The 57,671-nt window shown below is 36.0% G+C and carries 51 protein-coding genes (1 of these 51 cut by a window edge); 32 read left to right on the top strand and 19 right to left on the bottom strand.

Annotation, left to right across the window (positions count from 1 at the left end):
* Positions 1-54: 54 nt before the first annotated feature.
* Together Q0X66_RS00905 and panB are read right to left on the bottom strand one after the other, a co-directional pair.
* Complete coding sequence (locus Q0X66_RS00905) at positions 55-753, bottom strand: RluA family pseudouridine synthase (RefSeq protein ID WP_297702590.1); 699 nt, start codon at positions 751-753, stop codon at positions 55-57.
* A 5-nt stretch (positions 754-758) separates the two neighbouring features.
* On the bottom strand, positions 759-1,577 hold the full coding sequence (gene panB / locus Q0X66_RS00900; RefSeq protein WP_297702589.1) for a 3-methyl-2-oxobutanoate hydroxymethyltransferase: 819 nt from the start codon (positions 1,575-1,577) through the stop codon (positions 759-761).
* A 111-nt stretch (positions 1,578-1,688) separates the two neighbouring features.
* Between panB and Q0X66_RS00895 the strand changes: the two genes are divergently transcribed.
* The 3 genes from Q0X66_RS00895 (at position 1,689) to Q0X66_RS00885 (ending at position 5,278) form a co-directional block, all read left to right on the top strand.
* The gene (locus tag Q0X66_RS00895) at positions 1,689-2,144 is read left to right on the top strand and encodes a nuclear transport factor 2 family protein (protein WP_297702588.1); all 456 of its coding nucleotides are present in this window, start codon (positions 1,689-1,691) and stop codon (positions 2,142-2,144) included.
* 178 nt (positions 2,145-2,322) lie between these two features.
* Positions 2,323-4,230: a molecular chaperone DnaK gene (dnaK, locus tag Q0X66_RS00890; protein ID WP_297702587.1), complete on the top strand. Its 1,908-nt coding sequence runs from the start codon at positions 2,323-2,325 to the stop codon at positions 4,228-4,230.
* A 103-nt stretch (positions 4,231-4,333) separates the two neighbouring features.
* A complete protein-coding gene (locus Q0X66_RS00885) occupies positions 4,334-5,278 on the top strand; it encodes a hypothetical protein (protein ID WP_297702586.1) in 945 nt (314 codons plus the stop codon).
* A 5-nt stretch (positions 5,279-5,283) separates the two neighbouring features.
* Here Q0X66_RS00885 and Q0X66_RS00880 read toward each other — a convergent pair whose 3' ends face one another.
* Genes Q0X66_RS00880 through Q0X66_RS00870 form a run of 3 tightly spaced genes read right to left on the bottom strand, consistent with a single transcriptional unit; the run spans position 5,284 to position 6,901 of the window.
* Positions 5,284-5,679 (bottom strand): VOC family protein, encoded by a 396-nt coding sequence (locus Q0X66_RS00880; RefSeq protein WP_297702585.1) that lies wholly within the window; start codon positions 5,677-5,679, stop codon positions 5,284-5,286.
* Positions 5,676-6,254, bottom strand: a complete 579-nt coding sequence (locus Q0X66_RS00875; protein WP_297702584.1) for a GNAT family protein — start codon at positions 6,252-6,254, stop codon at positions 5,676-5,678. Before Q0X66_RS00875 ends, Q0X66_RS00880 begins: the two co-directional genes overlap by 4 nt.
* Positions 6,251-6,901, bottom strand: coding sequence for an esterase (locus tag Q0X66_RS00870; RefSeq protein ID WP_297702583.1), 651 nt, complete (start codon positions 6,899-6,901; stop codon positions 6,251-6,253). Before Q0X66_RS00870 ends, Q0X66_RS00875 begins: the two co-directional genes overlap by 4 nt.
* 57 nt (positions 6,902-6,958) lie before the next feature.
* On the opposite strand from Q0X66_RS00870, the gene Q0X66_RS00865 reads away from it, so the two are divergent.
* From Q0X66_RS00865 to Q0X66_RS00800, 14 genes are all read left to right on the top strand, one after another.
* Positions 6,959-7,381: a PaaI family thioesterase gene (locus Q0X66_RS00865; protein ID WP_297702582.1), complete on the top strand. Its 423-nt coding sequence runs from the start codon at positions 6,959-6,961 to the stop codon at positions 7,379-7,381.
* A 1-nt stretch (position 7,382) separates the two neighbouring features.
* Entirely contained in the window at positions 7,383-8,432 is a 1,050-nt protein-coding gene (locus tag Q0X66_RS00860; protein WP_297702581.1) for a chorismate-binding protein, read from the top strand.
* A gap of 48 nt (positions 8,433-8,480) precedes the next feature.
* On the top strand, positions 8,481-10,238 hold the full coding sequence (gene menD / locus Q0X66_RS00855; protein WP_297702580.1) for a 2-succinyl-5-enolpyruvyl-6-hydroxy-3-cyclohexene-1-carboxylic-acid synthase: 1,758 nt from the start codon (positions 8,481-8,483) through the stop codon (positions 10,236-10,238).
* 33 nt (positions 10,239-10,271) lie between these two features.
* On the top strand, positions 10,272-10,616 hold the full coding sequence (locus tag Q0X66_RS00850) for a DUF2853 family protein (protein ID WP_297702579.1): 345 nt from the start codon (positions 10,272-10,274) through the stop codon (positions 10,614-10,616).
* Between the two features lie 65 nt (positions 10,617-10,681).
* The gene (locus Q0X66_RS00845) at positions 10,682-11,512 is read left to right on the top strand and encodes a S1-like domain-containing RNA-binding protein (protein WP_297702578.1); all 831 of its coding nucleotides are present in this window, start codon (positions 10,682-10,684) and stop codon (positions 11,510-11,512) included.
* Positions 11,513-11,665: 153 nt separating this feature from the next.
* Positions 11,666-12,262, top strand: coding sequence for an SPOR domain-containing protein (locus tag Q0X66_RS00840; protein WP_297702577.1), 597 nt, complete (start codon positions 11,666-11,668; stop codon positions 12,260-12,262).
* Positions 12,262-13,170, top strand: a complete 909-nt coding sequence (gene menA / locus Q0X66_RS00835) for a 1,4-dihydroxy-2-naphthoate octaprenyltransferase (protein ID WP_297702576.1) — start codon at positions 12,262-12,264, stop codon at positions 13,168-13,170. Before Q0X66_RS00840 ends, menA begins: the two co-directional genes overlap by 1 nt.
* A 37-nt stretch (positions 13,171-13,207) precedes the next feature.
* Positions 13,208-13,960, top strand: coding sequence for a response regulator (locus tag Q0X66_RS00830; RefSeq protein WP_297702575.1), 753 nt, complete (start codon positions 13,208-13,210; stop codon positions 13,958-13,960).
* Positions 13,961-14,705: 745 nt separating this feature from the next.
* Positions 14,706-16,664 (top strand): histidine kinase dimerization/phosphoacceptor domain -containing protein, encoded by a 1,959-nt coding sequence (locus Q0X66_RS00825; protein ID WP_297702574.1) that lies wholly within the window; start codon positions 14,706-14,708, stop codon positions 16,662-16,664.
* A gap of 24 nt (positions 16,665-16,688) precedes the next feature.
* Entirely contained in the window at positions 16,689-17,369 is a 681-nt protein-coding gene (locus Q0X66_RS00820) for a metal-dependent hydrolase (RefSeq protein WP_297702573.1), read from the top strand.
* A 247-nt stretch (positions 17,370-17,616) separates the two neighbouring features.
* Positions 17,617-18,669, top strand: a complete 1,053-nt coding sequence (locus tag Q0X66_RS00815) for an o-succinylbenzoate synthase (RefSeq protein WP_297702681.1) — start codon at positions 17,617-17,619, stop codon at positions 18,667-18,669.
* Positions 18,660-19,607 carry a CPBP family intramembrane glutamic endopeptidase gene (locus Q0X66_RS00810; protein ID WP_297702572.1) on the top strand — a complete coding sequence of 316 codons (948 nt, stop codon included), beginning with the start codon at positions 18,660-18,662 and terminating at the stop codon, positions 19,605-19,607. The genes Q0X66_RS00815 and Q0X66_RS00810 overlap by 10 nt, the downstream gene beginning before the upstream one ends.
* Before the next feature lie 4 nt (positions 19,608-19,611).
* Positions 19,612-20,679, top strand: coding sequence for an AMP-binding protein (locus Q0X66_RS00805; protein ID WP_297702571.1), 1,068 nt, complete (start codon positions 19,612-19,614; stop codon positions 20,677-20,679).
* Between the two features lie 140 nt (positions 20,680-20,819).
* Positions 20,820-22,166: a M24 family metallopeptidase gene (locus Q0X66_RS00800; RefSeq protein WP_297702680.1), complete on the top strand. Its 1,347-nt coding sequence runs from the start codon at positions 20,820-20,822 to the stop codon at positions 22,164-22,166.
* On the opposite strand, the gene Q0X66_RS00795 is transcribed toward Q0X66_RS00800, so the two are convergent.
* The gene (locus Q0X66_RS00795) at positions 22,163-23,791 is read right to left on the bottom strand and encodes a carboxyl transferase domain-containing protein (protein ID WP_297702570.1); all 1,629 of its coding nucleotides are present in this window, start codon (positions 23,789-23,791) and stop codon (positions 22,163-22,165) included. The genes Q0X66_RS00800 and Q0X66_RS00795 overlap by 4 nt on opposite strands.
* A gap of 79 nt (positions 23,792-23,870) precedes the next feature.
* On the opposite strand from Q0X66_RS00795, the gene Q0X66_RS00790 reads away from it, so the two are divergent.
* The 3 genes from Q0X66_RS00790 to ettA all read left to right on the top strand — a co-directional run bounded on the left by Q0X66_RS00790 (position 23,871) and on the right by ettA (position 26,883).
* Positions 23,871-24,854: a Gfo/Idh/MocA family oxidoreductase gene (locus tag Q0X66_RS00790; protein ID WP_297702569.1), complete on the top strand. Its 984-nt coding sequence runs from the start codon at positions 23,871-23,873 to the stop codon at positions 24,852-24,854.
* 71 nt (positions 24,855-24,925) lie between these two features.
* Positions 24,926-25,108 (top strand): CAL67264 family membrane protein, encoded by a 183-nt coding sequence (locus tag Q0X66_RS00785; protein ID WP_297702568.1) that lies wholly within the window; start codon positions 24,926-24,928, stop codon positions 25,106-25,108.
* 83 nt (positions 25,109-25,191) lie between these two features.
* Entirely contained in the window at positions 25,192-26,883 is a 1,692-nt protein-coding gene (gene ettA / locus Q0X66_RS00780; protein ID WP_297702567.1) for an energy-dependent translational throttle protein EttA, read from the top strand.
* A gap of 27 nt (positions 26,884-26,910) precedes the next feature.
* Here ettA and Q0X66_RS00775 read toward each other — a convergent pair whose 3' ends face one another.
* Both Q0X66_RS00775 and Q0X66_RS00770 read right to left on the bottom strand, forming a co-directional pair.
* Complete coding sequence (locus Q0X66_RS00775) at positions 26,911-27,720, bottom strand: MBL fold metallo-hydrolase (protein WP_297702566.1); 810 nt, start codon at positions 27,718-27,720, stop codon at positions 26,911-26,913.
* Positions 27,721-27,775: 55 nt separating this feature from the next.
* The gene (locus tag Q0X66_RS00770; protein ID WP_297702565.1) at positions 27,776-28,240 is read right to left on the bottom strand and encodes a GNAT family N-acetyltransferase; all 465 of its coding nucleotides are present in this window, start codon (positions 28,238-28,240) and stop codon (positions 27,776-27,778) included.
* Positions 28,241-28,408: 168 nt separating this feature from the next.
* Between Q0X66_RS00770 and Q0X66_RS00765 the strand changes: the two genes are divergently transcribed.
* Positions 28,409-29,296, top strand: a complete 888-nt coding sequence (locus tag Q0X66_RS00765) for a hypothetical protein (RefSeq protein WP_297702564.1) — start codon at positions 28,409-28,411, stop codon at positions 29,294-29,296.
* A gap of 175 nt (positions 29,297-29,471) precedes the next feature.
* On the opposite strand, the gene fumC is transcribed toward Q0X66_RS00765, so the two are convergent.
* A complete protein-coding gene (gene fumC / locus Q0X66_RS00760) occupies positions 29,472-30,869 on the bottom strand; it encodes a class II fumarate hydratase (protein ID WP_297702563.1) in 1,398 nt (465 codons plus the stop codon).
* A gap of 151 nt (positions 30,870-31,020) precedes the next feature.
* Here fumC and Q0X66_RS00755 point away from each other — a divergent pair, with 151 nt between their 5' ends.
* The gene (locus Q0X66_RS00755) at positions 31,021-31,194 is read left to right on the top strand and encodes a hypothetical protein (protein WP_297702562.1); all 174 of its coding nucleotides are present in this window, start codon (positions 31,021-31,023) and stop codon (positions 31,192-31,194) included.
* A gap of 45 nt (positions 31,195-31,239) precedes the next feature.
* Here Q0X66_RS00755 and Q0X66_RS00750 read toward each other — a convergent pair whose 3' ends face one another.
* The 4 genes from Q0X66_RS00750 to prfB all read right to left on the bottom strand — a co-directional run bounded on the left by Q0X66_RS00750 (position 31,240) and on the right by prfB (position 35,825).
* Positions 31,240-33,735, bottom strand: a complete 2,496-nt coding sequence (locus Q0X66_RS00750) for an outer membrane beta-barrel protein (protein WP_297702561.1) — start codon at positions 33,733-33,735, stop codon at positions 31,240-31,242.
* Positions 33,735-34,223 carry a hypothetical protein gene (locus tag Q0X66_RS00745; protein ID WP_297702560.1) on the bottom strand — a complete coding sequence of 163 codons (489 nt, stop codon included), beginning with the start codon at positions 34,221-34,223 and terminating at the stop codon, positions 33,735-33,737. Before Q0X66_RS00745 ends, Q0X66_RS00750 begins: the two co-directional genes overlap by 1 nt.
* Before the next feature lie 108 nt (positions 34,224-34,331).
* Positions 34,332-34,679 carry an arsenate reductase (glutaredoxin) gene (gene arsC / locus Q0X66_RS00740; RefSeq protein ID WP_297702559.1) on the bottom strand — a complete coding sequence of 116 codons (348 nt, stop codon included), beginning with the start codon at positions 34,677-34,679 and terminating at the stop codon, positions 34,332-34,334.
* A 50-nt stretch (positions 34,680-34,729) separates the two neighbouring features.
* A protein-coding gene (prfB, locus tag Q0X66_RS00735; protein WP_297702558.1) for a peptide chain release factor 2 occupies positions 34,730-35,825 on the bottom strand; the annotation gives its coding sequence in 2 pieces (ribosomal slippage) (positions 34,730-35,761 and positions 35,763-35,825; 1,095 coding nt in all).
* A gap of 85 nt (positions 35,826-35,910) precedes the next feature.
* Here prfB and Q0X66_RS00730 point away from each other — a divergent pair.
* A complete protein-coding gene (locus Q0X66_RS00730; RefSeq protein WP_297702679.1) occupies positions 35,911-38,313 on the top strand; it encodes a zinc-dependent metalloprotease in 2,403 nt (800 codons plus the stop codon).
* 19 nt (positions 38,314-38,332) lie between these two features.
* Complete coding sequence (locus Q0X66_RS00725) at positions 38,333-39,355, top strand: GntG family PLP-dependent aldolase (protein ID WP_297702557.1); 1,023 nt, start codon at positions 38,333-38,335, stop codon at positions 39,353-39,355.
* On the opposite strand, the gene Q0X66_RS00720 is transcribed toward Q0X66_RS00725, so the two are convergent.
* Together Q0X66_RS00720 and Q0X66_RS00715 are read right to left on the bottom strand one after the other, a co-directional pair.
* Entirely contained in the window at positions 39,350-39,673 is a 324-nt protein-coding gene (locus Q0X66_RS00720) for a YegP family protein (protein ID WP_297702556.1), read from the bottom strand. The genes Q0X66_RS00725 and Q0X66_RS00720 overlap by 6 nt on opposite strands.
* Before the next feature lie 110 nt (positions 39,674-39,783).
* On the bottom strand, positions 39,784-40,110 hold the full coding sequence (locus tag Q0X66_RS00715; protein WP_297702555.1) for a YbaB/EbfC family nucleoid-associated protein: 327 nt from the start codon (positions 40,108-40,110) through the stop codon (positions 39,784-39,786).
* Positions 40,111-40,173: 63 nt separating this feature from the next.
* Here Q0X66_RS00715 and Q0X66_RS00710 point away from each other — a divergent pair, with 63 nt between their 5' ends.
* The 3 genes from Q0X66_RS00710 (at position 40,174) to Q0X66_RS00700 (ending at position 44,808) form a co-directional block, all read left to right on the top strand.
* Positions 40,174-42,315: a S9 family peptidase gene (locus Q0X66_RS00710; protein WP_297702554.1), complete on the top strand. Its 2,142-nt coding sequence runs from the start codon at positions 40,174-40,176 to the stop codon at positions 42,313-42,315.
* A 69-nt stretch (positions 42,316-42,384) separates the two neighbouring features.
* Positions 42,385-43,425, top strand: coding sequence for a PLP-dependent cysteine synthase family protein (locus Q0X66_RS00705; protein WP_297702553.1), 1,041 nt, complete (start codon positions 42,385-42,387; stop codon positions 43,423-43,425).
* Positions 43,426-43,548: 123 nt separating this feature from the next.
* On the top strand, positions 43,549-44,808 hold the full coding sequence (locus tag Q0X66_RS00700; RefSeq protein ID WP_297702552.1) for an aminotransferase class I/II-fold pyridoxal phosphate-dependent enzyme: 1,260 nt from the start codon (positions 43,549-43,551) through the stop codon (positions 44,806-44,808).
* 53 nt (positions 44,809-44,861) lie between these two features.
* Here Q0X66_RS00700 and Q0X66_RS00695 read toward each other — a convergent pair whose 3' ends face one another.
* Positions 44,862-45,980 carry a GTP cyclohydrolase gene (locus tag Q0X66_RS00695; RefSeq protein ID WP_297702678.1) on the bottom strand — a complete coding sequence of 373 codons (1,119 nt, stop codon included), beginning with the start codon at positions 45,978-45,980 and terminating at the stop codon, positions 44,862-44,864.
* A gap of 106 nt (positions 45,981-46,086) precedes the next feature.
* Positions 46,087-47,172 carry a transporter gene (locus Q0X66_RS00690; protein ID WP_297702551.1) on the bottom strand — a complete coding sequence of 362 codons (1,086 nt, stop codon included), beginning with the start codon at positions 47,170-47,172 and terminating at the stop codon, positions 46,087-46,089.
* Between the two features lie 86 nt (positions 47,173-47,258).
* Between Q0X66_RS00690 and Q0X66_RS00685 the strand changes: the two genes are divergently transcribed.
* Genes Q0X66_RS00685 through Q0X66_RS00670 form a run of 4 tightly spaced genes read left to right on the top strand, consistent with a single transcriptional unit; the run spans position 47,259 to position 52,722 of the window.
* Complete coding sequence (locus Q0X66_RS00685) at positions 47,259-47,525, top strand: DUF4834 family protein (RefSeq protein ID WP_297702550.1); 267 nt, start codon at positions 47,259-47,261, stop codon at positions 47,523-47,525.
* Positions 47,526-47,546: 21 nt separating this feature from the next.
* Entirely contained in the window at positions 47,547-49,982 is a 2,436-nt protein-coding gene (locus Q0X66_RS00680) for a YfhO family protein (RefSeq protein WP_297702549.1), read from the top strand.
* Positions 49,982-51,259 (top strand): glycosyltransferase family 4 protein, encoded by a 1,278-nt coding sequence (locus Q0X66_RS00675; RefSeq protein ID WP_297702548.1) that lies wholly within the window; start codon positions 49,982-49,984, stop codon positions 51,257-51,259. The genes Q0X66_RS00680 and Q0X66_RS00675 overlap by 1 nt, the downstream gene beginning before the upstream one ends.
* Positions 51,259-52,722, top strand: a complete 1,464-nt coding sequence (locus tag Q0X66_RS00670; protein WP_297702547.1) for a polysaccharide biosynthesis C-terminal domain-containing protein — start codon at positions 51,259-51,261, stop codon at positions 52,720-52,722. Before Q0X66_RS00675 ends, Q0X66_RS00670 begins: the two co-directional genes overlap by 1 nt.
* Positions 52,723-52,849: 127 nt before the next feature.
* Here Q0X66_RS00670 and Q0X66_RS00665 read toward each other — a convergent pair whose 3' ends face one another.
* The gene (locus Q0X66_RS00665; RefSeq protein WP_297702546.1) at positions 52,850-54,070 is read right to left on the bottom strand and encodes a hypothetical protein; all 1,221 of its coding nucleotides are present in this window, start codon (positions 54,068-54,070) and stop codon (positions 52,850-52,852) included.
* A 180-nt stretch (positions 54,071-54,250) separates the two neighbouring features.
* A complete protein-coding gene (gene uvrA, locus Q0X66_RS00660; protein ID WP_297702545.1) occupies positions 54,251-57,031 on the bottom strand; it encodes an excinuclease ABC subunit UvrA in 2,781 nt (926 codons plus the stop codon).
* A 245-nt stretch (positions 57,032-57,276) separates the two neighbouring features.
* Between uvrA and Q0X66_RS00655 the strand changes: the two genes are divergently transcribed.
* Positions 57,277-57,671 carry the 5' portion of a sigma-70 family RNA polymerase sigma factor gene (locus Q0X66_RS00655; RefSeq protein ID WP_297702544.1) on the top strand. 187 nt of this gene lie beyond the right edge of the window, so 395 of the gene's 582 nt are visible here — the first part of the coding sequence; its start codon is at positions 57,277-57,279; the stop codon falls past the right edge of the window.

Here is a 57,671-nt window from a genome sequence, read left to right as displayed (position 1 = left end):
GGCCTTTTAAAAATTTAACGCATTTATACTGGGGCTTTTAAAAGTAATGAAAATTCATGAACAAGCATCCCATATTGGATCTTCGATGGTTGGTGCCATTAAAGATATAGGCTTCTTCCCAACAGGATGTAAAAATTCTATGCTTCGGGCATGCAAATGGATACTTCCGTTTTTATTACTACGGTCAAAACCATATTTTAAATCTCCTTTAATTGGGCACTTAATAGCTGCAAGTTGTGCCCGGATCTGATGATGCCTTCCCGTTTTTAAATCGATTTCCAATAAATAATAATTGTTGAGCTTCTTTAAAATTTGATAATCTAAAATGGCCTTTTTACTATTGGGAACTTCTTTAATATGAGCATAGGACTTATTCTGTTTCGTGTTTCTTAACATCCAGTGTTCAAGTGTGCCTTGTTCTCTTTTTGGTTTATTTTTTACAATAGCCCAATATGTTTTTTTAGCTAACTTTTGTGAAAATAATTCGTTTAATCTGGTAAGCGCCTTTGAGGTGCGTGCAAATACAACCAGGCCAGAGGTGGGTCTGTCTATCCGGTGAACTACACCTAAAAAAACTTTCCCCGGTTTATTATACTTTTTTTTAACGTATTGCTTTACAATTTCACTTAATGGTACATCCCCTGTTTTGTCTCCCTGGACAATATCGCCTGGTCTTTTGTTAACGACAATAATATGGTTATCCTCATATAATACCTGAAGATTCTGGGGATTGGTCTTGGTTCTAGTATCCACAAATTTTAATATTGCTCATCATCACTAGGGAAATCCCGACTTTTTACATCACTTACATAGCGTGAAATGGCATTCCCCATATCTTCATAAAGATTCATATATCTGCGTAAAAAACGAGGATTGAACTCATGGGTCATACCAAGAAGATCATGGATAACCAATACCTGGCCATCCGCATATTTACCGCCGCCTATACCAATTGTCGGAATAGTGATATTTTCTGAAACTTTTTTTGTTAGCAAAGCAGGTATTTTTTCGAGGACTATGCCAAAACAACCTAACTTTTCAAGAATTTCAGCATCTTCCATTAGTTTCTCCGCCTCATCCTTTTCCTTGGCCCTGACCGAATATGTACCAAATTTATAGATAGCCTGGGGTGTTAAACCCAGATGTCCCATTACGGGAATACCAGCATTTAGGATTCGTTTTACCGATTCTTTAATTTCAATACCACCTTCTACTTTTACTGCATGAGCGCCACTTTCTTTCATAATTCTGATAGCTGAACGCAGTGCTTCTTTGGGATCACTCTGGTAACTTCCAAAGGGAAGATCAACTACAACCAGAGCCCTGTTTACTGCTCGTATAACAGAAGAGGCATGGTAAATCATCTGGTCGAGCGTTATGGGTAAAGTGGTCTCATGCCCTGCCATGACATTGCTGGCAGAGTCACCAACCAATATCACGTCAACATTGGCATCATCAACAATTTTTGCCATAGAATAATCATAAGCAGTAAGCATTGAAATTTTTTCTCCCTGCTTCTTCATTTCTATTAAGGATTTTACAGTAACCCTTTTGTATTCTTTTTTGGAAATAGACATTGCTTTCTTTTTGGCGAGATAAATGTAAGGAGTTTTGTTCAAATGTTAAGAGCAAGGTCTAGTCTTTAATTTATTCCTTATTTTAGGAACCAAAGTTGAAACCAAAACACTATGAGAATTTTAATCTGTTTATTGTTGATTTTTTGTTCAAGCCTATTAAATGCTCAGGATAATGAAAAAGCCGAAGTAAAGAATTCAATAGAATTGTTTTTTGATGGGTTTCATAATCAGGATTCTACTGTGATAAAAAGCACTACCAGCCCTGGTATAATTATGCAAACTATTGGACTGGATAAAGATGGGGCAAGTGTTGTCAAGACCTCAGATTTCCATAATTTTCTAAAATCAATAGTCAGTATTCCTGACACTACAAAATTTAAGGAAAAATTACTATCATATCAAATTCAAATCGATGGCAGCATGGCCAATGCCTGGACTCCCTATGAATTTTGGATCAATGATACACTGAGTCATTGTGGGGTAAATTCATTTCAATTGCACAAGCAAGACGCAGACTGGAAGATCATTTATATTATAGATACAAGGCGTCGTGAAGACTGCAATTAAATCTGAAATACTGTGAATTTTCCGGTTTCAAGCCACTCTAAATAATCTATCATAGGAATGCAACTCATTTATATTTGCGAAATTTATGACATCCTGTCAGTTTTTGCCGGTTGGCATGCTGTTTGTCATTTAATATATCATTGAATATGAAAAAATATTAACTTATAAAATAAAATAGATGAGCAAGATTATAGGAATAGATTTAGGAACAACCAACTCATGTGTTTCTGTAATGGAAGGCAATGAGCCTGTTGTGATACCCAATGCGGAAGGTAAGCGGACTACACCGTCTGTTATTGCATTTGTAGAAGGTGGTGAAATAAAGGTTGGAGATCCTGCTAAAAGACAAGCAGTAACTAATCCACATAACACAATATATTCCATTAAACGTTTTATGGGGAATAAATTCTCAGAGTGTCAAAAAGAAGTTGACAGAGTACCTTATAAAGTGGTAAAAGGAGACAATAATACACCAAGAGTAGATATTGATGGACGTTTATACACCCCTCAGGAGATTTCTGCAATGGTGTTACAAAAAATGAAGAAAACTGCTGAAGATTATTTAGGTCAGGCCGTTACTTCAGCTGTAATTACAGTTCCTGCTTATTTTAATGACGCTCAAAGACAGGCAACGAAGGAGGCGGGAGAAATTGCGGGTCTTAAGGTAGAAAGAATTATTAATGAACCTACAGCAGCTTCTTTGGCCTACGGACTAGATAAGAAACACAAGGATCAGAAAATTGTAGTATTCGATTTCGGTGGAGGTACGCATGACGTTTCCATTTTGGAATTAGGAGATGGAGTTTTTGAAGTATTGGCAACAGATGGGGATACTCATTTGGGAGGAGATGATGTTGATCATAAAATTATTGACTGGTTAGCAGATGAATTTAATAAGGAAGAGAACATAGATCTAAGAAAAGATCCTATGGCTTTGCAGAGATTACGTGAGGCTGCAGAAAAAGCCAAAATTGAATTGTCTACTTCTGCGCAAACTGAAATTAATCTTCCTTATGTCACTGCAACAGCTTCCGGACCTAAGCACCTTGTGGTTACATTGACCCGTTCAAAATTTGAGCAATTAATCGCCGATTTGGTGAAGAGAACCATTAAACCTTGTGAAACAGCTTTAAAAGCCGCCGGACTTTCAAAAAGCGATATTGATGAAATTATTTTGGTTGGAGGATCTACCAGGATTCCTGTAGTTCAGGAAGCTGTTGAGAAGTTCTTTGGTAAAAAACCATCAAAAGGAGTGAACCCTGATGAAGTTGTGGCTGTCGGAGCCGCTATACAGGGAGGAGTTCTTACAGGAGACGTGAAAGATGTCTTGCTATTGGATGTTACCCCATTATCTCTTGGTATTGAGACCATGGGAGGAGTAATGACCAAATTAATTGAATCAAATACGACAATTCCAACAAAAAAATCACAAGTATTTTCGACTGCTGCGGATAACCAGCCATCTGTTGAAATCCATGTATTACAAGGAGAAAGACCAATGGCTCCCGACAATAAAACCATTGGAAGATTCCACTTGGATGGAATTCCACCAGCACAAAGAGGAATACCTCAGATCGAAGTTACTTTTGATATAGATGCCAATGGTATTATAAAGGTGTCTGCTACAGATAAGGCTACGAACAAGTCTCAGGACATCAGAATTGAAGCTTCTTCCGGACTTACTGATGAGGAAATTAAGAAAATGAAGGCAGAAGCAGAAGCTAACGCAGAATCTGATAAACAAGCAAAAGAGACTGCTGATAAAATGAATGAGGCAGATAGCATGATTTTCCAGACCGAGAAACAATTAACTGAGTTTGGAGATAAATTATCTGAAGACAAGAAAAAACCTATTGAAGATGCCTTAGCAGAACTGAAAACAGCCTATGAAGGTAAAGATGTTGAAGTAATAACAACTGCACTGGATAAAATAAATGAGGCTTGGAAGGTTGCATCTGAAGAGATGTATAAGGCCCAGGCTGAAGCTCAGCAGGCTGAAGCACCATCTAATGGTGAAGAGACTACTTCGGAAGACTCAAAAGAAGGAGATAATGTGGAAGATGTAGATTTTGAAGAAGTAAAGTAAAGGTAAAATTAAAGCAGGTTTAAAGGGCGGTTATTCCGCCCTTTTTTATTTTAGGCATGCTATTTGTTTTCATGTTGAAATATAATAAAGTAATTTTGTTTCAATGCAAAAAAACTACGCTACTGACATCTTTAAGATAATATCGGTTATAGGGCTTTTCTTATTGACCTGTAGGACTTATACCCAGGAGCCGCAAATCTTTACATTAAAAGATTTTGACCTGCGGGGAACGGTAAAGTCTTGTCTGGTGATTGCTGATTATGGCAAAGAGGAGTTTGAATTTAACAGGGAAGGATTACTTACCAAAAATTTAACGCGCTATAATGAAACCGATTATAATATTACTTATTACAAATATTTGAACGGACAGTTGCTGGAAAAGCGCGATGAAATTTATCGTGAAGGTCAATTTGATAAACAGACTTCAATTGCTCATTTTTATGAAGTTGATACTACAGACAATAAAAAAGTTTCGGAAAAAATTATTTCTTATACCGGTGACGTTCTGGGTATCTATGATTATTCTTATAATGAGGATGGTAAACTCATTGAAATTATCAGATCTAATAATGAAGGTTTAGACGAGACAAATATTGAATATAGCAGTTATAAGGGCGAAACAACAATAACCTATTTGTTAAATGGTGTAATTCTAAAATCTATAAGAACTTCTTTTAAGAAAAATAGAAAGGGTATAAAAAACGAGATAGTTTTGACCAAAGAATTTCTTGATGGAATTCCCAATAGAGCACAAGAGGAGATTTATGATTTGGAAGACAAATTGATCTCAGTGAAGGAATTTAATTATGATGAAACTAAGAAGTCATTTGTAATTATTAAGGCTATAAACTATACTTATGATACCTCGGGTTTGCTTTTAAAAGAGGTTGCAAAAGTTGAAAAATCTGTTAACACGAAAGAATATATCTACCAATTTGATGGTGAAGAGGAGGGTAATTGGGTTAAAAAGATCATTACACCAGAAAATCTTTTTACTACTCGAAGTATAACTTATTATCAGGATGAATTAATAATATCTGAAGAATAACAGCCTTACTCTTTAAGCGGTTCAATTAAATCCCATAAGTTGCCATAGAGATCCTCAAATACAGCTACGTTTCCATAGACTTCCTTGCAGGGAGAACGAACAAAATTAACGCCTTGTTTGCTCATTTCGCGGTAATCTCTCCAAAAATCATCGGTATATAAAAATAAGAAAACGCGGCCGCCACTCTGATTTCCGACTGCAGTTAGCTGCTCCTCTCCAATGGCCTTTGCCAAAAGTAGGCAACAGGAATTATTTCCACGGGGAGCTATTGTAACCCATCTTTTGTTATCTTTTAGCTCAGTGTCTTCGGTTATTAAAAAATGTAATTTTTTAGTATAAAATTCTATTGCTTCATCGTAATCTCTTACTAAAAGACTAATTGATGAGATATACTGTTTCATTTTTTTACTTTTTTATCCGGTTGATGAAAATTCTCCCATTCATTTTTTAGAATACCGTAACAGCAGGTATTCCTTTTATAACCATTTAATAAATAGACATTCTCCCGAAGAATTCCCTCCAGAATTGCTCCCAGCTTTTCCACCGCTTTTCGTGATTGTAAATTTCGTTCATCAATCCTGAAGGAAACTTTTTCAAACCCCAGGGAGTTAAATGCATGGTTAAGTAACAGATATTTCATTTGTGCGTTAAGTCCTGAACCCTGAAATTTCTTACCTATCCATGTAGAACCAATTTCCAATACCTTGTTTTTATGATCGATATTCATATATCTGGTGCATCCGGCAAAAGCCCCGGCCTGTTTATCATAAATAATAAAGGGAAGCGAGGATCTTTGTTTCTGTTCATCCAGGGCTATTTCAACATAATTCCTAAGAGTCGCAGGAGTTTCTATATCAGATGGGGAATATTGAACAAGTTTATGCTCAACAGCTACCAACTGTAGGCTTTCATAATTATCCAGAGTGAGAGGCGAGAGTCTTACCCGATCATTTTCAAGAATTATTGGGTTTATCATATAATTATTCCATTAATAAGCTCTTTTTTAACGATATGACCTCCATTAAAAATATGTTCCTTAGCTCTACCTCTAAATATGGTCCGGCTTTTTTCTCTCTCAATTGTTAAGCGCTCCTTTGTAAGATACTCATCTTTATTTCCGATTATTATTGTTATCTGAGTATCATTATCTAAATGCGCAAAATCATTTTCATTTAGTTCAATTGGAATACCACCTGCATAGATCACCAATTGATCACAAACAATTTTACGCTGAGCCACCCATCTTGCAGCCATCGAAACTCCTTGGGAGTATCCAAATATAATAAGGTTACGGGTGGAGAGGATCGTTTCTTTTTCCAGGATGGCATCAAGATAGTTGAGATTATTATTTATTTCTGTTTCAGTATTTTCTTTTGTTAGCCAACTGGCGCCCACATGTTTATAGGAGTTATTCAGATAATATTTAGATGGTGCCTGCGGGGCAATGATGTAATTATCAACAGGATTTAGTTCATCAAAATATTTTAGAAAATACCTGCTCAAATACCCGATCCCATGAAAAACGATCCACACATTTTTTGTTTCATCAGTAAAGTCATTTAATGATTCGTAGGTGTTTGTGCTGTTATAACCAACAGATTTTACCAGAGGTTTATTAGTCATATTATTTCAATTGATTTAATTGCATTTGAATGCTTAATTTTACGCAAAAATATTTCTATGAACGAATACAAGGACAAAATACTAAAGGTTTGCAATGATATTTGTAAAAATACCCTGATGGAAACCTTGGAAATTGAATTTATTGATGTTGGTGAAAATTACCTTGTTGCCAAAATGCCGGTAAATTCAAAGGTTCATCAACCCGATGGTATTCTACATGGCGGTGCCACTGTTGCTCTGGCTGAAAGTGTTGGCAGCGCTGCTTCTTATGTATTTCTTGACGGTCAAAAAGTTTATGTACGTGGTATTGAAACATCAGCCAATCATATAAGAAGCATAAGTGAAGGAGAGGTATATGCCAGGGCCACAATTATCCATAAAGGCAGAACTACACAATTGTGGGATATAAGAGTAACAGACAAGGAAGATAATCTAATTTCAATTTGTAAGTTAACCACTATATCCCTACCAAGAGCCTAGTATGTTTTTAGAACACATTGGCATAATTGAAACTCACTGGAAAACTGAATTGCCCGTTGTTGCCTATAGAAAACCCAATACCAATGAAGTAATTTCAATTTTCCAAGATGATTCGACTCTGCATCATGTAAGTGATTTTACTGAGAAAGGCTTCGTTTTCGCTCCTTATAATAAGAAGGCTCCTGCTGTACTAATTCGTCCGGATAAAGTCTATTCGCATGAATTTCAAATGAAGAATTTTAAATTTGATACCCCCAACTTTGAAGGAATCTCGGAGGAAGGGAGGAAGTACCATATAGAAATTGTAAACAAGGCGATTGAAGAAATTGAGAATAATAAGTTCAAGAAAGTAGTGCTGTCAAGAAAGAAAGTGGTACCCAAACATTCCTCACCCCTTCAAATATTTAGAAAAGTCCTTGACAGTTATCCAAATGCCTTTTGTTATTTCTGGTACCATCCAAAAATAGGTCTTTGGATAGGAGCTACACCCGAATTACTTTTTCTTAAACAAAATTCCACTTTGGTGACTATGTCTCTTGCGGGCACCAAAAAGAGTACAACCACGGATAAACCTTCATGGGGTAAAAAAGAAATGGAGGAGCAGGATATGGTTACCCAACACATAGTTCAAGAACTCAGGACTTATGTCCCCGATTTGTCAATTGGAAAAGTAAATTCCGTTAGGGCAGGGAATTTATGGCATCTAAGAACTAAAATTTGGGGAACAGTTGGCGATTTGGAACTAAAAAGCATAATTCAGGCATTACATCCCACACCAGCTATTTGCGGCTTTCCTGTTATTGAGGCAGAAGCATTTATCATAAGGAACGAGAATTATGACCGGGAATTTTACTCCGGATTTTTAGGAGAACTAAATATTGATAATGACAAAACCTCACATTTCTTTGTTAACCTTCGATGTATGCAGATAAAAGATGATTCGGCCTTCCTTTATATTGGTGGTGGAATAACATCCGGTTCCAACGCTCAACAAGAGTGGATGGAAACAGTTCATAAAAGCGAAACCATGCTAAATATGATATTTAATTAAGTCAATCGATTGGATTTACACATTGTTCCGTCGTATTTTTGTGTGCCTATGAAATATTCTAGTATTCCTTCGGCTCAATCGGTTGTTTTCCATTGTAAGTCAAGGGGAATAAAGAACGTTGTAATCTCCCCGGGTTCAAGGAATGCTCCATTAACCGTTGGTTTTACTAATGACCCATATTTTTCTTGTTATAGCATTGTAGACGAACGTAGCGCAGCATTTTTCGCCTTAGGCATGGCGCAACACTTACAAAAGCCTGTGATAGCCGTTTGTACATCCGGAAGTGCACTTTTAAATTATTACCCTGCGGTGGCAGAAGCTTTTTACAGTGATATACCTCTTATTGTTATTTCTGCAGATAGACCTGCTTATAAAGTCGATATTGGGGATGGTCAGACCATAAGACAGGAATCATTATTTGAAAAGCATATTGGTTATTCAGCCAATTTAAAACAAGATATCTCCCATGCTACCAATACAGTAGAGAAGTTTGATCCCAACTTGTTTGCAAAAGATTATAGCTTAGAGCAATTGCAATCTCAAATACAAAGTTTTAATGATGCTGAGTTAAATAATGCTTTAAAATCGGCAATTATCCAAGACAGCCCCGTGCACATAAACATACCTTTTGAGGAGCCTTTATATGACGCCGTGGAAGATATGAAGCTAGCTCCATTTTGTACTCCTATAATTTTGGAGAATAGTAGTGAGGAGATCAATTGGGATGATCTTGCCCGAATATGGAATTCGTGTGAAAAGAAAATGCTCATTATTGGCGTAAATAATCCGGATAATATTAATGTTGATTATTTAAATATCCTTGCGAATGATGATTCAATAATTGTTTTTACAGAAGTTACTTCAAATGTGCATCATCAAAATTTTTTCCCAAGCATTGACAGTATAATTGCACCGATTGAAAAATCACAGAAAAGAGAATTATTTTCTAAGGAATTACAGCCCGAACTATTAATAACAATGGGAGGCCTGATAGTTTCCAAAAAGATAAAAGCATTTCTCAGAGAATATAAGCCAAAACATCATTGGCATATAAATAATAAAAAAGCCTACGATACATTTTTTAGTCTTTCAAAGCATATAAAAACGAATGAAAATAATTTCTTTGAAAACATTTTAGGAAAGAGGTTTGAGCTACAAAGTAATTATTACGGCATATGGAATAAAGTAAAACTAAAATATCTGAGTAGAAGGAAAACTTATTTAGATGAAATTCCATTCACAGATTTTTTAGCTTTTCAAACTATTTGTTCAAATATTCCTCAAAACTATCAGCTACATCTGGCAAATAGCTCAACTGTCAGATACGCACAGTTATTTGATTTGGACCCTTCACTGAGCGTATATTGTAATAGAGGGACAAGTGGCATTGACGGAAGCACTTCTACCGCAATTGGTTCGTCAATTCATTCAGTGGATCCTACCTTACTGATAACCGGAGATCTGAGTTTCTTCTATGACAGTAATGGTCTTTGGAATTCATATAAGCGCAACGATTTAAGAATAGTAGTAATAAATAATGGTGGTGGCGGCATTTTCAGAATCTTGCCAGGGATGGAAAATTCTCATAATTTTGAGACCTACTTTGAGACTGTGCAAGATTTAGAATTGCAAAGACTTTGCTCGCTATTTAATTTAAATCATTTGGAAGCTGTAGACAAAAAAACCTTAGATACTGCCTTGTCAACTTTTTATTTGCCTTCCAAATCGCCAGTGCTTTTAGAGGTAAAAACACCCCGATTATTAAACGATAAAATTTTGCTTACTTATTTTGATTTCATATCTTAGAATATTATTAAATCGTATAAAAACACTAACACTATGAGCAGTAGAAGAGACGATCTCATTCAGCAGTACGCTGCTGATATCAAAGGTAAATTTGGTCAAACCCCGGATATGGATCTGCTTACAAAAGTAGCTATTGGTCTGGGTCCTGCTATCTATAATATGGATGCGTCCAAAGTGTCAGGAACAGACGGTTCTGAACTGGAAACAGTAAAGAAAAATTTTTTACTAAAAAAATTAGGACTAACAGATGGTCCTCAACTAATGGAAGGTATCAAAAGTGTAATTAACACATATGGGACTTCTGAGAGAAACAAACATCGTGCGGTAGTATATTATATATTGGCAAAGCACTTTAAAAAAGAATCTATTTATAATTAGAACATTAAATTAGCCGTTCTTCAAATGAACGGCTTTTTTTATACCTTTTTACATAGAACGACTTCATGATAGAATTAGGAAATTATAATACGTTAAAAATTCTAAGAGAAACAGCTGTAGGACTATTTCTGGGCGACGATGACGTGGATGATTTGTTACTTCCTTTAAAATATATTCCTGAAGAGTTTAATATAGGAGATGATATAAGTGTATTTTGTTACCTGGATCATGAAGAACGGCCTATTGCGACAACCCTTAAACCACTAATTAAAAGGAATAATTTTGGATGGCTGAGGGTGGCCGAGGTAAACCAATTTGGGGCTTTTTTGGATTGGGGATTGGAAAAGCATTTGCTCGTACCATTTAGGGAACAGCAGACAAAAATGAATGAAGGAGAATCGTATGTAGTTTTTTGTTACCTAGATGAAAAGACTTTCAGATTAGTAGCTTCATCCAGATTGAATAAATTCGCGAAAAATGAAGATATATCACTAAGCCCGAAGGATGAGGTAGATCTATTGGTAAGCCGGCAATCTGAATTAGGTTGGGACGTCATTATAGATAATAAATACCAGGGGCTTGTTTTTAAGAGTGAAGTGTTTCAACCCATTAAAGTAGGAGCAACCTTAAAGGGGTATGTAAAGAAAATTCGTGAGGATAATAAAGTTGATATTGTTTTAAAGCCCATTGGCCATTTGGCACTTGAACCTGCAGCCAAGCAGATCTATGAGAAGTTAGAATTGGCAGGCGGATATATTTCACTTCATGATAAATCAGCGCCGGAGGAAATACAGCAGATGTTTCAGATGAGCAAAAAAGCTTTCAAAAAAGCCATAGGATCCCTTTACAGAGATCGAAAAATTGAAATAAAAGACGACGGAATATATAGAGTGTGAATCGGATAACTTTCCAATAGTTTTAAAAAAATGCTAGTTAGGTATTTAGTTCTACCCATAAATCGGCTATTTTTGCTAAATAAGCTTATTTATTTTGTTGATAATAAGCTTTTTACTTAAATTTAACCGTTGACCCCCTAAATTAAATATCAAATGCCATTTATTGAAGAAAGCGATTTATTAGAATTACATAAAGACATTGACAAAGCACAGATTATTAATGAACGCTTGTTAGATCAAATAAAATATAAAAATAAAGAATTAAAAAGGAGTAAGGTTCAAAGAAATATTCTTGCCGGTGTAACTACAATTTTTTTAATTGGAACTATTGCATTTACTTCATATATCAGTGGGCTTAGCAGTTCTAATACCTATGACAATCAAAATTTATTGGTTTCAATTGATAGTTTGGACGCTGTAAAAACCAGAATAGATAATCTTCAGCAACAGAATGAAGAGCTGAGTTTGGTAAAAGAATTTTATCTGGCTAAGATGTTTTTAGAAAAAGAAAAGATATATTCTGTTCAGGTAAAATCCTTTGTTGATAATAATCTTACCCTGTCCTCAGAATCATTAACAAATACCATGTTCGTCAAAACCAACCCTTTTTATTCTTATTCCCTGGGGAATTTTGAAACATTGGAAGAAGCCAGGTCATTCAGATATCAATTGGTCAAAATGGGTTTCGATGATGCATTCGTGGCTTCTTATCAGGATGGAAAACGAATAAAAATTGAAGATCCTTATTAGTGATCAAATTTAGAGCTTGGCTAAATGCAGCCCGCTTAAGAACTCTTCCCTTATCATTGTCAGGCATATTAGTAGGTACAGCTTTGGCCAATATTTACGGTTATTGGGATTTACATATTTTTATTCTTGCTTTGTTAACTACAGTGGCTTTTCAGGTAACATCGAATTTTGCAAATGATTATGGAGATGGAGTAAAAGGCACAGACAATGAAGATAGAATAGGACCTAAGCGAGCTTATCAAAGTGGCCAACTGTCTAAAAAGGAGTTAAACACAGGTATTCGTATATCTGTTGTTATAGATTTATTCCTGGTCTTCTTGCTTTTGTACTTTGCTTTTGAAGAAGAACATTTAAAGTATGTGGTTTTATTTGTAATACTTGGAATGGCCAGTATTTGGGCCGCCATTAAATATACAGTTGGGAGCAATGCATATGGTTATAAAGGATTTGGTGACCTTTTTGTTTTCTCATTTTTTGGACTGTTGAGTGTTCTGGGTTCTATGTTTTTGTATACAAAGTTTTTAACATCTATGGCCTTACTTCCTGCCGCTTCTATAGGATTTCTAAGTACAGCAGTACTTAATTTGAACAACTTAAGAGATATAAGATCGGATAAAAATGCTAATAAGAATACGGTAATTGTCAAAATAGGACTTTCTAAAGGGAAAGTTTACCATTACACCTTGATCATTTTGGCATTCATTAGTATGTTAACTTTTGTAGCGAATCATTACTATTCATGGAAAAGTGGAATATGCCTGATCGCATTTTTACCTCTTTTTATTCATTTAAGACTAGTAAGCAAAATAGAAAATCCTCGGAATTTTGATCCAGAATTAAAAAAAGTGGCATTGAGTACTTTTCTGTTGGGATTCTTGTTTTATATAGAGTATAATTATTTTTTGTAAATTTGAATAGACATAACCCACTAATACCATACTTACTTTGGAACAAGCTATAAAGATTCTTATTGTAGAAGATAACGTGATTATTGCAGACGACATGCAATCGATGTTGGAGGAAATAGGATATGAAATTGTAGACAATGTTATTGTTTACGAACAGGCTGAAGAGGTTTTAAAAAATAATCATGTAGACCTGGTGCTTATTGATATCATTTTAGCATCCGACAAAACGGGAATTGATTTAGGAAAGCATATAAGAGAGAAATACAATATTCCCTTCATATTTGTAACGTCCAACTCAGATAGGGCTACTGTGGAGAACGCTAAGACAGTTAAACCTAATGGTTACCTGGTAAAACCATTTGAACAACAGGATCTATATACTTCTATCGAGATTGCACTTTCAAATTTTGATTACTCAACGAAAGAAGGAGGACAGGAACATCCAGAAGATGAAGAAAGAGTAGTATCCAATTCTGTTCTCAAAGATTCTATTTTTGTCAAAAAGCAGCACCTTTATTATCGTATTCAGTTTGGAGATATTCAGTTTATAAAGGCAGATAATGTTTACCTGGAAGTGAATACAATTGACAAGAAATTTCTAGTAAGATCTCCCTTAAAAGATTATTTAGGGAAATTACCTAAAAATAAATTCTACAGAGCGCATAAATCTTATATCGTAAACGTAGATCATATAGATGCTATTAACTCAAAGGATATTATGATAAATAATACCCTGATCCCGATTTCGAAGGATTTTAAAGAGTTTATTATTTCTGCCATGAACTCATAGAGTTAAAATTTTCAAAAGTTTTATTTTATTGGAATAGAGTCTTATATATCTTGTTAATGCCCTTCAAAAGGTCAATCACAACACATTTCAACTACTTCACAACATTTATTTTTCCCTATTAAAGAATTGGAATACTTTGGCTATGTAATTAATCGAATAATTTTTTTCATTTTCATATAGTGTTCTCGTAAAAGAGTCTTGTCTTAGTTGGCAGGGCTCTTTTTGATTATAACCATTTTGAATTGAACCGGATTTCTAATCTACCTGAATTTAAGTCTCCATGAAAGGCTAAAAAATCGGTTGAAATGCAATTAATGACTGTAAAATGCTATTTCACAACATAAATATGCACTTACACAACAAAATCCCGAATGCTAAGTTTCAAGGTAATAAATTTGAATCGCTAATACAGCACCCCAAATCTTATCATTTATATATCACAGTTTAAAAGGCTATGCTTTGTGTATAGTCTTTTTTAGTTTATCCAGGTATTTTGTTGGGATGATTAGTAGAATTACATACGGAAAATTGAAGGTGTTTTGGTATTAAAAGGATGGATGAGAATTTACGGTTACGAGACTTAAGTTTTGCTAAGAGCCCTTGTAGACAACAGTTTCATTCTACTTTACAACAAAAATTTAAACACTAGGCTAATTAATAGTAAGTTTAAATTGTTTTTACGGTATTTAACTTAATAATTATAATCAGATCAAAATAGTAATTAGCAAATATCCCTTAGCATGTTATGGCAAAATCGCTGGGTAAAATTTTAATAATATTTTTTCTTTCTTTAGTTCAAAGTGTCGGAGCGCAGGTTTTAGATACCTTGGATGAAAATGCATTGGATGTATTCAAGGATAAGCGAAGTGTTGGGGATAGGTTTGATTATTTTTTCAATACACTACACCGATATAATGAAAACTCCGCCTATGATTGGTTGGATGAGGTTAAACTTTATCTAAACTCCGCAGAGAAGTCTGGAGATTCTGCGGCCATAAATGACTATAAGCTCATGCAATCTCAAATTTATTATGATTTGGGAGACTACGATAAAAGTGTGGCTATAGCTAATGACCTGTATTTAGTGAAAGATAAACTCGATCTGAAGACAAAGAGGTTTATGTTAGATCTAATAGATAATAACTATTCCCAATTACAACTGTATGGAAAGCAGGTTGAGATCAGACAGGAGAAAAGAGATTTAGGTTTCTCCGAGAATATCACATTTTATGATATTTATTCCAATCTGGGTTTGCATAGAAAAGCCATGGAAGATTACATCATGGATATGAAAAAGACTATTGATAACAGTGATCTCTACGGTCTTTCAGAATACAATAATAATGTAGGTCGGTATTTACTTCTGGACAAATCTTCCTCGGTTGCGTTAAGTAATTTTAAAAAAGCTAAGGGTTATATAGACGTATATTTAAATGATGTCACCCAGGTGAAGACGGAGAAAGAATTACAGGATGCCAAATTATTAAAAGGCATTATTGAAGGTAATATTGGAAAGTCTTATTTGCAACTAAAACAATTTGAAGAGGCATTACCCTATTTGGAAAACAGTATAGGTTTAATAAAGGAAAATAATATCGGTCAGTATTCTGAAGATGTGATTGAAAATAGTTTGGCTCTTGCAGATTGTCACCTGCAACTAGAAAATTTTCAAAAAGCAAAGGATATTTTAAATGAACCTCTCAATCCCATTAAGATAGAACATATTATTAAGAATAATAGATTACTGGCTGCATATTACGACAAGATTGAGGATTATAAAAATGCAAGTATTTACTTGAAGAAAAATGTAAGGATTGCCGATTCTATTAATATCAATGACTCCTCACTTAAAAAACAGCAACTTTCTACAGTTGCAAAATATGAAATTGAGAATTCGAAGCGAATGATAGATGCACAAAAGCTGGAAATGGAACGTGCACGAAATGAAATGCAGGCTAAGGATGAGCAAATAAACCTGGTTTTTATTTCTTTGATTTTTACACTTTTGGGTTTTGCAGGATTAGTTTATGCTTATTTAAAAAGTATTAAGAATCAACGTCTGATTGCTCAACAGAAGCATATAATTGAAACTTCTCTGGTGGAAAAAGATTCTTTACTTAAAGAAATCCATCATCGCGTTAAAAATAACCTGCAAATGGTATCGAGCCTTCTGAGTTTACAAACCAAAAATACGCGAAGTAAAGCGGCTATTGAAGCTCTTGAGGAAGGTAAGAGCAGGGTAAAGGCTATGGCTTTGATACATCAGAAGTTGTATCAAAATGATGACTTATCTGTAATTGAAATGCAGGGTTATATAGAAAGCTTGGTAAATAGTGTACAATCTGTATTCAAAAAAGGTGGACATAGCATTAATATAACTATTGATGCTGAAGGGGTTGAATTGGACATTGACAGGGCCATACCCTTTGGATTAATACTAAATGAGCTGGTATCCAATTCTTTTAAATATGCATTTCCCGAGGATGATGAAAATGGTAAAATATATATCCACCTTAGAAAAAATGGCGACCAGGGATTTTTTGAATATACTGATAATGGTATAGGACTCGATGAAGAATCTGAAGAAAGGGCCAATTCATCTATGGGGATTCGTTTAATGAAGCGCTTGGTAAATCAATTACAATCTACATTAAATATTGATAAAAATACAGATGGTGTTCGTTTTTGGTTCAATTTTAAATAAATTTGAACTTCTAATTGTTACATCATGAAAATTACTTTTTTAGGGCACGCATCCTTATTAGTGGAGGTCGGCCAATTCAAGATTTTAGTCGATCCGTTCATTTCAGCAAACGAGAAAGCAGCCGGAAAGGTTGATATAGAAGATTTGAATCCAGATTATATCCTTGTTACACATGCTCATCAGGACCATATCCTGGATGTAGAAGCCATTGCTAAAAGATCTGATTCGGTAATTGTTAGTAATTATGAGATTGCAATGCATTATCAGGCAAAAGGATTCAAGGTACATCCAATGAATCATGGCGGAAGCTGGAATTTTGACTTTGGAAAAGTAAAATATGTGAATGCCATACATACTTCTTCCTTTCCCGACGGTTCATATGGCGGACAGCCTGGTGGCTTTGTTATCTCCTCTGGAGGCAAGCAACTCTACATTGCCGGAGATACGGCTTTGACGGCAGACATGAAATTAATTCCTTTAACCCATCAATTAGACCTGGCGATTTTGCCCATAGGAGATAATTTCACAATGGGTATTGAAGATGCAGTTTTGGCTGCAGATTTTGTTTCTTGTGATACGGTGTTGGGATATCATTATGATACTTTTGGTTATATAGAAATCGACCACAAGAAGGCTCAGAAAGAATTTACGAAAGCAGGTAAAAAATTGCATCTGTTGCCAATAGGGGAGGCAATTACAATTTAATTATCTGAACTGGCTTTTCAGTTCTATTTTATGTAATAGCTTTGGATAGAATCTTGAGATAAATAGCTTTAAATTATTTACCTCCAATCTAAACTTTATGTATTTATTGTTCTATTGCCCGGATCATTTTTCTGGCAAATATCTCCGGGGCATACTTCGCTCTGGTTAACCATATTATTTTATTTGTATTTCCTTCCATTCTCTAATTTTTAGATTGAAAATATTGTTAAATTTAGCACCAATTCATATGGACGCTTTTTACAAGAAATACAATTTGAACTTTAAAAGACCAAGTGGTACGTCGAGGGGCATACTGAAGCAAAAAGAAACCTGGTTTTTAGTTCTGAAGGATAAAGGAAAATCCGGCATTGGAGAATGCGGATTGTTCAGAGGCCTGAGTATTGATGATGTACCTGAATATGAAGACAAAATTTCCTGGACCTGCGCACATATTCATTTGGGTAAAGAAAGACTTTTAGAAGATTTAAAGGAATATCCAAGCATCAGGTTTGGAGTGGAACAGGCTTTCACTTCTCTGGCATCTGAAAACCCCTTTGTGCTTTTTCCTTCTGCATTTACCAAATCTAAAGCAGCCATTGATATTAATGGCTTGATTTGGATGGGTGATGAAGAATTCATGCAAGATCAAATAACTGAAAAAATACGTTTGGGATTCAGTTGTGTTAAAATTAAAATAGGGGCAATTGATTTTAATAAGGAATTATCGCTATTGACTTCACTGAGAAAGAAGTATGGCAAAGAAGAAATAGAACTTCGGGTAGATGCCAATGGGGCATTTAAAGTGGATGAGGCCTTGAATAAACTCATTAAATTAGCAGCCTGCGATATACATTCTATTGAACAGCCTATTCAACAAGGATTTTCCATGGAAATGAAGCATCTATGTGAAAGTTCACCACTGCCAATAGCTCTTGATGAGGAATTAATTGGCCATCATACTGTAACGGAAAAGGAAACTATGCTACAAACCATTATGCCACACTATATAATTTTAAAACCAAGCCTTTTGGGCGGGTTTAAGGCCTGCAAGGAATGGATTGATATAGCCACAAAATTGGGCATAGGCTGGTGGGTTACCAGCGCATTGGAAAGTAATATTGGCCTTAACGCCATTGCGCAGTGGACGTATATTCTAAATAACAAAATGACCCAGGGATTAGGTACCGGGACTTTATTTACTAATAATTTTGATAGCCCACTCGAAATACAAAAAGGAAAATTAAACTACAACAACAATTTGAACTGGGAACAGAATATAATAAACAAGTTATGTATATAGAACAAGGTTATAAAGGTTTGCATGAACTATGGAGGTATGCCGTGGGAGTATTAATTATTTTCATGGGTTGGCAATTTATTGGCTCGGTACCCTTGGTTTTAGCTCTATTTGTGAAGGCAATGGAGTCAAGAGATTTCCCAACAGACATACCCGGTATTTCCAATTTATTGGGTTCTAATCTGTTTCTTTTTCTTATGCTGTTGACATTTGTTATAGGATTTCTGACCCTTTATTTTACTGTAAAGTTTTTACATCAACAAAGCTTCCTTTCCTTAACTACATCCAGAAAAAAAATAGATTGGAAAAGGGTAGCTTTTACATTTGTCCTCTGGGCTGTAATTTCAGTGATATTCATAGGGTTGGATATCTTTTTATATCCAGATGACTATTTGTATAATTTTCGGCCAGGTCCATTTTTAGTATTACTTTTTATCGCTATTATTTTTATTCCTGTTCAAACCAGTTTTGAAGAGTATTTTATTCGAGGTTATTTAATGCAAGGACTGGGTATTGCCGCTAAAAATAGATGGGCACCACTACTTGGTACCTCTCTAATTTTTGGATTGTTACATATATTTAATCCGGAAGTGGCTAAAATAGGATATGGTGTAATGGTTTTTTATATTGGGACCGGACTGTTTTTAGGTATTCTTACCCTTATGGATGAAGGTTTAGAATTGGCCCTGGGTTTTCATGCCGCAAATAATTTAACGGCCGCACTTTTAGTTTCTGCAGATTGGACCGCTTTCCAAACTAATTCTGTATATAGGGATATTTCTGAACCTGAAATTGGTTTGGAGGTTTTTGCCCCTGTTTTTATTGTTTATCCTATTATGCTTCTTATTTTATCCAAAAAGTACGGGTGGACCAATTGGAAGGAACGCCTAACCGGAAAAGTTTTACCCCCCGGAGATTTACATGATACACTTAAAATTTAATTAGATGGCGGTTAAAATACACGAACAATTTAAACTTAATGGTCATGGCTATTCTAATGAGGAGTTAAAAGAGGTAGCTTATAGTTTAATTAAGGAAGGAGAAGATTTTGAAAAGGAAATAGGAGACTTTCTATTAGATTGGTTGTCACCCGATCCTGAGCTCACAATACGGACATCAGGTTCTACAGGTACTCCTATGGGGATAGCACTAAAAAAAAGACATATGGTAAACTCTGCCAAGGTTACTGGCGAATATTTCGGGCTAGAAGCCGGTGACAGGGTTTTATTATGTCTATCTACAGGATACATCGCAGGCAAGATGATGGTCGTTAGGGCAATGATTCTGGGTTTAGAGCTAGATTTTGTTGCTCCCACTTCAAGACCTTTAGATGGCGTAAACAAGTTCTATAAATTTGGCGCTATGGTACCTCTTCAATTGGAATCTTCAATAAATAAATTAAATCAGTTTCAGACAGTCATAGTTGGGGGAGCTCCTGTTTCTAGCCAATTAATGAAATTGATTGCCGATAGCAAGACAAAGATTTTTGAAACTTATGGTATGACTGAGACCGTTACCCATGTTGCTGTCAGGCCATTGAGTCAATATGATGCCGGGTCAGATCATAAAGCATTTAAAATATTACCGGATATAGCTATTTCCCAGGACGACAGAAAATGTCTGGTAATAAACGCACCAAATATTAGCGATAACCCTGTAATTACTAATGATATTGTAGAATTGATCTCGGAAAAGGAATTCCTTTGGCTGGGACGATTTGATAACGTTATTAATTCGGGAGGTATCAAACTAATTCCTGAGCAAATTGAACAAAAGCTGACTTCGTTTATCCCGTCAAGATTTTTTGTTAGTGCTTTGCCAGACTCACAGTTGGGAAAGAAGTTAATTTTAGTTGTTGAAGGTGAAAAAATAGACGGACTTCAGGAAATAATTTCCAAAGCTGATTTGGAGAAATTTGAATTACCAAAAGAAATATTTTACGTCTCAGCTTTTAAAAACACAGCGAATGGAAAGATTATAAGGGACAAAAGTTTGTCTTTAATAAAAAGCTGATATCATTAAAAAGTTTGAGAATCCAAATTTTAGTAATACTAAGGGCAACAGTGTTTTACTATAGAATATAAATGATTAGTATATTCATAACGTATTTTAAAAATAAAACAAATTATAAATTAATGAAGTCTACGCATTTTATGAAAAGTCTCCTAACGCTCCTATTATTTTCACTTAGTTATCAGTTATTTTGTCAGCAAATTTTATCTGAAGAAGAACGTTCTCAAGTAATTGATGAAATTTTAAATGAGCGATTTGATGTACTGCTACCGAAACTTATGGACAAGTCAGATTTGGACATGTGGATTCTTATTTCACGGGAATACAATGAAGATCCGGTATTAAGAACTATGCTACCCTCCACATGGCTGAATGCCAGGAGGAGAACCATTTTATTGTTTTATAGAGATAAAACAAAGAACACAATCGAAAAGCTGGCCGTAGCCCGATATAATGTGGGAAAAAATATCTCATCGGCATGGGACAAGGCAAAAGAACCTGATCAATGGCAAAGATTAGTTCAATTGATAGAAGAAAGGAATCCAAAAAAAATTGGCCTGAATTTTTCAAAAGATCATAACATAGCCGATGGATTGGACAAAACGGACTATGAGGAATTCTTGCAAAATATACCAAAAAAATACGCTTCACGAATAGTTTCTGCCGAACAACTTGCTGTTAGATGGATTGAGACAAGAACGGAACGGGAAATGGTAATATACAATCAATTGGTCTCCATAACACATGATATTATTGAAGAAGCATTTTCCGAAAAAGTGATTACCCCCGGAATAACAACAACTACTGAAGTAGAGTGGTGGATGAGGCAAAAGGTTACAGATCTGGGTCTGGAGACCTGGTTCCATCCAACAGTAGATGTACAACGAACAAATGAGGAATTGGTGGGGCATCTTTATTCTTTTTCAGGAAGACCAGACCAAATGGTGATTTTACCGGGAGATCTGTTACACTGCGATTTTGGGATTACTTATTTAAGACTAAATACGGATTGCCAGGAATTGGCCTATGTTTTAAAACCCGGAGAAACAGAAGAACCTATATTTTTAAAAGATGGTTTGAAAGATGGGAACAGTGTGCAGGACTATCTTACAAAAAATATTATAAGAGGGCGTACTGGGAATGAAATATTAAAAATCGCCTTAAATCAGGCCAAAGAAGCCGGACTTAAACCTGCCATTTATACCCATCCATTAGGATCCTATGGTCATTCCGCTGGTACTACTATAGGGATGTGGGATTCCCAGGGAGGTGTTATGAAAGACGACGGTGAGAATTATCCCCTTAACCCTAATACAGTTTATGCTATTGAATTGAATACTACAATTAATATTCCGGAATGGAATAGAGATATTAGGATCATGTTAGAGGAAGCAGGCTTTTATGGAGAAGATGGATTTCGCTATGTAAATGGCCGACAAACAGAGTTATTACTGATACCCAGAGTAACTAAACATTTAGGTAACTAAACTTGTAAAACCCCCATATTAAATGCTTTTTCAATAGGCGCCTGGTTGGCAGCCTCTATACCCATGGAAATCCATTTACGCGTATCCAGTGGATCTATGATAGCATCGGTCCATAAATGAGCTGCCGCGTAATATGGGGATATTTGTCTATCATATCTTTCCTTGATTTCGTCAAAAAGTTCGGCTTCTTTTTCAGGAGTTATTTTTTCTCCTTTCTTTTTTAAAGAGGCCTTTTCTATCTGTAGCAATACTTTTGCCGCAGAATTCCCGCTCATTACTGCAAGTTCGGCGCTTGGCCAGGCGACAATAAGCCTTGGATCATAGGCTTTTCCACACATGGCATAATTTCCGGCTCCATAACTATTACCAATAATCACGGTAAATTTAGGGACAACGGAATTACTAACTGCATTTACCATTTTGGCCCCGTCCTTTATTATACCCCCGTGTTCACTTTTGCTACCCACCATAAACCCTGTCACATCCTGAAGGAAAACGAGAGGTATTTTTTTCTGATTACAATTTGCAATAAATCTTGTGGCCTTATCTGCAGAATCTGAATAAATAACACCTCCAAATCGCATTTCACCTTTATTGGTTTTCACTACTTTTCGTTGATTTGCCACAATACCTACAGCCCATCCGTCTATACGCGCATAACCTGTCAGGATTGTTTTCCCAAACCCTTCTTTATATTGCTGAAACTCCGAGTTGTCTACAAGACGTTTAATTATTTCGAGCATATCGTATTGTTCTGTCCTGGATCCAGGTAAAACACCATAGATGTCTTCCTGTTTTTCTGCAGGTTTTATTGATTTAATTCTATTAAATCCGGCTGTATTGGGAATCCCTATCTTATCAATCAGGTTTTTGATAGTATTAAGGGCATCTTTATCATCCTCTGCCTTATAATCAGTTACCCCGCTTATTTCACAATGCGTTACAGCTCCTCCGAGAGTTTCATTATCAATATCCTCTCCTATAGCTGCTTTAACCAGATAGCTGCCAGCTAAAAATATACTACCGGTTTTATTCACAATCAGAGCTTCATCACTCATAATAGGTAAATAAGCCCCTCCTGCTACACAACTCCCCATAATAGCGGCGATTTGTACAATACCCATACTGCTCATTGTCGCGTTGTTTCTGAAAATGCGGCCAAAATGCTCTTTGTCGGGAAAAATTTCATCCTGCATAGGGAGATAAACCCCTGCACTGTCTACCAAATAAATAATTGGAATTCGGTTTTCTATAGCAATTTCCTGAGCTCTAAGATTCTTTTTAGCCGTAATCGGGAACCAGGCACCTGCTTTTACTGTAGCATCATTTGCAACAACAATACATTGTTTACTCTTAACAAAACCTATTTTCACTACAACTCCTCCAGAGGGGCATCCACCGTGTTCCTCGTACATATTATCTCCCGCAAATGCGCCAATTTCTATCGAATTACTTTTGTCATCCAATAAGTAATCTATACGCTCTCTTGCAGACATTTTTCCTAATTCATGCTGCTTTTCAATGCGGCTTTGACCACCACCTAATTTTACCTTGGCAAGCCTTTTCTTCAGCTCAGATAGAAGTAATTTATTTCGATCTTCGTTCTTATTGAAGTTGATATCCATACTCTATATTCAATTTCTTTAACAGGGTTAAAGATAAGGAGTAATATTGATTAACTTTAACAAAATTCAACAGTAAGATATGAAAGAGAAAATTCGTTGGGGAATAGTGGGATTAGGCAATATAGCTCAAAAATTTGCGGATGATTTAAAATTACTAGCTGATGGGGAACTCACCGCAGTTGCCTCAAGAGATATTCAAAAAGCCAACCGATTTGGTGAATTAAATAATGCCAAATATGCATTTGGGAGTTATCAGGAGTTATTTAATTGTTCAGAGGTAGATGTAGTTTACATTGCCACACCACATACTTCTCATGCCGAGTTGAGTATCATGGCCATGAATGCAGGGCGAAATGTACTTTGCGAAAAACCTATGGGAATAAATAGTGGAGAGGTTGAAAGTATGATTGCTTCCGCCAGAAAAAATAAGGTTTTTTTGATGGAAGCCCTTTGGAGCAGGTTTAACCCTTCAATAAGGAAGGTAAAAGAATTGATAGACGGGGGTATAATCGGCGACATAGGTTACTTAAATGCGGATTTTGCCTTTTATGCTCTTGACAGGGATGAAAAAGGCAGGCTTCTAAATCCGGCATTGGCCGGGGGATCCCTATTGGATATTGGGATTTATCCTATTTTTTTGGCATATCTTATTTTAGGATTTCCTGAAAAAATTCTGGCCTCTTCTAAAATATATAAAACCGGGGTAGATATCCAAACCTCTATGATATTTGAATATCCAAATGCACAGGCCATATTGTATAGCGGACTAACCTCTAATTCAGAAATGAAGGCAGAGATTTCCGGTTCTGAGGGAACTGTGTATTTAACCCCCAGATGGCACGAAACACAGGAGTATTCTGTTGAAAAAAATGATAAATTAGAAAAAGTTCAATTAGCCACTAGAGGAAAAGGCTATGAGTATGAAATAGAAGAAGTTCAGCAATGTTTAAGAAAAGGTAAGATAGAAAGTGACTTATGGTCTTTGAAACATACCTATGATTTAATTACAATTATGGACGATATTAGGAAACAAACGGGGGTTGTCTTTCCCTTTGAACAATAAAAGTTTAAGCATTTACTTTGAAAAATTGTTATAAAATTTCCGATATTTGAGGTCCAACTAAACTAACTAACATGGGAATGAACAAGAATACGGTCCTAGCCTGGGCTACTTTTATAATGATTTTTGTCGGCTTCGGACTTATTGCCCTAGGCGCATTTCGTTACGACGATGTGGCCGGATGGGGGTTTGCGTCCGTAGGCATTGGTTTCTTTGCCATAGCCTGGGTGTTTAATGCATTAAAAGGGAGGGTCTGAGCCCTTTTATATCCCATATATTTCTTTATCAACAGGTTTTATGACTTCTTGATTTATTATTATTCAAAAAACACATTAAATTTATGTCTGACGATAAGAAGGTGATTTTCTCTATGTCCGGGGTTACCAAAACCTATAAGAATGCCAATACTCCCGTTCTTAAAAATATTTATTTAAGCTTCTTTTATGGGGCCAAAATAGGAATACTCGGTCTTAATGGTTCGGGTAAGTCCACCTTACTTAGAATAATAGCTGGTGTAGACAAGAATTATCAAGGAGACGTAGTGTTCTCACCAGGTTATAAGGTTGGCTATTTGGAGCAAGAACCATTACTTGATGAAAATAAGACAGTATTGGAAATAGTTAAGGAGGGCGTCGCGGAAACTGTTGCCATCCTGGATGAATACAACAAGATTAATGATATGTTTGGGTTGCCTGAAGTTTATGAAGATGCGGATAAAATGCAGAAACTAATGGACAAGCAAGCGGGTTTGCAGGATAAAATAGATGCTTCTAATGCCTGGGAACTCGACACCAAACTTGAGATTGCTATGGATGCTCTCCGGACTCCTGAAGCAGATATGAAAATTGCGGTGCTCTCCGGTGGTGAGAGAAGGCGGGTGGCTTTGTGCAGGTTACTTTTGCAGGAACCCGAAATATTATTGCTCGATGAGCCAACCAACCACCTGGATGCGGAATCTGTTCATTGGTTGGAACACCATCTGGCACAATATAAAGGAACAGTAATTGCAGTAACTCATGACCGTTATTTCCTGGATAATGTTGCAGGCTGGATTCTGGAGTTAGATAAGGGAGAAGGTATTCCATGGAAGGGAAATTACAGTAGCTGGCTTGATCAAAAATCCAAGCGTCTTGCACAAGAAAGTAAACAGGCTTCTAAACGTCAGAAAACACTTGAACGGGAATTAGATTGGGTACGTCAGGGTGCCAAGGGCAGGCAGGCTAAGCAAAAAGCAAGACTCAAGAATTATGACAAATTATTAAGTCAGGATCAAAAACAACTTGATGAAAAGTTAGAGATCTATATTCCAAATGGCCCTCGCTTGGGGACCAATGTAATTGAAGCTGAAAATGTAAGCAAGGCTTTTGGTGATAAATTACTTTACGAAGATTTAAATTTTAAATTGCCACAGGCCGGTATAGTTGGAGTAATAGGACCTAATGGGGCTGGTAAAACTACCATTTTTAAAATGATCATGGGTGAGATAGCTCCGGACAAAGGTGAATTTATTGTCGGCGAGACGGCCAAAATAGCTTATGTAGATCAAAGTCATTCAAATATTCAGAAAGATAAGTCCATCTGGGAAAACTTTAGTGATAGTCAGGAATTGGTTATGATGGGGGGTAGACAGGTTAATTCCAGGGCATATTTAAGCCGGTTTAATTTTTCCGGAAGCGAGCAGAATAAAAAAGTAAATATGCTCTCAGGAGGTGAGCGGAATCGATTACATCTTGCAATGACTCTAAAGGAAGAAGGCAATGTTTTATTATTGGATGAGCCTACAAATGACCTTGATGTAAACACCTTACGTGCATTAGAGGAAGGTTTAGAAAATTTCGCTGGTTGTGCCGTTGTAATTTCGCACGATCGCTGGTTTCTGGATCGTGTTTGCACGCATATTCTCTCCTTTGAAGGGGATTCACAAGTATATTTCTTCGAAGGTTCTTTCACAGAGTACGAAGAAAATAAAAAGAAACGTTTAGGTGCAGATATTATGCCTAAAAGAATAAAATACAAGAAGTTAATCCGGTAAAACTTTACTGTTTTTTATCGTCCTTTCTTAAAAATCATCATGAGGGTACCAGTCCAGCAGTATCACACGGATTTCTGTATTGCCTTTATTTACTAATTCTTTAAATTTATTTACATCACTCACATCCGGCCTGCCCCGGTAATGATAAGGATAAACTTCTTGTGGTTTAAATTCAAGCACGGCATCTGCAGCGTTTTCTTCATTCATAGTATAAGGCATGTTCATGCAAATAAATGCTTTGTCTATTTTTTTTAATGCGCGCATTTCAGGAATGTCTTCGGTATCACCGGAGAAATAAAGACGTTGACTGTCCAGATTCAAAATATAGCCATTTCCCCTTCCTTTTTGGTGAAATGCCTTAGCTTCTTCCCTCAAATTATACATAGGAATGGCTTCAACGGTAATACCAAATCGTTCTTTTGAATCCCCATTATTTAAAACATCTATCTGAGGTGTAAACTTTGATGGGATTTTATCTGCTACAGCCTGCGGAACCATAATCTTTGCATTGGAAGTATTTAGTCCCTCAAGTGTTTCCACGCTAAAATGATCTCCATGCACGTCTGTGATGAGAATTAAATCGGGTTGCTTTTGGGTTTTAAAAACCTCAGCTCCCCCAACAGGGTCAACATAAATGGTTACATCTTTCCACTCCAGTACGGCAGTTGCGTGAGCTATGGGAATTATTTTAATTTCAGATTGAGCTTCAGGCGGCAGCAGTACTTGCTCACCATATCCAGGTTTTGAATCAAGATTGGGTGCTGTTTTTGACTTTTCTTTACATCCGGTTATAAATAAACTGCAAATAAAAATAATTGGAATTATGAAGTTCTTCATAGAATGGATTTAAGTCAAGATAGTTGTGTTTAAATTAAAGATATCTAATATTTGATTAATATAAAACAAGCTTCATTTTTATATTGCTTCTTGCATAGGGTATATCCTTTTCCATGACTACTTCCCGAAAGCCAAACTTTTTATAGATATAAATGGCAGGTTCCAGGATAGTATTTGAATACAGAAGTAATTCTTTCCAATTTTGACTTTTAGCAAAAGCAATTCCATGCACCATAAGTTTCTGTCCAATTTTTTGCCCTTGATAAGACTGGTCAACAGCCATTTTACCAAGTTCATATATGGAGTCCTTTAACTTAATCATTGAATAACAGCCTACAATTTCCGAGTCTATTTCTGCAAAAAAAATATATCCACCTTTGTCAATGATGCTGCTTTTGCAATTTTCCAGTAGTTCAGCATCTTTAGGTTCAACATAAAAGTGTTTCTCCAACCAGGATAAATTCAGATCTCTGAAGTATTTGGCAAGGCCCGGTCTAAAAGGAATGATTTTCAAAGACATTATTAGAATTCTAATTTTGAGTTAACTAAAGTCTATATTAGGTTGTACATGTTAAAATTATTTAATTATTTTTTTAAAAGAAAAATCTAAAAACAAATCTATACCGTATATAGACTTATACAAACAAATACTTTTAAAAAGTAAAAAAGCTTAATTAACATTTACATTATGACTGAAACAAAAAGTAACAACGGATTAAAAGTAATAGCTGGTTTATTGGCTGTAGTCCTATTAGGTACTATTATTTACACTGTTAGTCTTTATCAGGATAAGAAAAAGACCACTGTAGCTCTTACTCAGGAAAAAGATCTTGTAGTGGAAGATTTAAACAGCTTAAAGTCTGAATATGACAAAGCAATCCTGGAAAGCAACGCTACAAATGAAGAATTGGTAGGTGCAAGGGATAGAATTGCAAAGTATATTGATTCTGTTAAAACTATGAAAGCTGATATCGCTTCCCTTTCAAGATACAGAAGACAGGTTAATGTTCTTAAGGAAGAAAGAGAGCAATTACTACGTCAGGTAGATTCTTTGACTAAGTCTAATACGTTTATTGCAATGCAAAGAGATAGTACTTTTGTTGAATTGGAAAAACAAACAGTATTCAACGATTCATTGGTAGTACAAAATACTCAATTGGCCGATGCTGTTGAAAGAGGTTCCGCTTTAAATTTATCTTCTTTTACTGTCGATGCTGTAAGAGAGCGTAATAACGGTAAATTGGTATCTACATCCAGAGCAAAAAGTACAGACAAATTTAAAATCTGTTTTACTGTTGCTGATAACGTAATAGCCGAAGCAGGAGATAGACAATTCCTTGTTGAGGTTTTAGATCCTCAAGGTAATGTTATAGGAGGAGGAATGTCTAAATCTAGTGAGGACGGTGCCTCTGTATCTTATAGCAAGGAAACCGATTTCTACTACGAAAATAATGATTTGGATGTATGTGATTTTATAAACAAACCATCTGGTGATTTCCAAAAAGGAAATTACATGGTAAATGTATATGACGACAAACTTAAATTACTAGGAACATCTAAGTTCGCATTGAAGTAATAAACACTATCCATTAATAAAAAAAGGGTCAATCTAAGGTTGGCCCTTTTTTTATTGAAATAATTCTATACTCAATATAACTACCTGGTGTTGAAGGCAAATCCTCAAGAGTTGCTCCATCTTTCTTCTAATGATAATTATAATTTCAATCAAGCAAGTTGAGATGAAGAGATTTCTATTTTAGACTACCTACCATCTCCTCAGGTTTAACCCAATTATCATATTCTTCTTCAGTAACATACCCCAGGTTAACAGCTTCTTCCTTAAGGGTTGTCCCATTTTTATGTGCTGTATTTGCTATTTCTGCGGCTTTGTAATATCCAATTTTTGTATTTAATGCTGTTACAAGCATTAATGAATTGTTCAATAATTCTTTTATGACTTCGTGATTGGGTTCTATACCTACCGCACAATTTATATCAAAACTAATTGCGGCATCTCCTAAAAGTTGTGCCGACTGCAAAACATTAGAGGCCATTAGGGGTTTAAAAACATTTAACTCATAATGCCCCTGGGTGCCTCCTATGGTTACGGCAACATCATTGCCCATTACCTGCGCACAAACCATGGTAAGAGCTTCGCATTGCGTTGGGTTTACTTTACCGGGCATAATTGAACTTCCGGGTTCATTGGCGGGAATTATGATCTCACCAATTCCGGATCGTGGCCCGGATGCCATCATTCTAATATCATTTGCAATTTTATTCAGAGAAACGGCTAGTTGTTTTAATGCACCATGACTTTCGACCAGGGCATCATGTGCTGCAAGGGCTTCAAACTTATTTGGAGCGGTTTTAAACTTAAGACCGGTAAATTCTGAAATATATTTGGCTACTAAAACGTCGTAGCCTTTAGGCGTATTTAACCCGGTACCTACTGCAGTGCCCCCTAATGCCAGTTCACTCAAATGATCTAAGGTATTTTCCAGTGCCCTTATCCCATGATCTATTTGAGAAACATAACCCGAAAATTCCTGTCCGAGTGTTAGTGGTGTTGCATCCATTAAGTGGGTGCGACCAATTTTAACCACATTATTAAATGCTGTTGATTTTTCATTGAGGGTATTGCGTAATTGTCTTAATCCGGGAATAGTAACTTCAACAATTTTTTTATAAATAGCAATATGCATTCCGGTGGGAAAAGTATCATTTGATGACTGCGATTTGTTAACGTCATCATTTGGTTGAATTGTTTTCTCTCCTTCACCAATCACTTTACCAGCCAATTCATGTGCTCTATTTGCAATAACCTCATTTACATTCATATTGCTTTGTGTGCCCGAGCCTGTTTGCCATATAACAAGAGGAAATTGGTCATTGTGATCTCCTGTGAGTATTTCATCACAAACATGGGCAATAAGATCTCTTTTTTCTATTGGTAATACCCCTAATTCACAATTTGTGTATGCCGCGGCTTTTTTTAAATAGGCAAATCCCATAATCACATCCAGGGGCATAGAAGCCGGAGGACCAATTTTAAAATTATTTCGTGATCGCTCAGTTTGCGCACCCCAGTATTTATCTGATGGGACCTTTACCTTGCCCATAGTGTCTTTTTCAATTCGGAAGCTCATAATTGTGTAGTTTTTATATCAACAAAGATAATATACGAATGCATATTTTGATTGTTGTAGTTTGAAATTTTGGGTAACCTAAATTTTTTTTGCCATTGATTTGTTGAAATTACCATTTTCAAAGTATCTTTGTGTTCCAAAGAGTAAGAGTATGTTCGAATTTGATCAATATTTGGGGCTTTTAGCCTTTCTGACTGTTATTACCATAGGTTTTTGGTTAATGATGTTATTATTATTATTTATCGTTCCATATTGGCTGGGTGGCAATCTTTTAGAATTATGGAAAGAAAAACGTGAAGCGAGAAGAGCCCAACGTAACGAATAGAAAAAGAAGCCGTCAGGCTTCTTTTTATTTTAGGTGTATTTGATTTTAAGATCCTTCAAATTCAAAATCACCTCCATTACCATTTCCTCTTCTGTTCCCATTTCTTTGGTTCTTTTTTTGATTGAAGCGATATAAAAAGGATAGCGTAATTTGTCTTTCCCGCCATTGGAATTCACTATAGGTAAATACATTATCCGTGCGGGTTTCACTTCTTCTTTTTCTACTGTTAAAAAGATCACTCACATTAAGTGAAAGTGTGGCTTTGTCTTTAATTATGTCCTTACTAAAAGCTAAATTAGTACTTAAAATACCTTTTCTTTTGCTTTGTGCATTTTCAGTTGGTCCCCTGTAAAATAAATTGGCTTGAAAATCTATTTTTCCAGGTAAGGGAATTTTGGCACTAAACCTGCTGAACCAAGCCAGGTTATCTGCATCAAAATTTTGAGTTATTTCCTCGTCCTGAGAATTGATATAAGTATAATCTCCCCGTAATTTTTGGTCGAACACGTTAAAATTTAAAGTTAAACGCCAATTTTTTTTAGGTGTGTAGATGGCAGTAAATTCCATTCCATAGCGAGTGTCTGTAGCAAGATTTATGGGAGTTCTAACCTGTACCGGAACAAGAACAGGATTAGCAGGGTCTTCAGGATTTTCAATTTCAACAAAATCTCCAGTCTCCAGAGTTATAAATTGAAATACACCTGTAGAATAATTGTAATAGACTGAAGCAGCTAAGGTTACCTTTTCCCATTCCCTTAGGTACTCTATATCAAATACATTGGCATAAGTTGGATTTAAATCCGGGTTACCCAGAAACAAATTTGTATTACTTGATCTGGAAGGAAAAGGGTTTATAAAACGCGAACGGGGCCTTCTCAATCTTCTGCTATAACTAATATTTATCTTATCCAATTCAGAAAAATCATAGCCAATAAAAATGGAAGGAAACCAGTCTACATAGTTTTTATTATTTATTTCATTTGTAGTGACCAATTCAATCCCTATATCAGAAGCCTCCATTCGCAAGCCTCCCAGAATATTGAATTTCTTAAACCTTCTACCTAACTGAATGTAGGCGGCATTTACGTTTTCTGTATAAATAAGTCGGTTGCTGAAATTAGGATCACTAACTAAATTACCTTCTTCCAGTATTCCGTAATTAAAATCTGTATCAAAAGTATTAAAGGACCCTCTATAACCTAATTCAAATTGTGATTTCTTGTCTTTGCTAAATGGAAGCACATATTCCATTTGAATTAATTGGTTTATTTGTGCTTCATCATTGATAGTCTGTTCTGTGGGAAGTTCCACATTTTCACCAAATACAACTTCGTTGATAATCGAATTTTCAATTTCGGAGCCAGTTGAATATTGATAATCGATTACTAATTCATGTCCTTCGTCATTGAATTTCTTCATAAAATTAAACGAATACTGTATGTCATTTTCATCTTCTGCCTCAGTTGTAAACCTGTTTCTTTGTACCGTAGGATCTCCATTTGCATCAAAATTAAAAAAATCAACATTCACTGTGTCTTCACCGTTCGAAGTCCTGTAAACAAAGGAATTCGTAATACTTGTAGTTGGGTTAATAAAAATTTCAAAACCAAAATTGTTATTGAATCCTGCACCTTGTCTTTGGTAATCACGTATTTCATTTTGAAAACTTGCGGTAGTCCCATCAGGATTAAAATTTTCCTGCTCAAACAAAGCATTACCGGGAGCGTTTCTATATCTATAAGTCGTATTAATAAAAAAGTTAAATTTCTCCCGCCTTAGATTTAAGCTAAGTGCACCTCCATAGTTATCCGGATATCCGGCAAACAAATTCAAGGACCCGTTTAGCCCGGAATTTTTTCCTTTTTTGAGTATTATATTAATGATACCTCCTGTTCCTTCCGCATCATACCGCGCCGATGGATTCGTAATAACCTCTACTTTTTCGATGGTTTCTGCAGGTAATTGTTGTAAGGTTTCAGGATTAATTCCCGATAGGGCAGAAGGTTTCCCATTAATCAGGATCCTAACACTTTCATTTCCTCTTAAACTAATATTTCCCTCTACATCTACCGTAACAGAAGGGATATTGTCTAAAACATCTGTCACAGTTCCGCCTCTTACCGTAAGATCCTGGCCTACATTGTATATTTTTTTGTCAAGACGAAGTTCTAATGTGGTCTTTTCCGCAATAATTTCTACTTCTTCCAATTGCTGGGCATCTATTTGCAATTCTATTGTCCCCAGATCAGTTGATGCCCTAAAGTTTTGTGTTTTGAGTTCATATGTTTTATAAGAAATATATTCTACTCTTACATTGTATTGTCCGTAAAAAGTCTCCACATTAAACTGGCCATTAACATCAGTTACCCCACCTGTAACTCGCTCTGGATTGCGTACTGACTGTAAAATCAGGGTAGCATATTCAAGGGGTTCACCTGTATCAGAATCGATAACAGTTCCTGTAATATTAATTGGAGCTGGTCTTTGGGAATGTAAAGTTAAATGGACAAATAAACAGATTATAGCTAAGAGTATTCTCATTAATTCTCAGCTTTCTTAATCTTATTCTTATTCTTCTTCTTTTTTTTCTTTTTCATTTTATTATACCCTTCCTTTTGGAATTCCATCAATTGGTTGAATTTATCTTCAGGGAGACCTGCTTTCAATTCTTCCTTTTGATTTTCTCGTATTTTTTCACCCGCTTCTTTAGTTTTATTTGCCGGTAACTCTAAAATTTGAAGTTCAATGCTCTGTTGCACATACTTTGTAAGGATGGAGGTAACAACCGCTTGTTCAAAATCATTTAGTTCTATGGCTTCCGTAATTTTAGGCATTATTCTTTCCACAATTTCTTCGGCCGTAAGATTCTCTGGTTCGCGATCGTATTGCCCTACACGAGGTATTTGACTTCTCGTGCTGGAATACCTATTGTTAGTTCGATTATTATAACCGTATTGGGCATTTACTTCAGGTATCACTACTACCAAAAACAAAAAAGCTAACACTATATATGTGAAGTTGAGTCTCATTACTTTCAATATTTTGTAAAATTAGACGAAGGATTATTCTTATCCGGTTAAATGTTTGTTAAAAGAGGTCGACCCTTAAACACTACTCAAATTTATATCAAAAAATTCTCATTGTTCGAGTAGTTCAATAATAGTCTCTGCCGGTCTGCCAATAACCGCCCTATTTCCCTTAATAACTATGGGGCGTTCAATTAATTTGGGATATTTTATCATGGCATCAATAATTTGTTCATCCGACAGTATTCTTCCTTTATACTTTTCTTTCCAGATTGCTTCATTTTTGCGTACCAATTGAACAGGACTTAAGGACAAATAGCCTAAGACTTCGCTCAATTCCTTCTTTGTAGGAACTTCCTCAAGATAGTTGATTATTTCAAAATCTTTACCCGAAGATTCCACTATTGCAAGACCTTCACGGGATTTACGGCATCTGGGGTTATGATATATTTTTATCATTACGGGCTAATTTTTGTGTTTTTAAGGTTCTAAAATCATCAAAGAAATAACTAAACTTCATTTTGTCCTGTTGCCATCAGGTAGGCTTTTAAAAATTCATCAATATGTCCGTCCATTACCGCATCAACATTAGCTGTTTCTTTTCCTGTCCGAACATCCTTGACCAGTTTATATGGGTGCATTACATAATTCCTGATTTGTGAGCCCCATTCTATCTTCATTTTTGAAGATTCTATTTCGCTCCGGGCTTCCTGTTTCTTGCGCAGTTCAATCTCATATAATTGAGATTTTAACATCTTTAGTGCGGTAGCTCTATTATCGTGCTGAGACCTGGAATCAGAACATGAAATTTGAATACCTGAAGGTTTATGGACCAACTGTACTTTAGTTTCCACTTTGTTTACGTTCTGTCCGCCTGCTCCGCTAGACCTGGAAGTGGTAATTTCAATATCTGACGGATTTATTTCTATTTCAATACTATCATCAACCAGGGGATATACATATACCGATGCAAAAGAGGTATGCCTCTTGGCATTACTATCAAATGGAGAAATGCGCACAAGCCGGTGAACACCATTTTCTCCCTTCAACCAGCCAAATGCAAATTCACCATCAATTTCTAAGGTAACAGTTTTAATACCTGCCACATCACCTTCCTGATAATTGAGCTCCTTTATCTTGTAACCATTTTTTTCACTCCACATCATGTACATTCTCATAAGCATGGCTGCCCAGTCACAACTTTCAGTTCCCCCCGCACCGGCAGTAATTTGAAGTATAGCGGTCATATTATCTCCTTCTTCAGAAAGCATGTTTCTGAATTCAAGAATTTCTATGCTCTCAAGTGCAAGATTATATTGATTAGTTACCTCTTCATCAGATACTTCCCCTTCCTTTGCAAATTCCAAAAGGATTTCCAGGTCATTAACGAATTCCTCTGCAGCACTGAAATCGATAACCCATTTTTTTTTGGATTGTACAAGTTTCATTTGTATTTGCGCATTTTGGGGATCATCCCAAAAGTCGGGAGCCAGAGTTTTTTCCTCTTCGTTTTCTATTTCTATTAGTTTGGCATCAATGTCAAAGATACCTCCTCAACGCGCCAAGGCGTTCTATAAGATCTTTATGTTGATCTGTTGTTATCATTAATTTGAATTTTCATCAAAAATAAAGCTAAAGTATGGTTGTGCAATCAATTTTGTATAAATTTAAAAATTCAACCAACAAAATGATGAAAAACTATTTTTGCGCTTTTTTTCTATCTCTTTTTTATTGTTCTTTAATAAATGCGCAATTTTCTGAAAAGAGTAAAACTTTTCAAAAGTATGAAGGTTTTTATGATTTCTATTATGACTCATCCAGTGATAAGATCTACCTGGAGATTGATGAACTTGAAAAGCCTTTTCTTTATGTATATTCTTTAAGTAGCGGGATTGGAAGTAATGATATAGGTTTAGATAGGGGACAGCTTGGAAATGAACAACTTGTATATTTTAAAAAAGCTGGAAATAAACTGCTATTAATTCAGCCCAATTTAAAATACAGGGCACTTACGGACAATAGCCTGGAAAAAAAATCTGTGGAAGAGGCTTTTGCTAAATCTGTACTTTTTGGATTTAAAATAGAAGAAGAATCAACGGGGAAATATATTATTGATCTTAGTGATTTTTTAATTCAGGACGTCCATGGGGTTGCAAAACGGTTAAAGCAAAAAGAACAGGGTTCATACACGCTTGATAAGAGTAAAAGCGCAATGGCACTGGAAAGAATAAGAGCATTTCCCAAAAATGTTGAATTTGATGTAACAATTACCTTTAAAGGAGATTCTAAAGGGAATTTTATAAGATCAGTTTCCCCCAACCCGAATTTGGTAACGGTAGCGCAGCACCATTCGTTCATTGAGTTGCCTGATACAAACTATAAAGAAAGGGTTTTTGATCCCAGAAGCGGTTCATACCCATTTTCATATTATGACTATGCCACACCTGTGCAGGAACCTATTCTCAAGCGATTTATTACCAGACACCGTTTGTCTAAAAAGAATCCGGAGGCCGAAGTGAGTGAGGCTTTAGAACCTATTATTTATTACCTGGACAATGGTACCCCCGAACCAGTAAGAACGGCTTTATTAGAGGGAGGCATGTGGTGGAATGAGGCTTTTGAAGCAATAGGCTATAAAGACGCGTTTCAGTTAAAAATATTACCAGATAATGCTGATCCATTGGATGTAAGATATAATGTCATTCAATGGGTACATCGTTCTACAAGAGGTTGGAGTTACGGTAGTAGTATTACTGACCCCAGAACAGGTGAAATAATCAAAGGGCACGTAAGTTTGGGCAGTTTAAGGATCAGACAGGATTTTTTAATAGCACAGGCCCTGACGAATAAACCTTTTGAAGAAAGGGATGATAATTATAATAAGATGCTGGAATTAGCTATGGCACGAATAAGACAATTGTCTGCTCACGAAATTGGTCATACTCTTGGGTTTACACATAATTTTGCCGCAAGTACGAATCAAAGAGCGTCGGTAATGGATTATCCACATCCTCAGTTAAAAATTTTAAATGGGGAAATAGATTTTTCACAGGCTTATGGCACCGGAATTGGCGAATGGGACAAAACTACTGTTGCCTACTCTTATTCCGAATTTGCAAAGGGTACAAACGAAAAGCAGGCCCTGAATAAGATATTGGAAGAGGCCTCCGGTAAAGGACTTCGCTTTATATCCGATCAGGATGCCAGGCCTTTTGGTGGAGCACATTCCCTGGCGCATTTATGGGATAATGGAAAGAGCGCCGGTGCGGAGCTGCAAAACGTTTTGAATATCAGGAAAATTGCTATTGGAAATTTTTCTATCGATAACATTCGTAAAAATGAACCAAATTCAGTTTTGGAAGATGTTTTTTCTCCACTTTATTTTTTTCATAGATATCAGACGGAAGCCGTAGCGAAATTGATTGGTGGACTTGACTATAACTATGCGGTAAAAGGCGATGGTCAGAAAACAGTTGAAACCCTTGATAAAAGCTCCCAGATTCAGGCGCTTAAGGTGCTGTTGGAAACATTGGATGCAAATGTAATAGCCATCCCCAGGGAAAAATTATCACTATTTCCACCAAGGGCTATCGGTTACCCTAGAAACCGTGAATCTATTACTGGCAGGACAGGAGTTTCTTTTGATGCTCTCTCTGCCCCGGAAACAGCTTCGGATATGACCTTAGGATTACTGTTGCACCCCGAAAGGGCCTCAAGGTTAATACAGCAAAAAAGTATAGATACCCAACAAATTGGTCTGGAATATGTTCTTAATCAACTGGTGCAGAGTACAATCGAAAAAGACCTGAAAGACCCTTATTTAAACGAAGTTCAGAAGTCAATTAATTATCGCGTACTTTTTCACATAATGAATCTGGCGGCCCATAAAGCTGTACATCCCCAGGTAAATGCCATAGCTAATCACAGACTTAAATCAATTAAAACATTTTTACAATCTAGCAAGAATAATGTAGATGCCATGGAAATGATAAGAAGAGTTAATTACTTTTATAGCGAACCAGATGAATTCAAAGTTATAGAAGTTCCTAAAATACCGGATGGATCTCCCATTGGTATGGATTGTATGAATTGATTGATACATTTAAAGGTCTATGAAAATAAATTTAATTAGTGATACGGTTACCAAACCTTCCCCCGGGATGTTAGATGCCATGATGTCTGCAGATGTAGGTGATGATGTTTTTAAGGACGACCCCACAGTTAACAGGCTGGAAGAAAAAGTAGCTAATTTGTTTAACAGGGAAGCTGCCTTGTATTTTCCCAGTGGCACAATGACAAATCAAACTGCAATTAAACTTCACACCAAACCAGGGGATCAATTGATTTGTGATAAGTATGCCCATGTTTATAATTATGAGGGTGGGGGAGTAAGTTTTAATAGTGGTGTTTCCTGTAAATTAATTGATGGTCATCGAGGCATGATGACCTCAGATCAGGTTGAGGGGGCCATAAACCCACCTGATTTTTACCATAGCCCTTTGACTTCTTTAGTTTGCGCAGAAAATACTACCAACAAAGGCGGAGGAGCGTGTTGGAATTTTTCTGAACTGGTTCGTATTAAAGAAGTTTGTCAAAAGCACGGTCTGGCATATCATATGGATGGGGCCAGGATATGGAATGCTTTGGTTAAAAAAGGGGAAACTGCAAAGCAGTATGGGGAATTATTTGACACCATTAGTGTTTGTCTTAGTAAAGGACTGGGATGCCCTGTGGGTTCAGTTTTGGTTGGCGATAAAGATTTGATTGACAGGGCCTTGCGCATTAGAAAAATATTGGGCGGAGGTATGCGTCAGGCTGGTTTTATGGCTGCAGCCGGCATTTATGCGCTGGATAACCAAATTGACCGTCTTGCAGATGATCATAAAAAAGCAAGAGAAATTGGTGCATTACTTGAAAGTTTACACTTTATTAAGACAGTAGAGCCTTTGGAGACCAATATTATAATCTTTGAATTAAATGAAGGCTATTTAAGCGCAGAGGATTTTATTCTAAAACTTCAGAAAAAGGACATTTATATAATTGATATGGGAAATTCGAAATTACGTATAGTTACTCATATGGACTATACCGATCAAATGCACGAAACTTTACTAAAAACCTTAAAAACACTATAAGCTTTCAGAAACTTTTAGGATAGCAATTCTTTTTTTAAGATTTTTTATGCCGTTCTCCATTCCTGCCTCGGACCCGTAAAGTTGGCTATTGCCAATAAGCTGCCCCTTTTTATCCTTGAGGTTAAAAAGAAAATTTCCGTTATGGTCAGTTTTACGCTCGAATTTATAATGTTGCTTATCTAACAGTTTCAAACCACTAACAACATTCTTAATCTCTTCTTTACTTGAAAACCCAACACTATAGAGCAAGGCATTACCAGTAGTGGTGTTTAGAGAGAAATTATAGGTGTTGTTTTCTTGCTTATTAATCTTAATCATAAAGTGAGTTTTTTTCTTAAATGTATTAAAAATCAACCAACTTTCATACTTAATTAACTAATAGGAGAAGCTTAATTCCCTTGTTTAGTTTTGATATTGTCAATGAATATTTATTTAAATAAGGAATCCATACCTGGAATATCAGGCATTCCTTCTTTGGCTACTGCGGCTAATTCTGCTTCATTTATTTCAGTCGCTTTTTCTATGGCCTTATTTAGGGTAAGGACCAGATAATCCTCCAATTGTTCCTTGTCCTGAAGGAGATGATCATTTATAGTAATAGTTTTTAAAGTTCTATTAGCCGTGATGGTTACAGAAAGAAGGTCATCGGACGATTTTTCTTCAAGAATAACCGAATTTAATCGTTCTTTAGTGGCTTTTACCTTTTCCTGGGTTTCTTTTAGTTTTCCCATCATTCCCATTAAGTCTCCAAACATATTGTTCTATTTAGTTTTGCTAAAATCAAAATTACTAAATTGCTTCCTTTAAAATTAATTTTAATGATATACTTTCTTAAAAGAAGAATCGTTTTATTTATTATTCTTATCATGGCCGCTTCATGCCAGAATCAAAATCAAAATATGGAAGTAATGAACGCCCCCGCGGCTAAAAGAATACCTGTTAAATTAGTAAAGCATGATGATATACGCGTGGATGACTATTTGTGGCTAAACCAACGGGACAATAAGGAGGTACTAGCTTATTTGGAAGAAGAAAATAATTATTACAACTCCCTTACCGATCATACTAAATCTTTCCAGGAGGATTTGTTTGAGGAAATGAAAGGACGAATAAAGGAAGATGATTCTTCCCTGCCTTACAAACTAAATGGATATTGGTACATAACAAGGTATGAAATTGGGAAGGAATACCCCATCTATTCGCGAAAAATGGGCAAACTTGAATCTGCGGAAGAAATAATTTTCAATTGTAATGAACTTGCAGAAGGGCATGAATATTATGACCTTAGAGGTGTTACTGTAAGTCCGGATAACAAACTCGCAGCATTTGGTACGGATACAATTAGCAGAAGACAATACCACATTCAGATAAAAAACCTTGAAACAGGTGAAATTTATACTGATAAGATAGATAATACTACAGGGAGTGCAGTCTGGGCGAATGACAATAAAACGTTATTTTATACAAAGAAAGATCCGGTTACTTTGCGATCCGATAAGATATACAAACATGTTCTGGGACTTCCAAGTGAGGAAGATGAATTAATATTTCATGAGCAGGATGATACTTTCAATTCGTTTGTTTACAAATCAAAATCCAAAAAATATATAATCATTGGTTCATATAGTACATTAACATCTGAATTTCAAATACTTAATGCTGACAACCCCAATGGGGATTTTAAATTATTTTCGGAAAGAGAAAGAGGCTTAGAGTATTCTATTTATCATTTTGAAAGCAACTTTTATATACTCACAAATAAAGATAAAGCTACCAATTTTAAATTAATGAAGGTTGATGAGAAAAATACATCTTCTGAAAATTGGGAAGAATTTATTTCACACAGGCCCGATATTCTCCTTCAGGATATTGAAATATTCAAGGATTACTATGTCCTCACAGAACGCGATAATGGCCTTAATCAGCTAAAGATTACGAAATGGGATAATTCCGACAGCTATTATATCCCATTTGATAATGAAACTTATGTAGCATACCCTTATACAAACCCTGATTTTGATACTGATATTTTTCGCTTTGTATTTAATTCAATGACTTCGCCATACGCCATTATTGATTTCAATATGGGTACTAAGGTGAAGGAAATTAAAAAAGAACAAGAAGTATTAGGAGGTAAATTTAATAAAGAGAATTATCGTTCGGAACGAATATGGGCAACAGCCCGCGATGGTGCAAAAGTACCTATCTCTTTGATTTATCACAAAGACACCAAATTAGACGGAAATAGTCCACTTTTACAATATGCCTATGGTTCATACGGCAGTACCTCAGATCCTTATTTTTCAACTGTTAGGTTAAGCCTTTTAGATAGAGGTTTTGTTTATGCTATTGCGCATGTGCGGGGTGGAGAATATTTGGGCAGACCTTGGTATGAAGAAGGAAAACTCCTGAACAAGAAAAATACTTTCACAGATTTTATTGATTGTTCCGAATTTTTAATTGAAAAAAAATACACCAGTAAGGAGCATTTATATGCCTATGGCGGTTCTGCCGGTGGTTTGCTAATGGGTGCAATTGTTAATATGGCTCCTGGTCTTTATAACGGGGTGATAGCAGCGGTTCCTTTTGTAGATGTTATTACAACGATGCTGGATGATTCAATCCCATTAACTACCGGAGAATTTGATGAATGGGGTGATCCAAATAAGAAAGAATACTATGACTATATGAAATCTTACTCCCCATATGATAATGTTGTCCCACAAGATTACCCTAATATGCTTGTAACCACTGGATTACATGATTCTCAGGTTCAATATTGGGAACCAGCTAAATGGGTCGCAAAACTGAGAACTTTTAAAACGGATAAGAATAAACTCTTTCTTTATACCAACATGGATGCTGGCCATGGTGGTGCCTCCGGAAGATTTGAGGCACTGAAAGAAACTGCTAAAGAATATAGTTTTCTAATAGATTTAGAAGGTAAAACGGGTAAATAAAAAAAAAATGGTAATTTTGTCGCCAGATTAGAATCTATTAAAAAAGAAATATTTAACTAACCTTTCTTTATGGATAATAAGATAAATGCTCATAACTCGATCCTTGATTTAATAGGGAACACCCCACTCGTTAGGCTAAACCAGATTACTGCGCCTCTAACAGGCAATTTTTACGCAAAGATTGAAGCCTTCAATCCGGGGCACTCCTCTAAGGATAGAATAGCCTCATATATTATTGATGAAGCAGAAAAAAACGGCATTCTTGAGCCAGGTAATACAATTATTGAGACTACTTCCGGGAATACAGGTTTTAGTATTGCGATGGTGAGTATTATAAAAGGCTACGAATGCGTACTGGCTGTTAGTTCCAAGTCTTCGAAGGACAAGATTGATATGCTGCGTTCTATGGGTGCAAAAGTATATGTTTGTCCTGCTCACGTAAGTGCGGATGATCCCAGATCATATTACCAGGTTGCAAAACGCCTGCATGAAGAAATTAAGGGATCTGTCTATATCAATCAATATTTTAATACACTAAATATACTAGCGCATTATAAAACCACCGGTCCTGAAATTTGGGAACAAACAAATGGTAATGTAACTCACTTGATAGCCTGTAGTGGTACAGGTGGTACTATTTCGGGTACTGCTCGATTTTTAAAGGAGCAAAACCCGAATATCAGGATTATAGGAGTTGATGCTTATGGGTCTGTTTTGAAAAAGTTTCATGAAACCGGGGAATTCGATAATGATGAAATATATCCCTATCGAATAGAAGGTCTTGGTAAAAACTTAATTCCTGATGCCACTGATTTTAAGGTCATTGACGAATTCATCAAAGTTACAGATGAGGAAAGCGCCCATACCGCAAGGGAAATTTCCTGTACAGAGGGTATTTTTGTCGGTTATACTAGTGGAGCCGTTATGCAGGCAGTTAAACAATTAAGTGCCCAGGGCGAATTCACTAAAGACAGCAATGTGGTTGTTATATTTCCCGATCATGGTTCCAGGTATATGAGTAAGATATACAGTGATCAGTGGATGAGTGACCAGGGATTTTTTGACAGTAAAAATGTTGAAGAAGAGCAGCAAGTTCAATATGTGAAATAAACATATAGGTTAAGATATTGAAGGCAACAGTAACCCACTGTTGCCTTTTTTATTGCCAATTAAAATAATTTATGAATCGTGATCAAAATTCCATAATTTTGTGAACTAACCAAACGAGGCCAGATGAAAGATTTATTTGCGAGAATCATTGAGAATAAAGGACCTTTGGGTAAATGGGCATCCCAGGCAGAAGGATATTTTGTTTTTCCAAAATTGGAAGGCCCAATTTCAAACCGTATGAAATTTCAGGGAAAAGAAGTGATTACCTGGAGTATTAATGATTACCTGGGTATGGCTAATTTACCTGAAATTAAAAAGGTAGATGGTGATACTGCGGCTGAATATGGAGCAGCATACCCCATGGGCGCACGAATGATGAGTGGACATACAGATTTTCATGAGCAATTAGAAGAGGAATTAGCTGATTTTGTCCATAAAGAATCTTCTTATCTGCTTAATTTCGGTTATCAGGGCATTTTATCTACAATTGATGCCCTTGTTTCTAAAGATGATATTATTGTTTATGATGTAGATTCCCATGCCTGTATAATAGATGGAGTGCGTTTGCATATGGGCAAACGATTTACATTTGTGCATAACGATATAGAGAGCTTAAAAAAGAATTTGGAGCGCGCTAGCAAAATGGCGGAACAAACCGGCGGTGGAATTCTGGTGATCTCAGAAGGTGTTTTTGGAATGCGTGGGGAACAAGGTAAGCTTAAAGAAATTGTTGCGCTAAAAAAGGAATATAATTTCAGATTATTGGTAGATGATGCCCACGGTTTCGGAACCTTAGGCAAGACTGGTGCCGGAGCTGGTGAAGAACAGGGTATTCAGGACGATATAGATGTATATTTTGCAACATTTGCAAAATCTATGGCAGGAATTGGCGCCTTCCTGGCTGCCGATAAGGGAATTATTGATTATTTGAAATATAATTTGCGTTCTCAAATGTTTGCAAAATCACTCCCGATGATTTATGTGAAAGGAGCATTAAAACGCCTTGATATGTTACGCTCAAAGCCTGAGCTAAGAGAGAAACTATGGGAAAATGTAAATGCCTTGCAAAATGGACTCAAAGAAAGGGGCTTTGATATTGGAACGACCACCAGTTGTGTTACGCCTGTTTATCTTAATGGTAGTATCCCTGAGGCCATGGCTTTAGTTAAGGATTTAAGAGAGAATTATGGTATATTTTGTTCAATAGTCGTATATCCGGTAATTCCTAAGGGAATGATCTTACTGAGAATGATACCAACAACTACTCATACCTTGGAAGATGTTGCAGTAACACTGGATGCATTTTCGGCAATAAGAGATAGATTGCAGAATGGAACTTATAAAAGGTTATCTGCAGCTGTAGCAGCGGCTATGGGGGAATAAGTATAGCCGGAATTTCAATTTGTACCTTCAGAAATTATTACAATGGATAGTTTCTATAGCGTTTTTCTATAAGTCCTTCTTCGCTTATAAATTTTTGGATCAAAATGCTTCCATAATTGTCGGATAGCAACATTTTCCTCCAATTCGGGAGTTCTGTAACAATTCCTTATTTTTTTCGCCTGAAAAACTTTGTGATATTCGTCCATAATTATTGCGGTAACTCCTTTATTCTGATATTCCGGATGAACACCAATAAGGTAAAAAATTACATCTCTGCTGTTTTTTTTGGCATTTAAAAGAAAAAGGAAACCAAAGGGAAACAATCTGCCGTTGGCTTTTTGCAATGCAGGGCCATATGAAGGCATTACTATAGCAAATGCTACAAGTCTGTTATTACTGTCAATTACAAATTTTATATACTCAGGATTAACTAAACCAATATATTTATTCTTAAAATAAGCTTTTTGCTCTTCGGTTAAAGGGACAAATGAAGATAACTTTGCATATGTTTCATTAAACAAATCAAACATCTGGTCTGCCCAAGGCATAATATCTGCAGATTTGGTAAAAGTCATTTCCCTTAAACCATACCTTTTTTTTATTAATGCCTGAATTCTAATAAAGTGTTCAGGTTTGGTATTACTGGCTGGAAATTTATTTTCCATATATTCCTTTTCCTTAATGAAGCCATGGTGATCATAATGGCCCTTATAGTAAGGATGATTGTACCAGGTAATCATAGTTCCCATATGGTCAAAACCTTCAACTAATACGCCCACTTTATCCAGATGTGAAAACCCGACCGGACCTTCCATAAAATCCAGCTTATTATTTTTTCCAATTTCTGCTACCTTATCGAGCAATGCTTTAGAAACCTCCAGGTCATCTATAAAATCAAACCAGCCAAATCGCATTTTTGAGATTTGTTGTTCATTTACCTCTATCCAATTGATTATAGCTGCAACTCTTCCTACTAATTCACTTTTCTTATAGGCAAGAAAAAACCTGGCTTCCGCATTACTAAAATTAGGATTTTTTTGTTTATCAAAAGTTTCTAATTCATCTGAAATAAGGGGAGGTACCCAATAAGGAGATTTCTTATAAATGTAAAAAGGGAATTTTATAAACTTTTTTAGATCCGATTTTGTAGTAGCTTCTTCGAGCCTTACCATACCATTTATTTGTATGGTCAAGATAAGAGATATTTGGTGAAGGAATCAATTTTTAAGACAATTTTCACTAATTCAAAATACTAAATGGCATAGCTAAGAGTGTATGTTAAAAATCAATTACTCCTTTATCTGAAGTTTTCTTTTTTTTATCTTTCTTCTGCTTTTTCATATCTTTTTTGGAAGGCCCCAGGTCTATATCCTCAGCTCCTTTCCCTTTTTTCCGTCCTTTAGTTGTTTTTTTCTTCATAGAATTCTTTTTAATCGGCCCACCATTTTCACCAGCCTTCTGATCTTCAATAGGGATCAGGACATCCTTATGAAAGTCTAGTCTGTATGATGCTCCAACTGAAACAAAAAGGCGGCTTGGAGAGTTCTTGAAACTGCCACCCAGATTCGCATCAACCTGAAAATTTTCATTCACCAAATACGCCCCACCACCTCTTAACAATATGTCTGAATAACGATCACTGCTAACACCCTGGTTTTCCAAAAATATACTCCATTTAGGATTTCTAAGTGCGTGAGATAGGGAAAGTGTATAGCCCAATTCCGGGTCATCCGTTGCAATTCTATCATAAGAAATATTGGAGATCAAAACAAATCTGGGGGTAAGCCTGCTTTGAGTTGCCAACATAACCCTCGGAGAAACTGTGGGATCTGCAGGATAAAATGGATTGTCGCCAATAACAAAATTGGCCCCTGCATATACGGAGATTGCCGGGATTAAATTTTTAAATTCAAATTTGTTGTTGGCCTTCCAACTATACAAGTTTGGCTTGTTTCTTTCCGGATTTTTAAATGGATCAAAAACCAAATACTTTGCCCCAAGGCGGTTTCTTGAAAAATTGGTTCTTGATTCTATAAATCCGAGGGAATTGTAGGTGATAATCTGATTTTGATAAGTACCTTCCCAATTTAACTCTAGATTCTCCAATAACAAGCCATAGCGTACTGAAAAATCCAGGCCGTATATATTTGAATCATAATTCAGATCTGCGTGGTCCCGCTTTTCGTAAGAAAATCCCAATTCTAGCTGAGGGACTCCTTTTCCCACTGCATAGGCGCTTACAGATAAACCAGGTCGGTTAGAATTAATTACATCTGTATATTGGCAGATACCTAATAAAGGGGTCAATAATGCTAATAAAAAAATGGCATTTTTAATAATTTTTAGCTCAATAACTCGAAACATCAGGTAGATTTTATAATTATTTTATGAATTTTGTAATGTTAATACAACGTTGGAATTGTATTTTTGATATATAAAATTCAGACATTATGGGTTTTTTAAGAACGATTTTAATAATACTTCTGGTATACTATACGCTCAAATTATTTGCTAAATGGTTTGGCCCCAGAATATTTGGCTATGCTGCGCGAAAGACAGAGAAGCATTTTAAAGAAAAATTTGAACAATTTCAAGGCTATCAAAATCAGGAGGGGAATACTAATGATGGAGATATTAGTATCGATAAAAAAACAGTACGAACGAATAAGGATTCCGAACAATTAGGGGAGTTTATAGATTTTGAAGAAATTGAATAACCATTACCACTAAAGCAACCAATGAATAGAGGTACAAAGGCTTTATTTTTCCATTTTTTTGCGCTTGTTTTTTTTATTGTTGCCTCTCTGGCCTACTTCTACCCCGTACTTCAGGGTAAAACCATCATCCAGTCCGATATTATTCAATATACCGGAATGGCTAAGGAGCAAAATGATTTTCGGAAAAATTCTAATGAGGAGCCCTATTGGACTAATAGTGCTTTTGGGGGGATGCCAACATATCAATTAGGAGCTTATTATCCGCATGATTATGTAAGAAAGCTTGATAGAACTATTCGATTTCTTCCCCGTCCGGCAGATTATTTATTCCTGTATTTTGTTGGATTCTATATATTATTATGTTGCTTAAAGGTGGATTATGGGTTAGCGATCTTTGGTGCACTAGCTTTTGGTTTTTCTACCTATCTTATTATAATTCTGGGGGTAGGGCACAATGCGAAGGCCCATGCCATAGGGTATTTACCAATTCTATTAGGCGGTATTATACTTACTTTTAGAAAAAAGTACATCTGGGGTTTTATCCTTACATCCCTGGCTATGGCTTTGGAAATAGGGGCAAATCATTTCCAGATGACCTATTATTTTATGTTACTTATTCTCGTGCTCGGAGTTGCATATTTAGTTGATGCCATTAAAAAAAATAAACTGAAACACTTTTTCATTTCTGTGGGACTGCTTATTGTAGCAGTAATTTTGGGGATTACCGCTAATGCGACATCCCTTATGGCAACCAAAGAATATGCGGATTGGAGCACAAGAGGCAAGTCAGAACTTACGATAAACCCGGACGGGTCTGCCAAAGAAAACTTGGAGGGACTAGATAAGGAATACATAACTCAATACAGTTATGGAATAGCTGAATCTCTGGATTTATTTGTTCCCAGACTTTTTGGAGGTAGTAATAATGAAGACCTAGGCACTAATTCCAAAGCTTATGAATATCTGACAGAACAGGGATTACCACGAACAAAGGCTCTGGAATTTAGTAGTTCTCTTCCATTGTATTGGGGAAATCAACCGGGTGTAGCAGCACCGGCTTATATTGGTGCAATTATAATTTTTCTTTTTGTCTTAGGGTTGTTTTTAGTTAAAGGACGTTTAAAATGGTGGTTATTAGGAGGAACTTTAATTTCACTCTTTTTATCCTGGGGAAAGAACTTTGGTCTTCTTACCGATTTTATGATTGACTATTTTCCACTTTATAACAAATTCAGAGCGGTTTCTTCCATTCAGGTAATCTTAGAACTCTGTGCGCCCATCCTCGCAGTAATGGCATTAGTACAAGTATTTAAGCCCTCTATAGCAAAGAGTAAAAAACTAACGGCTTTGAAAACGAGTTTAATTATTGTTGTGGGACTCGGAATTACACTTTTCATAATTAAAGGAGTTTTTGATTTTACGGGTTTAAATGATAACACGTATCAGAAATATTTTGGCGATGAGGTAATGACGATGATAAAGCGAGACAGGGAGGCTGTTTATGTTAATGATACCATTCGATCTTTAATATATGTGCTGTTAGCCGGTCTTGCTATTTGGCTCTATCTTAAAGGGAGGCTTAAGGAAAATGTGGTGATTTTGACCCTCTCTTTGTTGGTAATTTTTGACCTGGTAGGTGTTGATCTTCGGTATGTGAATGAGAAAGATTTTGACAGGCAAAAAAGGATGAACCAACCGTTTCAGCAGTTGCCAATGGACAAGCGGATTGCCGAAGACGACGGAGTATTCAGGGTTTATGACCCTTCAGAAGGCCTTAACGGAGCCAGAACATCCTATTTTTATCAGTCTATTGGAGGCTATCATGCTGCAAAACCTGCAGCGATGCAGGATTTATTTGATTTCCATATTTATAGAAATAATTTGCGAGTCCTTAATATGCTTAATGTAAAATATATTGTTCAAAAAGATGAAGAAGGTAGTAATTATGCGATTACAAATCCTGAAGTCAATGGTAATGCTTGGTTTATTAAAAGGCTTATAAAAGTACAAAGTGCCGATGAAGAAATTAAGGCACTGGATAGTTTGGATGTTCTTAATGAAGCCGTTGTTAACACCTTTGATTTTTCTCAAATAAAGCAATTTAATTTTCCAAAAGATTCTTTGGCTTACATTAACCTCAAGGAATATAAGCCTAATCATTTAACCTATATCACAAACAATTCAAATAACGGACTTGCGGTATTTTCAGAAATGTACTATCCCGGGGATTGGAAGGCTTATATTGATGGTAAATTGGTAAGTCATTTTAAAGTCAATTACGCATTAAGAGCATTGAATATCCCAAAGGGCAATCATATAGTAGAGTTTAAGTTTGAACCGGATGTAATTGAAATCGGTGGAAAAATTACTCTGGCAAGTTCTATTTTGATGATTATAGTGTTTTTAGGGGGTGGCTTATTTTCAGTATTTCGTTTGCGAAAAAAGAAGGAGGGATAATGCATAAGGTCCTTATCATTAGTTATTATTGGCCCCCTGCCGGGGGTCCGGGGGTTCAGCGATGGCTGAAATTTGTAAAGTATCTACCTGAATTTGACATACACCCCGTCATTTATATTCCTGAAAACCCAAAGTATCCTATTACTGATAGTAGCCTTACTAAAGAAATTCCTGAGAATGTTACTATTTATACAAGCAAGATCTTCGAACCTTATTTATATGCTGGATTTTTAAGTAAAAAGAAAACTAAACAAATAAGTTCAGGGGTTATAAGTGATGACAATGCTTCCTTATTAGAAAATTTTTTACTGTGGATAAGGGGCAATGTGTTTATTCCTGATGCCAGAAAGTACTGGGTAAGGCCTTCAGTCCGGTTTTTAACGGGTATAATTAAAAAGGAGGAAATAGACACAATAATTACGACTGGCCCTCCCCATAGCCTCCATTTAATTGGTTTGGAACTAAAAAAGAATCTTGATGTTAAGTGGCTAGCGGATTTTCGGGATCCATGGACTTCTATAGGTTATCACAGTAAACTAAGACTAACTAAAGCTTCAGAAAGGAAACATCGTCTATTGGAAAAAGAAGTTGCAAATGGTTGCGATAAGCTTTTGGTTACCAGCAATACTACTAAAGTTGAATTTGAATCAATTACCACGAATCCAGTGTATGTAATTACCAATGGCTATGATATTCCAGAAAGCGAACTACCCTTTAGTGCCCTGGATAAGAAATTTACACTTTCCCATATTGGTTCACTTCTTACCGGAAGAAATCCGGAAAACCTTTGGAAAGTACTGTCCGAGATCATTGGTGAAAATGAAACTTTTCGGAATGTCTTTCAATTAAATCTAATTGGGGTGGTTGGCCAGGATGTTTTAAATAGCATAAATGATAATGGGCTAAAGAACTATACAAGGATTAAAGAATATGTCACCCACGAGGAGGCAGTTAATTATCAGAGGAGTTCTCAGTTATTACTTTTAGTAGAGATTGATGCAGCAAATACGCGAGGTATTATTCCTGGAAAACTATTTGAATATCTTGCGGCCAAAAGGCCAATCTTAGCCATAGGGCCTGAACATTGGGATGGCGGAGAAATTGTAAAACGTACCAACTCGGGTGTCGTTTGTAATTACAATTCTTTAGTAGATCTTAAAGCTGTAATTTTAAAATGGTTTCATCTTTATCAGCAAGGTAATTTAATGGTATCTTCAGTAAATATTAAAGAATATAACAGAAGAACGCTTACCGCAAAGCTGGCTAAGCTGTTGTAATGGGAATAATTTTTAAACAATCGTTAAAGAATACTACTATCACTTATCTTGGATTTGCGATAGGAGCTATCAATACACTTTTCCTTTACACCCGTTTTCTCACTGATGAGTATTATGGCCTGGTAGGAGTAATTCTTTCCTCATCTGCTATTCTAATGCCATTGATGGCATTTGGTGTACCCAATACTCTTGTAAAATATTACAGCAATTTTAATGATTCAAAATCGGCTGATGGTTTTCTCACCCTAATGGTACTCCTTCCATTGCTTATTGTCATTCCCCTTGCTGGAGTGAGTTACTTTGCCAATGAAGCAATAGGTAATTTCCTGGCCAGGAAGAATGTTATTGTAAAAGATTATGTCTGGTATATTTTCTTAATAGGACTTGCTATGGCTTATTTTGAAATATTTTATGCCTGGTCTAAAGTTCAAATGAAATCGGTTTTTGGGAATTTCATGAAAGAGGTGTTTGTTAGGGTAGGGGTCAGCTTACTCCTAATCCTGTTGTTTATGGAGTTCATAAGCGTAGATCTTTTTTTAAAGGCATTGGTAGGTCTTTACCTCTTTAGAACTATATTAATGAAACTCTATGCCTATAGTCTAAAAAGACCAAAACTGTGGTTTAGTTGGCCAAAGAATACCAATTCTATGGTAAACTACAGCATTCTTATCATTTTGGGTGGATCCACTGCGGTAATCCTTTTGGAGATAGATCGTTTTATGATAAATCAGTTTATTCCTATTCAAAATGTTGCATATTATACGGTAGCTATTTTTATTGCAACCGTTATTGCGGTGCCAGCAAGAGCGATGCACCAAATTACCTACCCGATGACCGCTGAAATACTGAATAGGAATGATATGGTTGAGCTGAAAAGATTATATCAAAAAAGCTCTTTAACCTTGTTCATTGTATCCGGTCTTATTTTTATTCTGATCCTGCTTAATCTTAATGATCTTTATTCTCTGCTACCAAAAGCATATCGCGGAGGTTATATTATTGTTTTATTAATTGGATGCACTAAACTTTTTGATGCTCTAATAGGCAACAATAATGCAATACTCTTTAATTCTGACTATTACCGGGCTTTATTGTTTATGGGTGTTCTTTTGGCAGCCTTTACGATACTTTTCAATTGGTTGCTTATTCCCGAATACGGGTTAAATGGGGCGGCTTTTGCAACATTTATAGCCATATGTATTTACAATACAATTAAACTGATATACGTTAAACGGAAATTTAATATCATGCCCTTTACGATTGAAACTGCAAAAATTGCAGGTCTCCTGGTTTTAATGGTGGCCATTTTCTATTTCGTGGAATTTACTTTTAATCCATTAGTCAACATTGTTTTAAAAAGTGTACTTATTTCTGTCGTGTATGTTGGAATCTTATACCGATTTAAAATATCTGAAGATGTCTTTGGTGTTCTTTCAGGATTTTTAGGAAAGAAAGAAAAATAAGCTGTTAGGTTTTAAGGGTATCTCAATTTTAAGAAGTTGCATATATCCGGAATATTACCAATAAAAAACCCCGCAGGGACTAATCCGCTACGGGGTTAAACAACTAACCAACCTAAAACTATCTTTATTATATTTTTGTACTTCTGCTTCGTGTATTATTACTTTTTCCGGTATTCCTGGAAGGACTTCTACCTACTGTTCTATTTGCGGTACTTGTCCTCTTAATTGTTGCACTTCCTGAACTTCTACCAGAAGGCTTAGAAGCAACTGATCGTTTTGTTACTGTCTTAGTGCTAACAGTCCTGCTTTTCGTTGCTGATCTTTCCGGTCTGTTATAGGTACTACTGCTGCGCTGTGCTGTTTTACTCCTTGGAGCTACCGCAACTTGCTTTTTTGTTACCGTTCTGCTTGTTGCAGACCGTGCAGATCTTTTAGTTCCATTTCTAACAGCAGTACTTTCAATATTTCTACCATTGTTTGCAACAGTTCTTTTCATACTATTAGGAGTTGTTCTATTAGATCTGTTCGCAGTCGTACTGTTTATAGTTCTTTTAGTACTGCTTCTATTATCTCTTTGAGCAACAGCTTTTGTATTTCTTACTGAATTACCGGTTCTGTAACTATCGCCTCTGCGCGAATTATTTTCTCTGGCAACCACACGTTTATCATTCCTGTATACCTTGCTGCGCCTATTGTAGTTTTTATGGTTGTTATAATGATGACCCACATTAGCATAGGCTCTCCTATAATTATATTGATAGGGTCTGTAATAAGTATATCGAACTGGGTTGTAATATCTTCTGTATGGGTTATTGTATACCAGGCAGAAACCAGCTGCAGGTCTTACGAAATAGCTGTAATAGGGTCTGTATGTATAATATTGGTTATATACGTTAACATATCCTGTATAATTACTATAATAACCTCTGTTATTATAATAGACATTCATTCCACCAAGTCGTCTCACTCTACCATTTCGGTACCATACATCAACACCACCAATTTGATTAACACGTCCATAATAATCATAAAAGATCGGTACATTTTGTACTTGAACAACTGCACCATAATCATCATATTGAACATATGGATTATAATCATAACCTGAATTGAATGTAAGGTTGGTACTTCCGAAATTTACATTAGCTCCTACATTAACACGGTTGTTAATATAGAAATCGAATTCTCCATCCGGATAAACGGAAAACGTAATGCCATTTTCAACAAAGATGAAGGAATTGTTGTATTGATAAGCATTGCGTATTGCAACCTTATCTTCCACGGTGGCTGCCATGGTACTCGCAGTACCTAAAAAAAGAGCCATAAAAATGAATATTAAATTTCTCATGATATAAGGTTTTAAATTTCCGAATGCAACTATTTACATTCACTCAACTTATTACAAACAGCGTGCCAGAAATATTAATATATTTTTAAAGTATTGTAAATCAGATAATTATAAATAATTGTAACCAAAGAATTGAACTGCACCTTATGCATTTGAGAAAGAAAAAAGTTTTAATTAATTCTATAGTAGCTTTTCACGAAGATAACGCGCAGTATGAGATTTAGTTTTGGAGGCAACTTCTTCCGGAGTTCCGAAAGCAATAAGCTCACCACCATTATCGCCTCCATCTGGTCCAAGATCTATCATGTAATCTGCACATTTGATAAATTCAATATTATGCTCTATAACAACAATAGAATGACCCCTTTCTAGTAAAGCGTCAAAAGATTTTAAAAGCTTTTTAATGTCATGAAAGTGAAGCCCGGTAGTAGGTTCGTCAAAAATGAATAAAGCCTTCTCTTTAGTTGTCCCTTTTACAAGGAATGAAGCCAGTTTTATCCTCTGTGCCTCTCCACCGGAAAGGGTAGAAGAGGATTGTCCTAAGGTAACATAGCCCAGACCTACCTCTTGCAGTGGTCGTAATTTACCAACTATTTTAGTTTTTAAATTAGTTTCAAAGAATTCAATGGCATTATCTATGGTCATGTTCAATATATCATCAATATTGGCATTTTCAAATTTTACCTCCAGAACTTCTTTCTTGAAACGCCTTCCGCCACAGGTATCGCATTCTAAATGAACATCGGCCATAAACTGCATTTCTACAGTAATCTCACCTTCTCCCTTACACTTTTCACACCTACCACCATCTACATTAAAGGAGAAGTGTTTGGCCTGATAACCTCTGAGTTTACTCAATTTCTGTGAGGCAAACAATGCCCTGATGTCATCATAAGCTTTAATATAAGTGACCGGATTTGAACGAGAAGATCTTCCTATTGGATTTTGATCTACGAACTCAACGTTTTTTACAGATTGAAATTTTCCGGACATTTCGGTATATTGGCCTGCTTTTTCGCCATATCCACCAACTTCTTTAAGCAATATTGGGTAAAGTAATTTTTTAACCAATGTACTTTTCCCACTTCCTGATACACCTGTTACTACTGTAAGCATATTAAGGGGGAAAGTGACATCAATATTCTTTAAATTGTTTTCCCTGGCTCCTTTGATTTCAATAAAGAAATTGGAGGTTCGGCGTTTTTTGGGAATTTCAATTTCCATGGTTCCATTCAGGTAACTTGCCGTAAGTGAGGATGATTTTAGGATTTCAGCCATAGGTCCGTGGGCCACTACCTCGCCTCCATGCGTGCCAGCTTCCGGGCCAATGTCAATAACTTCATCTGCTGCAAGCATTATATCTTCATCATGCTCAACAACGATAACAGTATTACCTAAATCTCTGAGAGATTTTAAAACCATTATGAGATTCTCTGTATCTCTCGGATGTAAGCCAATACTGGGTTCATCCAGGATATACATAGATCCAACCAAACTACTGCCAAGAGATGTTGCCAGGTTTATTCGCTGACTTTCTCCACCTGAAAGAGTATTTGATTTTCTGTTGATTGTTAAATAGCTCAATCCAACCTTATCCAAATAGCTTAGTCTGGTTTTGATTTCTGCTAATAATCTTTTTGCGATCTGCAAGTCGTGTTCACTTAGTGAAAGTGTGTCAAAAAATGTGATTAAGTTTTCAATTGACAATTCCACAAGATCTGAAATAGATTTGTTATCAATCTTGATATAATTGGTTTCCTTTCTAAGGCGCTTCCCTTTGCAGGAGTTGCATCTTGTTTTACCCCTATATCTGGAGAGCATTACCCTATTTTGAATCTTATAACTCTTTTCTTCTAATTGCCGGAAGAATTTATCTATTCCTACAAAATGCTCATTACCTTGCCAGACCAATAGTTTTTGCTCCTCATTAAGTTGATACCAAGGTTTATGGATAGGAAAATCAAACTTATAAGAGGAATTCACTAATTGATCTCTATACCAACTCATGCTCTCTCCTCGCCATGGAAATACAGCATTTTCAAATACAGACAACCCCGAATTAGGTATTACAAGATCTTCATCTATGCCAATAACATCACCATATCCTTCACATTTTGGACAAGCCCCGTAAGGATTATTGAAACTGAATAGATGTGTGTTAGGTTCCATAAAGACCATTCCGTCCATTTCAAACTTATTGTTAAATTGGGTTACCGTTCCATTAGTGATTTCTTCAATAAAACAGTATCCTTTACCTTCAAAAAAAGCAGTATCCACTGCGTTGGCCAATCGATTAAGAAAATCCTCATCATCTTTCTTAATAATCCGATCTACAACCAATTCAAAATTATAACCAATATCTTTTAGTGATTCATCAATCCTGATAACCGTACCATTATGTTTTATCCTCGCATATCCTTGTTTGGATAGCAATTGTAGAGATTTCACCGGATCTCTGTCTTTGGAAATAACAATTGGAGCCAATAATAAGAGCTTGGTACCTTCTTCAAATGATTTTACATGGTTTATTACATCTGTTACGTTATGCTTTTTAACTTCTCTACCGGAAATTGGTGAATAGGTCTTGCCAATTCTGGCATAGAGAAGCTTCAAATAGTCATAGATTTCAGTAGTTGTACCCACTGTGGATCGTGGATTTGTGGAATTTACCTTCTGTTCAATGGCTATTGCAGGGGCTATACCTTTTATATAATCTACTTTGGGTTTATCTAATTTACCAAGGAATTGCCGGGCATATGAGGAAAGGCTTTCTACATAACGACGTTGTCCTTCGGCGTAGAGCGTATCAAAAGCCAGACTGGACTTACCTGAACCCGAAAGTCCAGTAATAACAATTAATTTATTTCTGGGAATAACTACATCAATATTTTTAAGATTATGCAGTTTAGCCCCTTTGATTATTATATTTTTCTTTGGATCTACCTCGGTTATTGCAGACATTTCTTGCTTTAGGTCGGCAAAGATACGATATGTTGAATTCAAACACCAATAGGTGGCCTTTTACAACTAAATTCTGCAATATCACAACATTGTTTACTTGAGAAAATATATTTTTTCTATATTTGAAGCGTAATAACTAAAAAACCCGCCTATACGCGAAAATTACTTTTTTGAGCATTAACCTGAATAACTAAAGTCCTTTCCATAAAGAAAGGCCCCTAAGTTTAACCAAAAAAGTAATTAGTATGCAACTACAAGTCGCGGACTCAATTTTAGTTCAGAATTACATTAGCGGGGATGAAAAATCCCTGGAAATGCTGATAAACAAGCACAATCAACGTCTTACCAGTTTTATTTATTCCAAGGTCCTGGACAGGGCTATTGCTGAAGATATCTTTCAGGATACCTTTATAAAGGTAATAAGGACCTTAAAAAGAGGCGCCTATAATGAAGAAGGTAAGTTTTTACCTTGGGTTATGCGAATAGCTCATAATCTGATCATTGACCATTTTAGAAGGAATAAACGAATGCCCAAATTTGAGGGTAGTGAGGATTTTAACATTTTTTCCGTTTTGGGTGATGGCAAACTGGATGCAGAGAGACAGTTAATTAAAGACCAGATAGACAGTGATCTTGTATT

Source organism: uncultured Eudoraea sp., from assembly GCF_947260015.1.
In the GTDB taxonomy this organism is placed as follows: Bacteria; Bacteroidota; Bacteroidia; order Flavobacteriales; family Flavobacteriaceae; genus Eudoraea.
Note: the sequence above shows the minus strand (reverse complement) of the source record. Positions and strands in the feature narration are given on the sequence as shown.

Coding starts and splice junctions, on each gene's coding strand:
- Q0X66_RS00665 (WP_297702546.1), bottom strand. CDS start 54,070: ATGAGAAATTTAATATTCATTTTTATGGCTCTTTTTTTAGGTACTGCG.
- Q0X66_RS00840 (WP_297702577.1), top strand. CDS start 11,666: ATGCCATTTATTGAAGAAAGCGATTTATTAGAATTACATAAAGACATT.
- Q0X66_RS00705 (WP_297702553.1), top strand. CDS start 42,385: ATGGATAATAAGATAAATGCTCATAACTCGATCCTTGATTTAATAGGG.
- Q0X66_RS00685 (WP_297702550.1), top strand. CDS start 47,259: ATGGGTTTTTTAAGAACGATTTTAATAATACTTCTGGTATACTATACG.
- Q0X66_RS00870 (WP_297702583.1), bottom strand. CDS start 6,901: ATGACTAATAAACCTCTGGTAAAATCTGTTGGTTATAACAGCACAAAC.
- Q0X66_RS00765 (WP_297702564.1), top strand. CDS start 28,409: ATGACTGAAACAAAAAGTAACAACGGATTAAAAGTAATAGCTGGTTTA.
- Q0X66_RS00885 (WP_297702586.1), top strand. CDS start 4,334: ATGCAAAAAAACTACGCTACTGACATCTTTAAGATAATATCGGTTATA.
- Q0X66_RS00895 (WP_297702588.1), top strand. CDS start 1,689: ATGAGAATTTTAATCTGTTTATTGTTGATTTTTTGTTCAAGCCTATTA.
- Q0X66_RS00710 (WP_297702554.1), top strand. CDS start 40,174: ATGATATACTTTCTTAAAAGAAGAATCGTTTTATTTATTATTCTTATC.
- Q0X66_RS00865 (WP_297702582.1), top strand. CDS start 6,959: ATGAACGAATACAAGGACAAAATACTAAAGGTTTGCAATGATATTTGT.
- Q0X66_RS00675 (WP_297702548.1), top strand. CDS start 49,982: ATGCATAAGGTCCTTATCATTAGTTATTATTGGCCCCCTGCCGGGGGT.
- Q0X66_RS00695 (WP_297702678.1), bottom strand. CDS start 45,980: ATGGTAAGGCTCGAAGAAGCTACTACAAAATCGGATCTAAAAAAGTTT.
- Q0X66_RS00700 (WP_297702552.1), top strand. CDS start 43,549: ATGAAAGATTTATTTGCGAGAATCATTGAGAATAAAGGACCTTTGGGT.
- Q0X66_RS00745 (WP_297702560.1), bottom strand. CDS start 34,223: ATGAGACTCAACTTCACATATATAGTGTTAGCTTTTTTGTTTTTGGTA.
- Q0X66_RS00680 (WP_297702549.1), top strand. CDS start 47,547: ATGAATAGAGGTACAAAGGCTTTATTTTTCCATTTTTTTGCGCTTGTT.
- Q0X66_RS00730 (WP_297702679.1), top strand. CDS start 35,911: ATGAAAAACTATTTTTGCGCTTTTTTTCTATCTCTTTTTTATTGTTCT.
- Q0X66_RS00795 (WP_297702570.1), bottom strand. CDS start 23,791: ATGGATATCAACTTCAATAAGAACGAAGATCGAAATAAATTACTTCTA.
- ettA (WP_297702567.1), top strand. CDS start 25,192: ATGTCTGACGATAAGAAGGTGATTTTCTCTATGTCCGGGGTTACCAAA.
- Q0X66_RS00810 (WP_297702572.1), top strand. CDS start 18,660: ATGTATATAGAACAAGGTTATAAAGGTTTGCATGAACTATGGAGGTAT.
- Q0X66_RS00750 (WP_297702561.1), bottom strand. CDS start 33,735: ATGAGAATACTCTTAGCTATAATCTGTTTATTTGTCCATTTAACTTTA.
- uvrA (WP_297702545.1), bottom strand. CDS start 57,031: ATGTCTGCAATAACCGAGGTAGATCCAAAGAAAAATATAATAATCAAA.
- Q0X66_RS00805 (WP_297702571.1), top strand. CDS start 19,612: ATGGCGGTTAAAATACACGAACAATTTAAACTTAATGGTCATGGCTAT.
- Q0X66_RS00755 (WP_297702562.1), top strand. CDS start 31,021: ATGTTCGAATTTGATCAATATTTGGGGCTTTTAGCCTTTCTGACTGTT.
- Q0X66_RS00825 (WP_297702574.1), top strand. CDS start 14,706: ATGGCAAAATCGCTGGGTAAAATTTTAATAATATTTTTTCTTTCTTTA.
- Q0X66_RS00720 (WP_297702556.1), bottom strand. CDS start 39,673: ATGATTAAGATTAATAAGCAAGAAAACAACACCTATAATTTCTCTCTA.
- Q0X66_RS00785 (WP_297702568.1), top strand. CDS start 24,926: ATGGGAATGAACAAGAATACGGTCCTAGCCTGGGCTACTTTTATAATG.
- menD (WP_297702580.1), top strand. CDS start 8,481: ATGAAATATTCTAGTATTCCTTCGGCTCAATCGGTTGTTTTCCATTGT.
- Q0X66_RS00725 (WP_297702557.1), top strand. CDS start 38,333: ATGAAAATAAATTTAATTAGTGATACGGTTACCAAACCTTCCCCCGGG.
- dnaK (WP_297702587.1), top strand. CDS start 2,323: ATGAGCAAGATTATAGGAATAGATTTAGGAACAACCAACTCATGTGTT.
- Q0X66_RS00875 (WP_297702584.1), bottom strand. CDS start 6,254: ATGATAAACCCAATAATTCTTGAAAATGATCGGGTAAGACTCTCGCCT.
- fumC (WP_297702563.1), bottom strand. CDS start 30,869: ATGAGCTTCCGAATTGAAAAAGACACTATGGGCAAGGTAAAGGTCCCA.
- Q0X66_RS00790 (WP_297702569.1), top strand. CDS start 23,871: ATGAAAGAGAAAATTCGTTGGGGAATAGTGGGATTAGGCAATATAGCT.
- arsC (WP_297702559.1), bottom strand. CDS start 34,679: ATGATAAAAATATATCATAACCCCAGATGCCGTAAATCCCGTGAAGGT.
- Q0X66_RS00670 (WP_297702547.1), top strand. CDS start 51,259: ATGGGAATAATTTTTAAACAATCGTTAAAGAATACTACTATCACTTAT.
- Q0X66_RS00715 (WP_297702555.1), bottom strand. CDS start 40,110: ATGTTTGGAGACTTAATGGGAATGATGGGAAAACTAAAAGAAACCCAG.
- Q0X66_RS00770 (WP_297702565.1), bottom strand. CDS start 28,240: ATGTCTTTGAAAATCATTCCTTTTAGACCGGGCCTTGCCAAATACTTC.
- Q0X66_RS00775 (WP_297702566.1), bottom strand. CDS start 27,720: ATGAAGAACTTCATAATTCCAATTATTTTTATTTGCAGTTTATTTATA.
- Q0X66_RS00845 (WP_297702578.1), top strand. CDS start 10,682: ATGATAGAATTAGGAAATTATAATACGTTAAAAATTCTAAGAGAAACA.
- Q0X66_RS00880 (WP_297702585.1), bottom strand. CDS start 5,679: ATGAAACAGTATATCTCATCAATTAGTCTTTTAGTAAGAGATTACGAT.
- Q0X66_RS00860 (WP_297702581.1), top strand. CDS start 7,383: ATGTTTTTAGAACACATTGGCATAATTGAAACTCACTGGAAAACTGAA.
- Q0X66_RS00800 (WP_297702680.1), top strand. CDS start 20,820: ATGAAAAGTCTCCTAACGCTCCTATTATTTTCACTTAGTTATCAGTTA.
- Q0X66_RS00850 (WP_297702579.1), top strand. CDS start 10,272: ATGAGCAGTAGAAGAGACGATCTCATTCAGCAGTACGCTGCTGATATC.
- panB (WP_297702589.1), bottom strand. CDS start 1,577: ATGTCTATTTCCAAAAAAGAATACAAAAGGGTTACTGTAAAATCCTTA.
- Q0X66_RS00690 (WP_297702551.1), bottom strand. CDS start 47,172: ATGTTTCGAGTTATTGAGCTAAAAATTATTAAAAATGCCATTTTTTTA.
- Q0X66_RS00815 (WP_297702681.1), top strand. CDS start 17,617: ATGGACGCTTTTTACAAGAAATACAATTTGAACTTTAAAAGACCAAGT.
- Q0X66_RS00820 (WP_297702573.1), top strand. CDS start 16,689: ATGAAAATTACTTTTTTAGGGCACGCATCCTTATTAGTGGAGGTCGGC.